Genomic DNA, 56,592 nt, shown 5'->3' on the forward strand with positions numbered 1-56,592 from the left:
AGAGGCCGATGGTGCTGGTCTCGTTCTGCATGATGAGCCAGTTCTGGGCCTGGTCACCGCCGATGGCACGGAAGCCGAGCTTCTCGTAGAACGCGCGGGAGACGGCGATGTCCTTGACGGCGAGGCTGACGGAAAAGTTGCCGAGGTGCATGGGTGCGGCTCCTGTGGGCGGGGCGGTGGCGGGTGGGCGAGGAGGCGCCGCCGCACAGCCGCTCAGGGTGAGGACAACCAGTACGCTGCTGAGGATGCGAAGCATGGGGTGCTCCAGGGCTGCCGAGTGCGGCCGCCGCTCGGCAAGGTACCTGATAGTTCGTCGGATGATACGAGCGAGGTTGTTCTGTCTTTTCAAGCGCGTATTGCTTTGTCTTACCACTATCAGGACGATCGGGGTTTTCGCACCGCCGCGGCGCGGAACATCGGAATCAGGCGCGCGAGGTTCAGGGTGACGGATCGGATCGCATCGCCAGCCGCTCTGGCCCAAAGGCTGGATCGGATCAATCACTCACAGCAATGGCTGGAAGATGAGCTGGCGGAGCAGATGTCGGCGACGATCATCAACGTCTCGGAAGCTATGGTGCTGGGAGGGGCGATGAGGTACGGCGTCATGCTCGCCATCGCTTTTTCCGCAAGAGCCTGTCTGAATTGGTGGTGGCAGGCGATGTGTTTCGCGGCCGTCTCGTGGCCTTCGAAGACAGCGTGCTGACTCTCGTGACGTAAAGCGATTGAGGCGGCGGCCGCCAAGCCGCCGGGCCCCGTTTGCCGCTCAACCCCGGATCAAGGGACGCCGCATCTCATGACGACGTCCGCAAGCCAAAGGCTGGACCGGGTCATGTGACTGTACACCTCGTCGAGCGGAGTGCCGCCTTGTGCCGTGCACTTGGCGATGGCGTCGGTGCGAGCAGCATCCATTGCCAGGCCCGGATCGTAGCTCTGGCCATGGCCGGTAACGGTCACCACCGTAGCCAGTGCCGCACCGGAGAAGGACAAGAGAAACGCAAAAGCAATGACGAAGGAATTCCTTTTCATTCGTAATCTCCCGATAGGTCTGAATGGACGTTCGAGCATGAAAGCTGACGGCAATCGTGAAAGTCAATGCGAATGGGCCCCCACAGCCACGCTCGCGGGCGCGCGGGAGCACCTCGAAGTGCGCGCGCTTCTCCAGCCGTTACGGGAGACCGCGCCCGGCAGGCCCCTGTTTCCGAAGCCTCGTTCGACATCGCACCCGCCCCGCTCTGGGCCCACCTCGTCACACCTGTAGTCAAATTTTTAGTTTCTCCTGTTTTCAGGGTTTTGCTACATTTGAGGACATACGGATGGGGGCCGTCCCTGGCAACCGCGCCACGGGGAGGCACCCCGTCCACCTGAATGCAGGGGGAACACATGAATCGGCCTGACTCGATGGGAGGCGCCGCGCGCTTCCTCGTGATGGGGCTGCTGGCCTTGGCGGGCTGCGGCCGGGAGGAGGCGTCCTCCGAGGCGCTGCACGCGCGGAGCGTCTCCGCGGCCCTCGAGTCCGGAACGGACCTCGTGGTGACGGAGGTGCGCGGTCCGGCCAACGTGAGGCCCGGGCAGGGCTTCACGGCCTCGGTGACGGTGTGCAACCAGGGCTCCGTCCCGAGCAGCTACTACAACCGGCCCCGGCTCGAGCTCTTCCTGTCGATGGATGCCGCGCTGACGCCGCCGGATCCGTTCAATCCCTCTCCTCCCCCGGCGGACCAGGTGTCCATCGGTTGGGTGGAGGTGGAGTCGCTCGCCCCCGAGCAGTGCGTGACGAAGAGCGTGCCCGCCTATGCGTGGCTGCCGCCGGCGGCGCAGGGAGACGGCGCGTACTACCTGGCGGCGGCCGTCGACACGATGGGCGTGGAGCAGGAGAGCCGCGAGGACAACAACGTCCTCGTGAGCGGGTTGATGGGCGTGGGCTACCGCGCGGACCTCGTGGTGACCGCGGTGAGCGGCCCGGCCAGCGCGAGCAACGGGCAGAGCTTCACGGCCTCGGTGAAGGTGTGCAACCAGGGCACCACCCCCACCAGCGGGGGCTACTACCCCTACGGCTCGGCGCGGGTGGAGCTGTTCCTGTCGATGGACACCACGCTGACGCTGCCGGATCCGGCCAATCCCTCTCCGGCCGTTCCGATGGATCAGCGCTCCATCGGGTACGTGGAGCTGGACACGCTGTACGAAGGCCAGTGCGTGACGAAGAACGTGCCCGTCCATGCCTGGACGCCCCCGGACGCGCAGGGCGACGGGGCGTTCTACCTGGCCGCGGCGGTCGACACGACGGGGGTGGAGAAGGAGCTGCGCGAGGACAACAACGTCCGCGTGGGCGCGCTCATGGGCGTGGGCAATGAGCCCGACCTCGTGGTGACCGAGGTGAAGGCCCCCGCCAACGTGAGGCCGGGGCAGGGCTTCTCGTCCACGGTGAAGGTGTGCAACCAGGGCACCTCGTCTGTCTATGGCAGCTATTACTCCGGGCCGAAGGTGGAGCTGTTCGTGGTGACGGACGCGACGGCGCCGATTCCGGCGAACGCGATGCCGCTCGGCTCCGTGGTGCTGGACCAGACGCTGTCCCCGTCGCAGTGCGTGACGAAGAGCGTGCCGGGCCAGGCCAATCCGCCGCTCGACGCCCCGGTTGACGGGGCATACCCGCTCGTGGCCACCGTCGACCGGGCCGGGATGGTGCAGGAGCTGCGCGAGGACAACAACGTCCTCGTGAGCGGCAAGCTGGGCGTGGGCTACCGCTCGGACCTCGTGGTGACCGAGGTGAAGAGCCCGGCCAGCCTGTGGAATGGCCAGGGCTTCACGGCCACGGTGAAGGTGTGCAACCAGGGCACCAGCTCCAGCAGCGGCTACTACTACTCCCGGCCGCGCGTGGAGCTGTTCCTGTCGACCCGGCCCGGGCTGACGCTGCCCTCTCCGTCGATGCCCTACCCCGGCACGCCCTCGAGCCAGGTGTCCATCGGCTGGGTGGAGCTGGACGGGCTGTATGAGGGCCAGTGCGTGACGAAGAGCGTGTACGCCAATGCCTGGCTGCCCCCGGAGACGCAGGGCGATGGCGCGTACTACCTCGCGGCCGCCGTGGACACGATGAACACGGAGCAGGAGCTGCGCGAGGACAACAACGTCCGCGTGGAGGGCCTGGTGGGCGTGGGTTACCGCTCGGACCTCGTGGTGAGCGAGGTGAAGGGCCCGGCCAGCGCGGGCAATGGCCAGAGCTTCACGGCCTCGGTGAAGGTGTGCAACCAGGGCACCTCGCCCACCGGCAATGGCTACTACCCCTATTACAGCCGGCCCCGGGTGGAGCTGTTCCTGTCCACGGATACCGAGCTGACGCTGCCGGACCCGTCCCAGCCCTACGGGGGCATGCCCATGGACCAGATGTCCATCGGCTGGGTGGAGCTGGAGCAGCCCCTGGCGCCGAGACAGTGCGTGACGAAGAGCGTGAACGCCAACGCCTGGGTGCCGCCCGCGGCCATGGGCATGGATGGGGCGTACTACCTGGCGGCGGCCGTCGACACGATGAGCGCGGAGCAGGAGCTGCGCGAGGACAACAACGTCCGCGTGGGCGGCCTGATGGGCGTGGGCTACCGCTCGGACCTCGTGGTGACGGAGGTGAGCTTCCCGGCCAGCCTGACGACGAGCCAGGGCTTCACGGCCACCGTGAAGGTGTGCAACCAGGGTTCGGGCGCCGCCAACTACTACAACCACCCCCGCGTGGAGCTGTTCCTGTCCATGGACGCCGAGCTGACGATGCCGGATCCCTCCCTGCCCTACGGGGGCATGCCCATGGACCAGATGTCCATTGGCTGGGTGGAGCTGGATGATCTCCTGGGAGCGGGAGAGTGCGCGACGAAGAGCGTGCCCGCCAATGCCGGGACGCCGCCCGCGGCCGGGGGCATGGATGGGGCGTACTACCTCGCGGCCGCCGTGGACACGACGAACCGGGAGCAGGAGCTGCGCGAGGACAACAACATCCGCGTGGGCGGCCTGATGGGCGTGGGCAACCGCTCGGACCTCGTGGTGAGCGAGCTGAGCGCGCCGGCCAGCGTGGGTGATTCGCAGAACTTCACGGCCACCGTGAAGGTGTGCAACCAGGGCACCACGCCCACGAGCAATTACTACTCGGGGCCCCGGGTGTCGCTGTACCTGACCTCCGACGCCTCGTTCTCGATGCCCGAGCAGTCCATGCCCTACCCGGGCTCGGGGGAGCCGATGCCCATTGGCTGGGTGGAGCTGGACCAGCCGCTGTACCCGGCGCAGTGCGTGACGAAGAGCGTGAACGCCAATGCCTGGCTGCCGATGGGGCCACAGGGCAACACCAGTGCGTACTACCTCGTGGCCGCCGTCGACACGAACCGGGTCGAGCAGGAGCTGCGTGAGGACAACAACGTCCGCGTGGGCGGCCTGCTGGGCGTGGGCTACGGCTCGGACCTCGTGGTGAGCGAGGTGCGTGGTCCGGCCAGCGCGAGCAACGGGCAGAGCTTCACGGCCTCGGTGAAGGTGTGCAACCAGGGCACGACGTCCACGGGCGGCTATTACTACTCCATGCCCCGGGTGGAGCTGTTCCTGTCCATGGACGCCGAGCTGACGATGCCGGATCCCTCCATGTCCTACTCGGAGATGCCGAGGGATCAGGTGTCCATCGGGTCCGTGGAGCTGGAGCAATCCCTGGCGCCGGGTCAGTGCGTGACGAAGGACGTGAGCGCCCTTGCCTGGGTGCCGCCCGAGTCCATGGTGATGGAGGGCGCCTACTACCTGGCGGCCGCCGTCGACACGTATTGGGTCGAGCAGGAATTGCGCGAGGACAACAACGTGCGCGTGGGCGCGCTGATGGGCGTGGGCTACCGCTCGGACCTCGTGGTGAGCGAGGTGAGTGGCCCGGCCAGCGCGGGCAACGGGGAGAGCTTCACGGCCTCGGTGAAGGTGTGCAACCAGGGCACGGCCTCCACGGGCGGCTATTACTACTCCATGCCTCGGGTGGAGCTGTTCCTGTCCATGGACTCCGAGCTGACGCTGCAGGACCCCTCCACGTCCTACCCGATCATTCCCGCCAGGGATCAGACGTCCATCGGCTGGGTGGAGCTGGATCAGCCCCTGTCGCCGGGCCAGTGCGTGACGAAGAGCGTGAACGCCAATGCCTGGCTGCCGCCCGACGCCCTGGGCATGGAGGGCGCCTACTACCTAGCGGCCGCCGTCGACTCGACGTGGGTCGAGCAGGAGCTGCGTGAGGACAACAACGTGCGCGTGGGTGGCCTGATGGGCGTGGGCTACCGCTCGGACCTCGTGGTGACGGAGGTGAGCGGCCCGGCCAGCGTGAAGAACGGCGAGAACTTCACGGCCTCGGTGCTGGTGTGCAACCAGGGCGCCGCCCCCACCAACAGCCCCTACTACGCCCGGCCGAACGTGGAGCTGTTCCTGACGATGGACGCCGCGCTCGCGATGCCGAACCCGGCCACGCCCGTGCCGGGGCCGTCGAGCACCATCTCCATCGGGTACGTGGAGCTCGAGCAGATCCTGTCGCCGGGGCAGTGCGTGAGGAAGAGCGTGTCCGCCCAAGGCTCGCTGCCGCCGATGGCGCAGTTGGCGGAAGCGTTCTACCTGGCCGCGGCGGTCGACACGAACCGGGTGGAGCAGGAGCTGCGCGAGGACAACAACGTGCGCGTGGGCGGCCTGATGAGCGTGGGCAGCAGCCCCGACCTCGTGGTGAGCGAGGTGAGCGCCCCGGCCAGCGTGATGGAGGGCCAGCAGTTCACGGCCTCGGTGAAGGTGTGCAATCAGGGCACGATGCCCACCGGCGGCTCCTACTCCTATTACGGCAGGCCCCAGGTGGAGCTGTTCCTGTCCACGGCGGCCTCGGTCGTCATGCCGTCTCCGGGCATGCCCTACCCGTCTCCAGGCGCGCCGATGGAGCAGGTGTCCATCGGTTACGTGGAGCTGGAGCAGCCGCTGTACCCGGGGCAGTGCGTGACGAAGAGCGTGTCCGCCAACGCCTGGCCGCCGCCCGCGGCGCAGGGTGATGGCGCGTACTACCTGGCGGCCGCGGTGGACACCACCTGGGTGGAGCAGGAGCTGCGCGAGGACAACAACCTGCGCGTGGGTGGCCTGCTGGGCGTGGGCAGCGGCTCGGACCTCGTGGTGAGCGAGGTGACGGCCCCGGCGAGCGCGGGCAACGGGCAGCAGCTCACGGCCTCGGTGAAGGTGTGCAACCAGGGCACCACGCCCACCCAGGGCAGTGCCTACAACTGGCCGCGCGTGGAGCTCTACCTGTCCTCGGACACCGAGCTGACGCTGCCGGAACCCGGCACGTATCCGAGCCCCACGGACCAGACGTTCATCGGTTCCGTGGAGCTCGACCAGCAGCTGTACCCGGGACGGTGCGTGACGAAGAGCGTGTCCGGCCCGGCGTACCTCCCTCCGGGCTCGACGAATGACGGCGCGTACTACCTCGTGGCCGCTGTCGACACGAACCACGTGGAGCAGGAGCTGCGTGAGGACAACAACGTCCATGTGGGCGGCCTGCTGGGCGTGGGCAACCGCGCGGACCTCGTGGTGAGCGGGCTGAGCGCTCCGGCGAACGTGGGGAATGGCCAGCAGTTCACGGCCTCGCTGAAGGTGTGCAACCAGGGCACCGCGCAGACGAGCATGGCCCCCCAGCTGCAGCTGCTCCTGTCGATGGACACCGAGCTGACGCTGCAGTCGCCCGGCCAGCCGTATCCGTATCCGGGCCCCATGGATCAGACGATGATCGCGCAGGTGGATCTCCCGCAGCCGCTGGCGCCGGGGCAGTGCGTGACGAAGGACGTGGACGCCCATGCGTGGCTGCCGCCCCTGGCGCAGGGGGAGGGCACGTTCTACCTGGCCGCGGTGGTGGACCCGAACGGGATGGAGCAGGAGCTGCGCGAGGACAACAATGTCCACGTGGGCGGCCTGCTGGGTGTGGGCTACCGCCCGGACCTCGTGGTGAAGGAGGTGAGCGGGCCGGCCAGCGTGATGGAGGGCCAGCAGTTCACGGCCTCGGTGAAGGTGTGCAACCAGGGCACCTCGCCTGTCTATGCCAACTCCTCCCGGCCGAACGTGGAGCTGTTCCTCTCCCTGGATGCCGAGGTGACGCCGCCGTCCCCGGGCATGCCCTATCCGGGCGCGCCGATGGAGCAGGTGTCCATCGGCTACGTGGAGCTGGACCAGCTGCTGAACCCGTCGCAGTGCGTGACGAAGAGCGTGACCGCCAACGCCTGGCCGCCGCCCTCGCCGATGGGGACGGAGGGCGCCTACTACCTGGCCGCCATCGTCGACACGAACCAGGTGGAGCAGGAGCTGCGTGAGGACAACAACGTCCACGTGGGCGGCCTGCTGGGCGTGGGCTACCGGGCGGACCTCGTGGTGAGCGAGGTGAGCGCGCCGGCCAGCGTGAGCAACGGGCAGCAGCTCACGGCCTCGGTGAAGGTGTGCAACCAGGGCACGACGCCCACCACCTCCAACGGAGCCCGGGTGGAGCTCTACCTGTCCCGGGACACCGAGCTGACGCTGCCGGCACCTGGCTCGCCGCCGCCGTCTCCGGACCCGGTGGTGGAGCAGGTGTTCGTCGGCTCGGTGGAGTTGGATCAGCCGCTGTCCCCGTCGCAGTGCGTGACGAAGAGCGTGTCCGGCGGGGTCAACCTGCCGCCGGGCCCTGAGGGAGAGGGCGCGTTCTACCTGGCGGCCGCGGTGGACACGAACGGGATGGAGCAGGAGCTGCGCGAGGACAACAACGTCCACGTGGGCGGCCAGGTGGGCGTGGGTTACCGCGCCGACCTCGTGGTGAGCGAGCTGAGCGCCCCGCCGAGCACGAGTGGTGGCCAGCCCTTCACGGCCTCGGTGACGGTGTGCAACCAGGGCACGACGCCCACCACCTCCAACGGAGCCCGGGTGGAGCTGTTCCTGTCCATGGACACCGAGCTGACGCTGCCCACTCCGGGCCAGCCGTATCCGCCCGGGGGCCTGCCCATGGATCAGGTGTCGGTCGGGTCGGTGGCGCTGGACCAGCCGCTGTCTCCGTCGCAGTGCGTGACGAAGAGCGTGCCCGCGTGGGCCAGCCTGCCGCCCCAGGCGCAGGGAGACGGCGCGTTCTACCTGGCGGCGGCCGTCGACACGCTGGGCGTGGAGCAGGAGCTGCGCGAGGACAACAACGTCCGCGTGAGCGGCCTGATGGGCGTGGGCAACCGCGCGGACCTCGTGGTGAGCGAGGTGACGGCTCCCGCCAGCGTGGGGATGGGCCAGCCCTTCACGGTCTCGGTGAAGGTGTGCAACCAGGGCACGGCCCCCACGAGCTACTCCTACGGCGGTGCCCGGGTGGAGCTGTTCCTGTCCGTGGACACCGAGGTGCTGCTGCCCACTCCGGGCATGCCGTACCTGCAGCCCATGGACCAGATGTCCGTCGGGTATGTGGATCTGGACCAGCCGCTGTCGGCGGGGCAGTGCGTGACGAAGGACGTGCCCGCCTATGCCTGGATGCCGCCCATGACGCAGGGGCCGGCCACGCTCTACGTGGCGGCCGCTGTCGACACGACCTGGATGGAGCAGGAGCTGCGCGAGGACAACAACCTCCGGGTGGACACCCTCCTCCAGCTCACGCCCTGAGCTCGAGCCGTGGACCGGTACGCGATGCCCCCGTGAATGGGCATGGCGTACCGGTCCGAAGCCCCGAACGGACCCGAGCGCCCACCAGGCGAGCGGGCCCGCCACCGCGAGCAAGGCCACCGCCTCCAGCCCCCTACCCGAGCGGCCGGGCCTGCATGCCGCTCGCTGGAGGGACGGCCGTCACGGGAGTGACAACTTCCCCTCCTCCGGGACCCTGCACACCCTGACGGCATCCCTTCTGCTTGGGAGGAGCCAGTGGGGTCCGGAAGCTTCCAACTCACGCTCGGGGCGCGTGCGCTCGAACAGGACCGCACCCAGTTCCGGGTCTGGGCTCCCCGGCGCAAGCGGGTGGACGTGTGTCTCCACGAACCCGGGGGCCTGCGCTGCCTACCGCTGGAGCCCTCGGGACGCGGCTACTTCGAGGGCACCCTGCCGATTCCGGTGGGGAGCCTCTACAAGTACCGGCTCGACAGCGGCGAGGCCTTCCCGGATCCCTGCTCTCGCTTCCAGCCCGAGGGCCCGCATGGCCCCTCGCAGGTGGTGGACCCCACGCGCTACGCCTGGAAGGACGGAGATTGGCCGGGCGTGGACCCGAAGGGCCAGGTCCTCTACGAGCTGCACGTGGGCACCTTCACGCCCGAGGGCACCTATGCGGCGGCGGCCCGGAAGCTGCCGCTGCTGAAGGAGCTGGGCGTCACCACGCTGGAGCTGATGCCGCTGCACACCTGCCCGGGCCGCTTCAACTGGGGCTACGACGGCGTGCAGCTCTACGCGCCCCACCCGGCCTACGGCGGCCCGGATGACCTGCGGCGGCTGGTGGACGAGGCGCACCGGCTGGGGCTCGGCATCATCGTGGACGTCGTCTACAACCACCTCGGGCCGGACGGGAACTACCTGTCCCAGTACTCCGAGGGCTACTTCAACACGAAGTACCCCAACGAGTGGGGCGACCCCACCAACTTCGATGACGGCGAGGCGGCGGGCCCCTCGCGCGACTTCTTCATCCAGAACGCCTGCTATTGGGTGGCCGAGTACCACTTCGACGGGCTGCGCATCGACGCCACGCAGAGTCTGTACGACAGCTCGCCGCGGCACATCGTGGGAGAGCTCGTGGCGCGGGTGCGCGAGGCGGCCGGCAAGCGGCGCCTGCTCCTCATCGGGGAGAACGAGCCGCAGGACGTGACGCTGGTGAAGCCGCCGGCCGAGGGCGGCCACGGGGTGGATGCCCTCTGGGTGGATGACTTCCACCACGCGGCGAAGGTGGCGGCGACGGGCCGCTCCGAGGCCTACCTGATGGACTACTGCGGCACGGCGCAGGAGCTGCTCTCGTGCGTGCTGCGCAACTCGCTCTACCAGGGGCAATATTACCAGTGGCAGAAGAAGCCCCGGGGCACGCCGCTGCTGCACCTGGAGCCGCGCCACTGCGTCTTCTACCTGCAGAACCATGATCAGCTCGCCAACGCCCTCAAGGGCGAGCGGCTGCACCAGCAGGCGGGGCCAGCGCGGGCGAGGGCCCTGACGGCGTTCCTCCTGCTGCTGCCCCAGACCCCCATGCTCTTCATGGGGCAGGAGTTCTTCGCCTCCTCGCCCTTCCTGTACTTCGTGGACCACCGCGAGGAGTTGCAGGAGCTGGTGCGCAAGGGGCGCGACGACTTCCTCTCGCAGTTCCCGAGCGCCCGCCACGCCCTGGAGGAGGAGGGGCACCGGGTGCCCTTCGGCGAGGAGGCCTTCGCCCTGTCCAAGCTGGACTGGTCCGAGCGCGAGCGGAACGCGGGCGCACTGGTGCTGCACCGGGAGCTGCTGCGGCTGCGGCGGGAGGATCCCGTGTTCGCGGCGCAGGACCTGAAGAGGCTGGCGGGGGCGGTGCTGTCGCCGCACGCGCTGGTGCTGCGCTATTTCGGCAGCGGGCGGGAGGGCGACCGGCTGGTACTGCTCAACCTGGGCACGGAGGTGGAGGTAGCCCCGTGCCCCGAGCCGCTGTTGGCGCCGCCGCCGGGAAATAAGTGGAGCCTCCTGCTGGCTTCCGAGCATGTCCGCTACGGCGGAATGGGAGCCCCGCCCGTCGCGAGTGAGACGCGCCTGCGGGTACCTGGACAGACGTCGCTCGTGCTCACGAGCGAGGAGACGAAGCCGTGACCTCTTCTGGAACCGACTGCCCTTCCCTGCCCCGGCTCGCCTTCGAGTGGCCCACGGGGGCGGACTTCCCGGACGTCCTCACCCGCGAGTGGCTCGTGAGCAACGGGCGCGGCGGCTACGCCTCGGGGACGGTGGCGCGCTGCAACACGCGGCGCTACCACGGGTTGCTCATTCCGGGCCTGGAGAAGAAGGGCCGCACGGTGCTGCTGGCGCGCCTGGGCGAGCAGGCGGTGGTGGGCGGCCGGACGTACCGGCTGGACGCGGAGGAGCACGCGGACGGCACGCAGGTCTCCGAGGCGGCCACGCTGCTGCGCGGCTTCCACCTGGACGGGCTGGTGCCGCACTGGGTGTACCAGGTGGGCGAGGCGCGCTTCCAACGCAAGCTGATGCTGGTGCACGGGGAGAACACGCTCATCGTGGTGTGGGAGCACCTGTCGGGCCCCGCGGTGACGCTGCGGCTGCGGCCCTTCCCGGCCATGCGGATGCACGATGACAAGCTGCACCACGCGCCGCTCGAGCCCACGGTGAGCCTGAGGGGCACGCGGGTGGAGATGCGGGCCGGGGACGGCGTGCCGCCGATGAAGCTGCGCGTGTACTCGCCGTGCGCGGCGCCCTTCGTGGGCCTGGTGGAGACGAGCGCGCCGCAGTTCTACCGGGTGGAGAAGTCGCGCGGGTACGACTCCGTGGAGACGCTGGTGAGCCCGGGCTACTTCGAGTGCACGCTGCGGCCGGGCGAGCACCTCGCGTTGGGCGTCACCACGGAGGACGAGGTGGTGTTGGATCGGGAGCCGCTGGAGACGCTGTCGCTGGAGTACGAGCGGGAGCGGCGGCTGCTGGTGCGGGTGCCCGAGGAGGCGCGCACGGGAGTGCCGGCGCGGCTGGTGCTGGCGGCGGACCAGTTCATCATCGATCCGACGCGCCCGGTGGACAACGCGTGGGGGCGAGCGGTGGGACAGGACGCGCGCTCGGTCATTGCCGGCTACCACTGGTTCACGGACTGGGGCCGGGACACGATGATTTCGCTGGAGGGGCTGACGCTGAGCACGGGCCGGCACCGGACGGCGGCGGCGATTTTGCGCACGTTCCAGCACTACGTGAAGGACGGGCTGTTGCCCAACCTCTTCCCCGAGGGCGAGAACGAGGGCCTGTACCACACGGCGGACGCGACGATGTGGTTCTTCCACGCGGTGGACCGCTACCTCGAGCACACGAAGGACGAGGAGCTGCTGCGGGACGTCTACCCGACGATGGCGCGCATCATCGAGCACCATCAGAAGGGGACGCGGCACAACATCCGGGTGGACCCGGCGGATGGGCTGCTGAGCCAGGGGCAGGAGGGCTACCAGCTCACGTGGATGGACGCGAAGGTGGACGGCTGGGTGGTGACGCCGAGGCGGGGCAAGGTGGTGGAGATCAACGCGCTGTGGTTCAACGCATTGAGGCTGATGGTGGAGTGGTCGGAGCGGCTGGGGAAGGACGCGAAGCCATACGCGGCGGCGGCGGAGAAGGCCTACGCGAGCTTCAACCGGCGCTTCTGGAACGCGTCGGAGGCGTGCCTGTTCGACCTGGTGGATGGGGAGGACGGGAAGGACGATCCGGCGGTGAGGCCGAACCAGGTGTTCGCCATCTCATTGAAGAACCCGGTGCTGCGGCGGGACAAGTGGGAGCCGGTGCTGGAGAAGGTGCGCAAGGAATTGCTGACGCCGGTGGGCTTGAGGAGCCTGGCGCCGGGGCACGCGGACTACAAAGCCAACTACGACGGAGACCTGCGGGCGCGAGACGCGGCGTACCACCAGGGAACGGTGTGGGGCTGGCTGATCGGCCACTACGTGGACGCGACGCTGAAGGTGAACACGGACAAGACGGCCGCGCGAGCGCTGCTCAAGGGACTGGCGGAGCACCTGGAGCACGCGGGAGTGGGACAGATCAGCGAGATCTTCGACGCGACAGCGCCGTACCGCCCGCGAGGGTGCATCGCGCAGGCCTGGAGCGTGGCCGAGGCCCTGCGAGTCTTCCTGAAGACCGGCGTGCACTGAGCCCTGATCACCCCTCGCCCTCTGGGAGAGGAACGGAGTGAGGGTATCGGGAGCAATCAGGAGAGCGGAAGCTCCAGCGTGGCCACGGCGCCCTTGCCCAATCCCTCGCTCTCCAACGTGAGGCGCCCCCCGAGCAGTTGCGCCGCCAGCGCGCTCGTGTGCAGGCCGAAGCCGTGGCCGTCCTTGCGCGTGGTGAAGCCGTGCGCGAAGAGCCGCTCCCGCATCTCCGGCGCGATTCCCCTCCCATCATCCATCACCTGGATGCGCGCCAGCTTCCCCTCCGCGGTGAGCTGCACGCTCAGGTGGCGGCTCCCCGCGGGGACCGCGTCCAGCGCATCCTTCGCGTTGCTGATGAGGTTGACGAGGATTTGCATCACCTTGTGCTTGTCCACCTTCAGCCTGGGCACCGGTGACAGCGAGCGCCGGACGGACACCCCGTGGCGCTGGAGCGCCGCCAGCTGGATGCGCAGGGCGTCGTCGACGAGCTGAGCCAGGTCGCACTCCTCCGGCATCAGCACCGTCTTGGCGTAGTTCTGCTGCACGTGGACGATGGCGCGGATGTGCTCGATGTGCCGGCCCATCGCATTCATGTCGTCCAGCAGGCGGGTCTGCTCGCGCATCAGCTCGTCAGCCACCGCTGACAGGTAGTCCGGCAGGTGGTTGCCGCGCGCTCCCGGGGCCAGGAAGTCCGCCAGGTGCTCCCGGTGCTCCAGCAGCAGGGCCGTGGCCTGCTTCAACCGGCCGACGCGAGAGGAGCCCACCGCCCTGTAGAGGGTCTCGAGGCTGATGACGGCGCTGGTGAGCACGTTGCCCACGCTGTGCAGCACGTTGGAGGCCACCTCGGACATGCCCACCTCGCGCGCCGTGTCCACCAGCCGCGTCTGGGCCTGCTTGAGCTCGCGCGTGCGCTCCTCCACCCGCTGCTCGAGCTCATCGTTGGCCCGGCGCAGCTCCTCCTTGCCGCGCTGCACGTCCGCGTACAGCCGCGCGTTCTCGAGCGCGATCGCGGCCCGGCGCCCGAGCTCGTTCACGAACGCGAGGTCGGTGGGGCCGTACTGGAGGCCAGGGTTCGCCGAGGCGAGGGTGAGCACCCCGATCATCTTCCCGCGCACGGCGAGCGGGACGGCCATCGCCGTATGCGTGCCGAGCTCCCGGATCAAGCGCACGTTCTCGTCGTCGACGCTGTGGGCCCGGATGAACTCGTCGGTAAGCCGAGGCATCAGGAGAGGCTCACCCGTGCGGAGGACCTGAGCCGCGGGCTGAGGCGAGCGGCTGTCGGGCGAATAGTGCTCCGTGAGCTCACCGAGGAGCTTCTGCTTCGATGGATCCCGATGCGCGCTGCCCAGGCGCCGAAGCCCGTGGTCCTCGAGGACGTCGAGCACGCACCAGTCCGCCAGCGACTGCACGCAGAGCCGCGGCAGAGCGGAGAGGCTCTCCGTGTAGTCGAGCGAGGCCGACAGGCGCTCGGAAGCAGCGGCGAGAAACCGGGCGCGCTGCTCCGCTTGCTCAGCGGCGGCGCGCGCCTGCTGCTCCTTGACGACGACCACCGCCAGGATCAGCACGAACAGGTTGAGGAACGCGATGTAGAGTTGCAGGTTCAGGACGCGTGTGCCAACCGCGATGTTCAGCATGGCGAAGGGACCGCGCTCGTGAATCGTGTGCCAGGTCGCGAGCAGATCGAGGATGACCGTGGCGGCCGCCGCGCCTCGCGCTCCCAGACGCAGGGCCGGCCACGCGATCAAGGGGAGCAGGAGAAAAGGAAGCGCCGCGTCGAGCTCACGCGGCCGCACGGAGGCGAACACCCACCATCCCGCGGCCGTCAGCAGCCCGAGCAAGGCCAGGGTCTCGACCGTGCGGCCGAAGCGAGGCCTCGCGGGCTTCGTCCAGGTCAGGAGGAAGGGAGTGAGGAGAATCACCCCGAGGGCGTCGCTGCTCCACCACGTGGCCACCTTGGACCAGTACGAGCCTCCCTCCAGCCAGGCGACGTTGGCGGCCGCCGCGAGGAGCGCGCCTGGGAGTGCGCCGACCCCGGCGCCAAGCAAGGCCAGGCGTACGACGTCCCCAGCGTGCCCAAACACGAAACGGTGGCCTGCGGACGGGCGTAGGAGCCATGCGCCGATGAGAGGCAGGAGGCCAGCGGTCCCCCCCCAAGCCAGGCATACGGAGAGGGGGAGGTCATGCTGAAGGCAGATCCACACCTCCGCTCCAGAAATGGCGAGGAACCAGGCGGGCCAGCGAGTGGGGGGCGTGCGGAGAAACCAGGCCAGCGTCAGGCCGCTGGCCAGCCAGAAGATGGCGCTCTTCTCGGGAGGGAATACGAAGGCATAGTTGACCTCCGCGAGGGCGAGGTAGGCGACGAAGAGAGCAGCGCCGCCGAGGAGCAATATGAGGGCCTCCTCTGCCGCCGATGACAACCCCGAGCGCCAGCGGCGCAGGTTCCTTGCGATCATGACTCCCCCGGACCCAGGCGCGGGCGCACGCTAGACCCATGGTCTGATCCTACTATTCCCGCCAGGGAACCCGTCATCCTCGTTCAGGTACTGGGCGAGCACAGCGCGGTTCCGGCGCGTCAGGCGAGATGCCATGGCCTCCGCGACGTGCCGAGGCTGAGCGCGCCCGCGCTTCATTACCGCAAGCCCATGGTATTTGCCACCCGGTTGCTCCATTATTCTTGGCAGCGGAGGCATACCGACCCCAAGTCCTGCGGTCATTGCCATCGTCATTGCCATCAATGACAAACACCCCCAGGATTCATGAAAAAGCTCCCGCATCACCGTCACCACCCGTGCCGCGGTGCGCGCGGACGCGGAGGCGCTCCCGTCCATTGCTTCACCTACGATGAGGATGTGCGGGCCGACGTCCTGGCATCTGATATGAGCCCGGTCGTGGCACGGGCGGCCATGCCCCCCGCGCAAGCCGTGTCAAGCGATTGCTCCCGCACCCCGGCTAATGCCGCTGTTGGAGATTGTGACTCCCTCGTCCCCCAGGATCTGCTTTGAGCGCCCTCATCACCTTCGACGACTCGCTCTGGCCGTTGGTCATCATCCGGGCGCAGGGCGTGCCCACGGACCAGGAGACGAAGGAGTACCATGCCCGGTCGCTCAGCTATCTGGAGCGAGGGGAGAAGTACGTCACCATCGCGGACCTGGGCCAACTCGGCATGCTCTCGCCCTCGCAGCGCCGGATGCAGGCGGAGTATCTCCAGGAGAACGCGGCCGCCCTGCATGAGCGCCTGGTCGGCAGCGCCACCATCATCGACTCGACGCCCCTGCGCCTGGCGCTGTACGCCATCCTGCCCTTCAAACGGATGCCCATGCCGTTCGTCGTCGTCGCCGACATGGACTCGGCCGTGAGGTATGCGCTCCGCCGGCTGGAGGAGTCCGGACTCGGCGAGGCGGCCGCGCGCATCCGCCACCAGCTCGAGCAGCGCCCTCCCCTCCTGGGTTGAGGGCGCGCACGCCTGGCCACGGCGCCCTTGCCCAGTCCCTCGCGCTCCAAACAGGTGGCGGCTCAGGGAAGAACGCGCAGCACCCGGAGCTTCATCGATTCATGCGGCGTCCACGCGACCACCACGCCCTGGGCCGGGTGGAAGCCCATCGTGACCCAGCCATCGGAGGAGCCCGGAACGGTGGATTCCTCGACGACCTTCACGCTCCAGTTCTCGCCGGTCCAGCGTGCGACTCGAAGGCCCTGGGTCGTCTGAGAATGGATCCAGGCCACGAGGGGCCGGCCCTCCGCGTCGAGCTCGAGCGCGGGGACACCCAGGTTGGTGTTGCCGGAAGAGACCGCCACGTCCGAGCCGAGCGCCTCCCACGCCGTTCCCGACCAGCGGACCACCTGGAGCCGGCTGGGCGCGGGGTAGGTCCCCTCGTCGAGCCACGCCAGGTAGAGGTTCCCCGCCGCATCGGCCCGCACCTGGGGCGCGATGGCCCGCTCACCGATGGGCGCACCGAGGTTCTCCCAGGTGCTCCCCGTCCACCGCCGCACCTCGATGACCACGTGCAGACCATCATCCAGAAAGCGTTGGGACACCAGAACGGGGGTGTTGCCCACGAGCTCCAGCCCCCACGCCGTCCCGGGGGCGACGGTGGTGGGTCCGAGCGCCTGCCACCCCTTCGGTCCCCAGCGGCGCACGGCGATCTTCTTCTCACCGTCCCACTCGCTCCAGGCCACGAGCGGGTTGCCCTCGGAGTCGAGCCGGAGCGAGGGCTTGTACGCGTCATTCGAGTCCCGGCCGATATTCAACGGGGAGCCCAGCTCGACCCAGCGCCCGCCGGCCCAACGGCGGACGATGATGCTGGTGCGGAGCAGATCGTCGGGCACATGCTCCTGCCACGCCACCACCGGGTTTCCCTGCCCATCCATCTGCACGGCCGACCAGAAGGCACGCGTCTCGCCCGCGAACGCACTCAGCCCGTTGCCCAGCGATTCCCATCGAGTGCCCGTCCAACGCCGCACGGAGAGGTCGCTCGGCCCCGCCCACGCGAGGGCGAGCTGTCCATCGGCAGCGAACGCAAGCGAGGGTGCCAACACCGCGTCCTGCCCCTGCTCGGATTCCAGCGGCTCCGTGGGCAGCTCCTGCCCGGGCTCGGCGGGGGGCTCGGACGGGGGCGAGCCACATGCCGACAAACCCAGCCAACCCAGGACAGCCATCAGCTTGAAGGACTTCACGAGTCACGCTCCTGTGGGGGCTCGCGCGAGGTGACGCGCGAGAGATGCCGGGCCCACTGCAAGCGGCTTGCCGAAGAGTCTTCACCCGCGGGAGCAGGCGCGTGGGGCATCAGGTGTGCTCAGCGCTGCACGACCCGGAGCGCGGCTGTGCAGCACGGGTGGCGCAGTCCGCGCAGCGCTCGGCGAAGAGCCCATGCGCCAGTGGGCGGCAAGAGCGACGCGGTGAGGGTATCGTGCGACGATCCTATTTCAGGAGCGAGGGAGAACTCTGACGATGACACCTGCGACCCGCACCCGTCTGAGAGAAGATCTGCGGCGGCTTGGCTTGTGTGCTGGCGATCTCGTGATGGTGCATGCCGGCCTCCGGAGCCTGGGGCCGGTGCTCGGCGGCGTGAACACCGTGGTTCAGGCGCTGCTCGATGCGGTGGGCGACACGGGCACGCTCCTGGCGTACATGGATTGGGAGATGGGGGTGGACGAGGAAGACTTCGAGAACGAGAGCCTTCGTGAGGAGATCCCCACGTTCGACAAACGCATTGCGCGCGCGAGCCGCGACCACGGGATTCTCGCGGAGACGATTCGGACCTGGCCCGGTGGAGTCCGGAGCGATCACCCGGATGCCGGCATGGCTGCGATTGGCGCGCGGGCGGAGTGGCTCTGCGCGGACCACCCGCTGCAATACGGATATGGCCCGGGCTCGCCGCTGCACAAGCTGGCGGAGGGTGGCGGCAAGGTATTGATGCTCGGTGCGCCGCTCGAGAAGCTCACGTTGCTGCATTACGTGGAGCACCTGGCGAACATCCCGGGCAAGCGAATCAAGCGGTACGAGCGGCCTCTTTGGGTGGAGGGCGAGCGGCGCTGGGTCAGCATCGAGGAGTTCGATACGAGCGAGCCGGTAACGGATGAATTGCTCGCATCGGGTGAAGAGTATTTCACGCTCATCGCGGAGCGCTGTCTGGCGGAGGGTGGCGGCCGCACGGGAAGGGTCGCTCGAGCCCCGTCCCATCTGTTCGATGCACGCCGGCTGGTGAAGTGCGGCGTAGCCTGGCTGGAGGAAAAAGCGCGAGGGCCCATGGGCGGCTAGCCGAGCTGGTACTTCCCCAGCCGCTCCGAATAGATTTCGCACAGCGAAACAGAGATGAGCCCCATGAGCGCGTACATCTACGACGGCCTGCGCACTCCCTTCGGCCGTCATGCCGGAGCGCTGGCCCCGGTGCGGCCCGATGAGCTGCTCGCCGGAGTCCTCCGGGCGTTGCTCGCCCGAGGCCCCTTCACGCCCGGCCAGCTCGAGGACGTGGTCATCGGCTGCACCAATCAGGCGGGCGAGGACAGCCGCAACGTGGCGCGCCATGCCGCGCTGCTCGCCGGACTGCCCATCGAGACCGGAGGGGTGACAATCAACCGGCTGTGCGGCAGCGGGCTGGCGGCGGTGATGGACGCGGCGCGCTCGGCCATGACGGGCCAGGGCGAGCTGTTCGTCGCGGGCGGCGTGGAGAGCATGAGCCGGGCGCCCTTCGTCATGGCCAAGGCCGAGTCGGCCTACAGCCGCGAGGCCCGCGTCTTCGACACCACCATGGGCGCGCGCTTCCCCAACCCCCGCATAGTCGCGGGCTTCGGCGGCGACACGATGCCGGAGACGGCGGACAACATCGCCAGGGAGCTGGGGATCGGGCGCGAGTCGAGCGACCGCTTCGCCCTCGCCTCCCAGCGCAAGTGCGCGGCCGCCCTGGCCCGGGGTTTCTTCTCCGGCGAGCTGGTGCCGGTGGAGCTCCCGGGCCGCAAGGGTGCTGTCTCTCCGGTGGCGGTGGACGAGCACCCGCGTCCGGACACCACTCTCGACAAGCTGGCGGCGCTGAAGCCGCTGGCCGAGGACGGCGTCGTCACCGCGGGCAATGCCTCGGGCATCAATGATGGGGCCGCGGCCCTGCTGGTCGGAACCCTGGACGTGGGCGAGCGGGTGGGCCGTGAGCCCCTGGCCCGCATCGTGTCGGCCGCTGTCGCCGGGGTGCCGCCGCGCACCATGGGGCTCGGCCCCGTCCCCGCCTCGCGCAAGGCGCTGGAGCGGGCCGGCCTCTCGCTCGCGGATATGGACGTCATCGAGCTCAACGAGGCCTTCGCCGTCCAGGTGCTGGGCTGCCTCGCGCAATTAGGGCTGAGCGAGGATGACAGCCGGGTGAATCCGAACGGAGGAGCCATCGCCATCGGCCATCCGCTGGGTGCCTCCGGCGCGCGCCTGGCCCTGACGGCCGCCCGCCAACTCCAGGCGAGCCGGGGCCGCTATGCGCTCGTCAGCATGTGCATTGGCGTGGGGCAAGGCATCGCCGCCATCCTCGAGCGGGTCTGACCTGGCTGCATTTCGCAGAGCGAAACAGGCAGTTTTATCCAGGCCTTCCCCCTATTGACGGGAAAGACGGTTTTCTCTACTTTCTCGAAAAACGAGACGGTTGACGAAAACCCGTCTCCGCCCGGAGGAGGCGTCATGAAAAACACTTGGATTGCAAAGCTTGTCATGGGGTTGTTGCTGTCCACGGTCTGGAGCGTCTCCGCCCAGGCGCAAACCCTGACGAGCTTCACGGCGACGTACAAGGGCGGCAGCGGCACCTGCGGGACGACGTACAACATCCAGGGCAAGGAGCCGTCCTCGACGAGCAAATACCCTGTCTTCATCTACATGGTGGGAACGTCGGAGACGTACAACAACGGCTCGGCGCTGGCGGCCGTCGACAAGATGGCGGCCAAGGGCTACGTGGCGGCGACGGTCGAGTATCCCGCCGCCACCTTCGGCAGTTGTTCCACGCTGACGGCCCGCTCCAAGTGCATCTTCGACTCGACCAGCGCGAGCAGCGCCGTCGCGGCCCTCTGCGCCCGCCCCGCCGCGGACTGCTCCAAGGGCATCGTCGTGGCGGGCTTCAGCCAGGGCTCCATCCTGGCCATCCTGGCCAAGAACCATGACGCCCGCGTCCAGGCCGCGTATGGAATGGGCGCCGGCGTGCAGTATTCCACCTACGACCTCCGCACCTGCGTGGCCAATGGCAAGCGGACGCTGACGAGCGACCGGCTGCGCGCGGTGAATGGCGAGGGTGATGGCTTCATGGGCAGCACCGAGAGCTCGGTGCGCGGCCAGCTCCAGGAGCTGACGGGCCGCAGCTGCACGGCGACCTCCTGCTTCGCCAGCAATGGCAGCGGCTGGTACATCGTGAAGAACGCGGAGGTCTCGGACGGCACCGCGGATCACTGCTACATGCGCGCGACCGGCGGCTGCGTGGGCAGCCAGAACAGCCTGGACCAGAAGTGGCTCAATGGCACCTATGACTGGTCGTCGGACACCGGCCTGCAGTGGCTGACGGGCTTCACGCAGCGGTAGTGCGCGACACCTGCAGCGCGAACTACCAGTGCCCGTCGGGCTACTACTGAGACTACAGCCCTATGGCGGCACCTCCGGGGTGTGCCGACTCACCCCAATCAACTAGCGAGACTGTCTCCCTCCCCACCGGGTGGCTTCAAATCCCGGTGGGACCCTTCATTGCCAGAACCCGCGAGAGTGCACATCGCGATGTGAGGTACGCCCGCGCCGGGCGCCCGCACTCGAAGATATGCGCGGCTTTACATCGCCCTACAAAAACTGCCGAAAGTAGGAGAATGGCCTACCCGGCCAGTGCAATTTGAACGGGTTCTTGCTTTTGACGTTGAACTTCCCCTCCACAAGAGCCTTGGACTTTATAAGTCCATGAACCCGACCTACGAGTCGTCCTAGCGCGCGTTGGCGACCTCGATCAAGCCGAGCCAATCCAAATCCTGCGGCCTGAGATCCTTTGAGCATTCTAAAGCCTCGCCCCCAACACAGAGTGTCTGGCTCAGGGGCTGGACTACGATATTGCGGCCGACCGACGCTGAATGCCACCATATGCTGCATGGCGCGGAAACGGATTGCGGCGACTGACCGTATGATAAAGCGCCCTTTTTTGCGAGCCGCAGCCTTTACAAAGCGCGACACGACGTGATCCGTGACATCCAACTGCTTGTTCAGTTCCTTGGTGATGGAGGATGGCCGAGCTCGAATCATGAGATCCCGTCGCACGTGATAACCGACGAACGCGACCCAGGGCACACTGAACCTGCGCCCATCCATCGACCATTTGTAAGGCTTCTTGCTCTTGCCCTTCCAAAATCCCGCGCCGTATGGCGGCACATCGGCCGGCTTGTGAGCTGGCAGACCGATTCCTCTCACCGCTTGGAGATATGCTCCAAGCATGGATGCACATTGCTGCCGACTGGGCGCAATGAATATCGTGTCGTCGGAATACCGTAGGAACAAGCCAGTATGTAACGAATCTGCGCGCAGTGTTTCTCTGTCAGCGCGAAACAAGACGGCGTTGGCGAGAATGCATGAGATGGCTGAGCCTTGGGCCACCCCCGTGCGCGAGTCACCTGTTTGAATGACGCGTCCAAAGTCCGGCTTTGAAACACCTATCGACAAGAGTCTGCCGAGCGCTTCATCGTATCCCTTCGCGAAGGAATACCCGGCCAGAAATGATTCGATAAACGCTCTTGCTCTTCTGTCGTCCGCCGAGTCAGACCGCAAGATGGCCTTGATGGACTTGCGAACAGTCGAGTGCTTGAGATTGTCAAAGAAGCCCCGCAGGTCGCATTCCGCGACCCATAGGGGAGCCGAACCTTTCGCACTCGCGTAGTCATGTATTCTTCCAATCGCGTCATGATGCGATATGGGCGGTGAGCTACGCGTTGCTGCGCGATAGGCAAGACATTCTTTCCCGAGGTGCGGCTCGAGACGCCCACGCAAGAATGCCGCGAACCCCGAGGACAGCACCGTCTCCCGGAGCCCGTATACAGATACGAGCCGGTATTTTTGTCCTGAGCCCGGGCGGACCTTGGGGATGCCAATTGTCTGGCGCGGCGACAGGCGCATATCCGACGACCACTTGAGCGCAGCATTGCGGATATCCGCGATGAACGCACGAAGGCGCCTGACCCATACGCTACCTGCTTTTTTGCTACGAAGGGTCTTCAGCACATATCGAGCAAGCAACTCGGCACGGGCGCGCAGTGGATCCGCGTACTTACTTGCACGTTGAGCGCGACCGAGACGTGGCCATTGTCGTCGCGGAGGAAGAAGACGATCGAGTTCGACTGGAACGTGACGGGGTCTTGAACAGGTCAGCCCTGCCATGAACTGCTCGTGGCGATTGGTGGTCGTGCTTTGCAGTCGTTTGTCACATAGAACTCGTACGATCGCTGTATCAGAAAAATACTTGTCGAGTGATTTGGCGCTCATTCTGAAAAGTGGGCACTCGCGCCGGGGTAGTACTGCAAGTACTTGTCATAAAAAGGGAGCCCGACTGGCTTCCAGCGGAGGGCTAAATCCTTGAGAACGGTGGACCCCAATCTGCTTGACCCTCCCGGGCGTCACCGCATTCCATGCTCAAGGCTAAAACCAGGCGCAAACAGCCCCTGGTCCCGACTTCACATCTGACGAGTGCCCATCGTCATGGTACCAGAGCCATCAGGCTGCGGAAAGCCCATGAAGCGTTCCCTGGCTGAAGGTAGCCTCTTGTTGGGGGACGCTGTGACCTGAATGGCTGAGCAGTTGTGCAAGCAAGATCGAAGTCTAGCGGCTTCGCTCCCCACCCGTCCCCAGGAAGCTCCACACGACGCGAGACACTTCAGCCCGCGTGCTTCTCGACGAGCCTGCCGAGACGGGGGACGGCGGCCTCGACGTTCTTCTTGGCCTGGCCGCGCAGCTTCTCGTAGGTGCCCTTCACGAGGCCGCTCTTGGAGTGCTGCACCTTGCCGTCGGTGATCTTCAGCAGCGCGTCGGCGGCGCGGCCCGCGTTGGCCGAGAAGTGGGCCGCCACCGGCTTCCCGCCCGTCTTGGCCTCCTGGTAGAGCGGATCCAACACCGAGGCGAACTCGGGGAGCAGATCCCCCACGGCGTGCTTGATGAAGCCGGGCTTGATGTTCTTCACGGCGCTGTAGCCCGCCTTGATGGCGAGGCCCGAGAGGCCGCCCTTGTCGGCGACCTCGGCATCGATGAGCGCGCAGCAGTCGTCGATGACCGCCGCCTTCTTGGTGTCGCTGGTCAGTGTCTCGGTGAGTGACGCCATCGAACCGTCCCTTTCGTTCACCGGACGAAACGCGCCCGGAGGCCGCGGAGTCTCGTGCGGCCCGCCCGGGCGCATAGCACATCCCCGCGCACGGTAGGGCCGTTGCTCCTCGACACAGAGCGTCAGGTAAGCACCCCCCGGTTTCGAATCAAGGAGCCCCCGCACCGCACGAACCGTTGTTGTTGAAAGGGCCCCGGGTGCCGCTCAGCCGCCGGAGGAAGGCGCGTCCTCGGCGGCGGGCAGCACCACGCGAAAGGCTACGCCACGGAGTGATGGAGGCCATCCGACGAGTGCGGCTCCTGCACCGGCTCCTCGTGCGCCTTCTCCTCCGCCACGGACAGGAAGACGCGGAAGATGGTCCCCTGCCCCACGGTGCTGTCCACGGACATGCTGCCCCCGAGCCCGCGGACGATGTCATGGCTGATGGCCAGCCCCAGGCCCGTGCCCTCACCCACCGGCTTGGTGGTGAAGAAGGGCTCGAAGATGCGCTCGAGGTTCTCGGCGGGGATTCCGCAACCGTTGTCCTGCACCTCCACCACCACCTGCGAGCTACCGTGCGCGCGCGTCACCAGGCGGATCTCCCCGCCCACCTTGGGCAGCGCGTGCGCCGCGTTGATGAGCAGGTTGGTGAAGACCTGCGCGAGCTGCACCGAGTTGCCGAGCACCTGGGGCAGCTCCCCGTAGTCGCGCACCAGCCGTCCCCGGCTGCGCAGCCGGCCCCAGGCCAGGTGGACCGCGCTCTCCAGCACCTCGTGCAGATCCAACGGGTGCATGGCCACCATGTCGCCGCGCGAGAGCGCCCGGAGGCTCTCGACGATGAGCCGCATGCGCTCGGTGCCCTCGCGGGCCTCGGTGAGGGCCTCCAGCAGCTCGTGCGCGTCGTCCTCCGGCAGCGCCAGCCGGCCCAGCTCGGTGTGGATGAAGCCGAGGTTGGCGTGGACGAAGGCCAGCGGGTTGTTGATTTCATGCGCCACGCCCGCCGCGAGCATCCCGATGGAGGCCATGCGCTCGTTGAGCCGCAGGCGCATCTGGTTCTCGCGCTGCTCGGTGATGTCGCGCACCGTGACGGCCATGCAGTCGCCCACCGCGCTCAACTGGCGGCGGAACCAGCGCCGGCCCTTCCCGGCCACCGGCTGCTCCACCTCGTCATCGTGGAGGCGGCCGGTGCGCCACACCTGCTCGCACAGGGCGAAGGGGGCGATGAAGGCCGCGTGCGGGAAGTCGGAGAGCAGGTGCCCCTCCGCCTCGCGCGCCTCGCGGCCCAGCAGGGACTCGGCATGGGTGTTGAGGCGCAGCAGCCGCAGCTGCTCCTGTTCGCCCCGGAGGATGAAGAACGCGTCGAAGCTGCTGCTCGCCGCCGCCCGGAAGAGGGCCTCGCTCTGGCGTTGGGCCGCCTCGCCTCGCCGGTGGTGCGACAAATCCCGGGCGATGCCGAACAGCCCCACCACCTGCCCATCCGGCCGGCGGAGGACGCCCTTGGTGGAGAGCCACTCGCGCCGCACTCCCGCCATCTGCTCGCTCATCTCCGCGTAGAGCGTGCGCCCGGCCAGCAGCGTCTGCCTGTCGAACTCCAGGGTGCTCTGCGCCTCCTCGGCGGACATCAAATCGCTGTCCTTGCGTCCGAGGATCTCCTCCACCGGCCTGCCGAGATAGTGCGCCCCGACGGAGTTGATGAAGGTGTAGCGCCCCTGCAAATCCTTGGTGAAGACCGCGTCGGGCAGCTCCTCCACCACGGAGCGGAAGAGCTCGCGGTAGGGCAGCTCCGGGGGAGGCTCCAACCCCGCGCGCCCCGGCCCTCCCGCCTCGCTCCCGTCGTTCATGATGGAAGACAGATACCCCTGAAGCGGGCCGTGAATCAGTTGGCACCCGATCCATGCGGGGCTCCATCCGTCCGGCAGCACACGCTCGGGCTGCTCCGGGGTCCGGCCTCGTTCGCTGCCTCACACCCCCGGCCCACCCAGGCGCGGAAGGGAGGGCCCGGACGGGGCAATCCCTCTCTCCCACCAGGCGAGCAAGCGCGCGGGCCTGCCCCCCTGCCCTGAAGAAAGGCCCGTCCCTGTAAGAACTTCCAAAAGAGGGGTCTGTAAATACGACCGGATTCCGGCCTAGTCATTGGGGGCCCTCGATGCAAGTGCCTGCATTCACTGAGGGACGTTCCAATCGGCCCGTTGGCACCCCACTTGCTGAAGGCAATGGGCAAGAAGTCGCAACGCCAACCCCACCTTCCCCACCCCGAGAGAGAACCCCATGCAGGCCACCGCCTCCTTCTCCGCCGATACCCTCTCGACGTACCTCGCCGACATCAACCAGTACCCGCTGCTCACCCAGCCCGAGGAGCAGGCGCTGGCGCGGCGCTTCCGGGGGGGCGACCTGGTCGCGGGTCACCGGCTGGTGACGAGCAACCTGCGCTTCGTGGTGAAGGTCGCCTACGAGTACCGCTCCTACGGCATCAAGATGTCCGACCTCATCCAGGAGGCGAACATCGGCCTGATGAAGGCGGTGCAGAAGTTCGATCCGGACAAGGGCATCCGCCTCATCTCCTACGCCGTGTGGTGGATCCGCGCGTACATCCAGAACTACATCCTGAAGAACTGGAGCCTGGTGAAGCTGGGCACCACGCAGGCCCAGCGCCGGCTGTTCTTCAGCCTGGCCCGTACGCGCCGCGAGCTGGAGAAGCTGGGCTCGGGCGACGGCAACATCGTCGACGCCGAGGAGATCGCCAAGAAGCTGAACGTGAAGGCCTCCGAGGTGCGCGAGATGGAGCAGCGCATGGGCGGACGGGACTTGTCGCTGGACGCTCCGGTCGGTGAGGACGGGGACGCCACGCACCTGGACTTCGTGGAGTCCGAGTCCGCCTCGCAGGTGGACGACGTGGCGGACCGGCAGCAGGCGCGCATCACCCGCGACCGTATCCAGCAGGCGCTGCTGCGGCTGGATCCCCGTGAGCGCTTCATCATCGAGAACCGCGTGATGGGCGACGCGGAGATGACCCTGAGCGAGCTGGGCGAGCACTTCGGCTTCTCGCGTGAGCGCGCCCGCCAGCTGGAGATCCGCGCCAAGGACAAGCTCAAGGCCGAGCTGGCCTCGCTGGTGGCCGAGGTGGGCCTGGACGAGGGCGCGGAGGCCCGGTAAGGACCCGGACCCGTGAACGAGCCCCTCCCGCTGTGTCAGGGAGGGGCGGGGAACGGGGACGATGAAGCCGTGGAAGGTGATTGAGCGCGCGCCCGCTCCAGGCGGGGGCGAGCTGGTGCTGCATCAGCGCGGGGAGGAGTTCGCCATCCGGGTGAACGGCCGCGAGCTGATGTCCAGCCGCCAGCACGGCTCCGAGGAGAAGATGGCCGAGGTGGCGTGCGCGCCCCTGGCCCACAAACGCTCGCGCATGCTGATTGGCGGCCTGGGGCTGGGCTACACCGTCCGGGCCGCGTTGGACCGGCTCCCTCCGAGTGCCGAGGTGGTGGTGTCGGAGCTGGTGCCGGCGGTCGTCGCGTGGAATCAGGGGGTGTTGGCGCCCCTGGCCGGACGGCCGCTCGAGGACTCCCGGGTGAAGGTGGAGACGCGGGACGTGGGCGAGCTGCTCCGCGAGGCGGAGGGCCACTACGACGCCATCCTCCTGGACGTGGACAACGGACCCGAGGCCCTCACCCAGGAGCGCAACCGCTGGCTGTATGGCGAGCGGGGCTTGGCCGCCATCCGCCGTGCGCTCAAGCCGCGAGGAATGCTGGTGGTGTGGTCCGCCTCGCCGGACCGGGCCTTCGCCAGCCGGCTCGAGCGCGCGGGGTTCGACACCGAGGAGCTGGAGACGCCCGCGCGAGGCAAGGGCGGCGGGCCCCTGCACACCCTCTTCGTCGGCCGCCTCTGAAGCCCCCTCCGAGGGCTCTGCATCCTGGCCAACACTTCTTTCTCGGGAAAATGAGGGAGGGGGGTTCCTTTGTTCCGCCGAAACTGACAGATAGGGGCCTCCGTTCGCACAGAGCGACGGGGCTCGGCGCATCCCACCGCGCTGGACGAGAAAGAAGACAAGTAATGGCGACTGGTACCGTGAAGTGGTTCAACGACGCGAAGGGCTTCGGTTTCATCACGCAGGAGGGCGGTGGCGAGGATCTGTTCTGCCACCACACCGCCATCCAGACCAACGGCTTCCGCACCCTGGCCGAGGGCCAGCGCGTGGAGTTCGACGTGGCCCGCGGCCCCAAGGGCCTGCAGGCGCAGAACGTCCGTCCGATCTGATCCGGACCTGAGCCACTTCGCACAACACGAATGAGGCTCGACCCGGGGCCCGTATCCCAGCAATGGGGGCGGGCCCTCGGTATTTGCGGGCTACTTGCGCGTCACCATCGGAGGCTTGCGCCCCGCCCACGGCCGGGCCTGCTCGAGCTGCGAGGCGAGCCGGAAGAGCGTGGCCTCGTCGCCGAAGCGGGCGGCGAACTGCACGCCAATGGGCAGCCCGGCGGCATTCCAGTAGAGCGGCACCGACATGGCCGGCTGCCCCGTCTGGTTGAAGAGCTGCGTGTTGGGCGTGCGCTCCAGGCTGTTGGCGGCGAGCCCATCCAGCAGCTTCATGAAGACGGGCTTCACCGGCACCTTGCGCAGCACGGCCAGCGCCGCGGCCTCGGCGGGCTTGAGCGCCAGCTCCCCCACCCTCACCGGCGGATAGGCCAGCGTCGCGTCGAGGAAGAGCTCATACCGCTCGTGGAACGCCGCCATCATCCGGCTGGCGCGGTGCATGGCGTCGCGAGCCTTCTGCAAGTCCGCCGCGGAGAGCATCTGGCCGATCTGCGCGAGTGCCCAGGTGGAGGGCTCGACGTCGGTGGCGCCCACCGTCTTGCCCATCAGCCCGCCAATCTCCTCCAGCAGCACCGCCACGTTGGCCGCGACGATCGTCAGGTAGGCGCGCACCAGCGCCTCGCGCTCGAAGCGGGGGGCGTCCTCGACGAGCTCGTGGCCCAGCTCCTGGCAGAGCTTCACCGCGTCCTGCACGGCGGCCACACAGTCCGGGTGGGTGTTGCGGCCGTAGAGCGAGCCCGTGGAGAAGGCGATGCGCAGCCGTCCGGGCGAAGTGCCCAGCTCCTCGACGAAGGGCCTCGCGCGGGGAGGCGCCACGTAGGGCGCGCCGGGCTCGGTGCCCTGGGTGGCGTCGAGCATGGCGGCGCTGTCGCGCACGCTGCGGGTCAGCACGTGCTGCTGGACGAAGCCGCCCCACCCCTCGCCCACCTCCGGGCCCACGGGGTTGCGCGCGCGGGTGGGCTTGAGGCCGAAGAGGCCGCAGGCGGACGCGGGGATGCGGATGGAGCCGCCCCCATCTCCGCCGTGGGCCATGGGCACCACCCGGGCCGCCACGCACGCCGCCGAGCCTCCGCTGGAGCCTCCGGGCGTATGGTCCGGGTTCCACGGGTTGCGCGTGGGCCCGCGCAGCGCCGGCTCGGTGACGCCGAGGATTCCCAGCTCGGGGGTGGCCGTCTTGCCCACGAAGATGACGCCCGCGCGGCGGAAGCGGGCCATCAGCTCCGCGTCCCGCTGGGGGACGAAGCCCGCCAGGGCCCGGCAACCGCCCATATAGGGCTCGCCGGCCAGGTAGCCGTCCAGGTCCTTCACCAGGAAGGGCACGCCAGCGAAGGGGCCCTCGGAGAGCGGCGCCGCGGCGGCCTTGCGCGCCTGGTCGTACATCTTGTGCACCACGGCGTTGAGCATCGGGTCCACGGCCTCGATGCGCGCGATGACTTCCTCCACCAGCTCGCTGGGGTGGAGCTCCTTCTTGCGGATCAGCCCGGCGAGCGCCGTGGCGTCGAGCTCTTCGAATCCCTGGATGGCCATGGCCCGCCTATCTACCATGCGCCGCCATGGCGAAACCCCAGTACTGGCTGATCAAGAGCGAGCCCTCCGTCTATGCCTACGCCCGGTTGGAGAAGGACGGCGGGACGGAGTGGACGGGCGTGCGCAGCTTCGAGGCGCGCAACAACCTCCGGGCGATGAAGCCCGGAGACCTGTGCCTCTACTACCACTCGAACGAGGGCAAGGCCGTGGTGGGCGTGGCGCGCGTGCTCGGCGAGCCGGGACCGGACCCCACGGCGCCCGGGGAGGACTGGGCCTCGGTGGAGGTGGGGCCCCTGGTGGCCCTGAAGGAGCCGGTGACGCTCGCCACCATCAAGGCCACCCGCGAGCTGAAGGACTTCGTGCTCGTCAAGAAGAGCCGGTTGAGCGTGGCCCCCACCACCGCCGAGCACTTCAAGCGGATTCTGGAGCTGGGCGGGACGAAGCTGCCCCGGGGACGCTGAGCCCTCTCAGGCGTTGGCCGGGTGCAACTTCTGCTGCAGGAGGTTGGCCCGGTTGCGCGCCGCCAGGAGCTGCTGGCGCAGGGACTCGGCGTCGCGGGCGATGTCCACGAAGTCCTGCGCCTGCGCGTCGGTCGCCAGGCTGCCAGCGTTGTCGGCCACCGCCGTCATGCGCTCGTTCACCGTTTGCAGCGAGGAGATGATCTCCTCGGCCTTCATGGGCTCGCCCGCCTGCGTCCGGTTGGCCACCTGCTGCATGTTCGCGCTGAGCGAGCTCGCCTCCTGCCCCAGCGCCGCGAAGCGCTCCATCAACGACTGGTACACCTTCGTGCGCTCCTGCAGCTCCAGCGCCCGCGTGTTCACCTCGCCCGCCAGCGTCTGCTGGCGATCCCTCCAGCCGTTGAGCACCGTCAGCAGGGAGCGCATGTTGGCCACCATCCGCTCGTCGCAGTCCGCCACCTGGTTGAGCAGCTTGCCCATGCGCTCCAGGTGCTTCTGCGAGCGCATCTCGCCCGTGCGGACCTCCGCCGCGAGGGACTCGAACTTGCGCAGCTCCTCCTCGATGGCCATGGCCGCATTGACCAGCTCGGAGGACTCGGACTGCTGGCGCTTGCTCATAGGAATGCTGCTCCGGTCGAAAGAAGGGGAAGACGGACCGTGCTCCTTACCAGATCGACTCCGGACTCACTCCTCCGAAGTGGCCGGGACGGGAGCCGGGGCGAGGCGGGCCAACTTCGGCCCCACGAAGGTATGCCGCTGGAATGCCACCCAGTAGACAATCAACAGGCCGAGCGCGCCGGCGAAGGTGTACCCGGCCAGGGCATTGGGCGGCAGCACGAAGAGCACCATCACCACCGCGCACCAGCCGAGCGCCACCACGTTGACGGGCGTGGAGAAGCGCCCCAAATCCCACGGCCCGCGGTGCGCCCAGGTGCCGTTGCGCCGGGCGCGCAGGCCCACCAGCACCGGCAGCGCGTACGAGGCATAGAGCGCCAGGGTGCTGAGCGCCACCATGGCCGCGTAGGCCCCGCTCCAGATGGCCACCACGAAGGCGGCCGCCACCGACACCCAGATGGCCACGTGCGGGCTGCGGAAGCGCGGGGACACGCGCTTGAGCTGCTCCGAGGCCGGCAGCCCCCCATCCCGCGCGAACGCGAAGAGCATGCGCGAGTTGGAGGTCACCGAGGACAGCCCGCAGAACCACATGGCGCCGATGGTGATCCACACCAGCGCCCCGCCCAGTGCCGGGCCGAGCGACTCGCGCAGCACGTACAGGAAGGGGTTGGGCGCGGCGGCCGTGGCGGACAGGTCTCCAATGGCCAGCGTCACGCCCACCAGCAGCGCGTAGCCCACCACCGCACTCACCGCCACGGACAGGAAGATGCCCCAGGGCGCGTTGCGGGTGGGGTCCAACGTCTCCTCGGAGATGTGGGCGCTGGCGTCATAGCCGGTGAACGTCCACTGCGCCTGCAACAGGCCGATGAGGAAGCAGTAGGTGTAGCCCAGGGGGTAGCCCTGCCCGCCCTCGGTGGTGAAGCGCGTGAGGAGGAAGGCGGCGTCCTGCTTGGGCGCGAAGGCCACCAGCGCGCCGATGACCACCGCCACACCGGCCACGTGGTACCAGGCCGACAGGTTGTTGAGCAGCGCCACCGCGCGCACGCCCACGTGGTTGAGCACCGCGTGGGACAGGAGGATGGCGGCGTAGAGCGGCAGCACGTAGCCCCGCTCGCGCGGCCACCCGAGCATGTCCGCCACGAACTCCGCCAGGCCGTAGTCGATGCCCGCGGTGATGGCGAACTGGCCGATGGTGTTGAGCCACGCCGTGAAGAAGCCCACCCGCGCTCCCCCCAGCATGGCGGACCAGTGGTAGAGCGCGCCCGCCGTGGGGAACGAGGAGGCGAGCTGCGCCAGGCTCGCCGCCACCGCGAGTGTCATCACCGCCACCAGCGGCCAGCCCACCGCCATGACGAACGGCCCGCCGAAGCGCAGGCCATGGCCATAGAGCGTCACCGCTCCGGTGAGGATGGAGATGATGGAGAAGGAGACGGCGAAGTTGGAGAAGCCGCCCATGTCGCGCAGCAGCTGCTGCGCGTACCCCAGCCGTTGCAACTGGGCCGCATCCGCCTCCAACTGTTCCTTCTTGTCGGATTCCATGCCCGGCACCATGGACACAGGGCCGGGGAATGGAAAGGGGCGGCGGCGCGGAGTGTGGGCTCGTCGGCGCTACGGAGAGCCAACCGTTAGCGCTTGCGCTCCGGCGGGGGCGGAGCCGCCGGGGCCGGGGCCGCGGGCGGAGCACCGGCGGGCGCGCCGGGAGGAGCCATCATGCGCCGCTCGATGCGGATCTGCCGCGGGCCGATGCCCATGTGCATGGGGCCCATCTCCGCCTCCAGCTTCGCCCAGTAGTCGGGGCCCAGCGCCTTCTTGATGGCCACCATCAGGCTCACCCGGTTCTGGCGCACCGCCGTCTCCGCGCGGCCCGCCTTCTCCACCAGGTCCTTCACCGTGCCCTCGTTGGGGCTCGTCTGGCGCAGCTCCTTCTCCAGCGCGAGCTGCGCCCGCTTCAGGTCCGCCTCCAGGCCGATCAGCGCGTCATTGGACTCGAAGGTCAGGTCCTGCACCTTCTGCACGAGCGCCTGCGGCAGGCCGATCTTCGCCGCCACCTGCGGAGGAATCCCGTAGGACGGAGGCGCCATCGGAGGCTCGGGCGGCAGCGGGGGCATCGGGGGCATGGGTGCCTCGGGGGCGGCGCGCGGGTTGCCGTTCACGATGACGCGCACGTCCTCGTCCCTGTCCTGCGCGAGAGCGGGCACGGCGGTGAGGACCACGAGGGCACACAGCAGCTTCTTCATCATGGCTCTGCTCCTTGGAAGGACTGCGTTCACTGGCACTGCGAATCACTGGCACCGCGAATCACCGCACGGTGGAGTCCGGCGGGCGCACCCACGCGGCGAGCGCCCCGAAGGGCTGGTACGCCGCGTCCGCGACGCTCGGGTTGGTGCGCGTGTAGCCGTGTACCTCGTCGAACAGCACCGCGACCGAGACGACCTCGCTCCCCTCCCCTCGCGGCGCCGTCCGCGTGGGCTGCTCGACGGGCACGTAGCCCTCGGTGGGGCCGCCCGCCACCGGCGCGTCATCGACGGGCCCGCGCGTCCCCACGTGCGGCGAGACGAGCAGCACCAGGGCGGCCACGGCGGCGGTGGCACTGACGCTGGCCACCATGCGGCGGCGGTGCTGGCGGCGGCGCACCACGCCGAGGATGGCCTCGCGCGGAATGGCGGCCGGGGCCGGGGGCTCGGGCAGGCGGAGCGAGGCGGCGGACGTGTGGAGGCGGGCGAGCGAGCGGCACGCGGCGCACCCCTCCAGGTGGGCCTCGAGGCCCGGAGGCCGGGGCAGGCGCTCGTCCACGAGGGCCGCGGCGAAATCCTGGCAGCTCATGGGGTATCTCCTTGCAGCGCGTCCGCGGCCTTGAGCTTCTGGAGCGCCCGATAGAGGTGGATGCGGACGGTGCCGCGGCCGATGTTCATCGCGTCCGCGATGGCATCGAGGTCGAGTCCCTCCAGGTACCGGAGGGAAAAAGCGGTGGCCTGCTGGGCCGGAAGCGTGCGCAGGGCCCGGCCGAAGGCGCGCCAGCGCTCGGCACCGGCGAAGCGCTCCTCGGGCGAGGGCTGCGGGGATGGGCCCAGGTCCAACACCTCGCGCACGACGCTCCACACGCGGCGGCGGCGCAGGTGGCCCATGGCGCGCGACACGAGGATGCGCCGCAGCCAGGCCGGGCCCGCCTTGGCGTCCCGCAGGGTGTGGCGCTTCTCGTAGGCATCGGCCAGGGTGGACTGCACGAGATCCCTCGCCTCCTCCCCGTCCCAGACGAGCCGCCGCGCCAGGCGAAGGAGCGCCGCCTGCTCCCCCTCCACGAGCGCGTCGAAGTCGAGGGCGTCGGCCCTCGCTTCCAGCTGCGGCTCGTCGATGACGGCGGTGCCCTTCACGTGTGGACCTCGTTGCCCGGCTTCCATTTCAAAGGACGCATGAGCCCCGCCGGCGGCATACAGGCGATTTTTCCCCCATTTTTTCCGCCCCTCCGGGAAAATCCCCCCACCCCCTATGGCCCCCTACGAGCTCCGACCGATTCCCGCCGCAGAGACGCGCTATCTCCGCCACGTCGTGCTCCGCCCGCACCAGCGCCCCGAGGAGCTCGTCTACCCGGGCGACGACGCCCCGGACACGGTGCACTTCGGGCTGTACGTGGGGGGCAAGCAGTATGGGGTGGCCTCGCTCTACCGGGAGTCCCAGCCGGCCTCCAGGGCCACCACCGAGTGGCGCCTGCGTGGGATGGCGGTGCTCGCCCCGGACCAGGGCCGGGGTTTTGGCGCCGCCCTGCTCCAGGCCTGCATCGATCACGCGGCGCGTCAGGGAGGTAGCCGCCTGTGGTGCAACGCACGCACGACGGCGGCAGGCTTCTACCGGAGGCTGGGCTTCGCCGTGGAAGGGAGCGAGTTCGAGCTCCCCGGCATCGGCCCGCACTACGTCATGTGGCGGCCGCTCTGAGCGGGCAGCGGCCGCGCTGACTCAGACCGCGGTGGCGCGCATCAGCCGGCCCGCGAGCTGGTTGTACTGATCGCGCTTCTCGGTGTCCCCGAGGTGCGCCCAGACATCCGCCAGGGCCCGGGCCGCTTCCGACAGCCCCGGGTGCAGCTCCAGCGCCATCTCCAGCACGTGGCGCGCATGGCGGTAGCGCGCCTTGCCCGTCAGCCCGATGCCCCGGGTGCGGTGCTTGCCGGACTCGGTGGCCAGCGCCTCGCCCAGGGTGGCGATCTCCACCGCCGCCGCCTCGCGCCAGGCCGCCTCGGTGTTGAGCTGTAGGGCCTCCTCCAGCAGGGAACGGGCCGCTTCCGGCTCGTCCAGCTCGAGCTCGCAGAGCGCCGCGTTGCGGTAGTGCTCGGACATCTCCGGGTCCAGGTCGATGGCCCGCTCGAAGCACTTGAGCGCCTCGCGCGGCTTGCCGAGGCTCGCGAGCGAGGAGCCCTTGGCGCTCAGCGCCAGGACGTGGTTGGGGTCCTGGGACAGGACACGGTCGAACACCTGGATGGCGGCCTCGTGGTTGCCGGACATCGAGTGGCTCACGCCCTCGTTGAATGCCGCTAACAGAGTGGACATATGGCCCCTTCTCGCCGGCCCACACGCCGGCCCCGTGCTATCCGGCGAGTGTAACGCCGGAGAGGGAAGCCTGACAGCACACGGGACCCGCCGGGAACCCCCCAACCCCGAGCCGCCCCCCTCTTGTCGCCCGGGTCACGACTCCACCTGATTTCCTCCTTCTCCGGACGGGAAGCTCTCCTTCTGAGAGGCTCACTTCTCGAGCGTCACGGACGTCTGCGAGAGCGGCTCCGGCAGCGGCAACGGCGCGTGGCGGGCGCGCTCCGGCTCCCGGGCCCACTGGCGCGCCGACTCCATCACCGCCGCCACGTCGAAGGGCGCGTCGCTGGTGACGAAGAAGAAGCGCTCGAAGGCGGGGGCATCGTCCAGCTCATAGGCGCTCGGCAGGGACACCGTGCCGCCCTTCAGCTCCGGCGAGCCCGTGAGTGACTCCGGGAAGTGCAGCGTGACGGAGCCCCGGCCATCCACGGACAGCACCGCGCCGTACCGCCTGCCCGCGGACACGTAACTGAGTTGCAGCACATCCCCCCGTGCCGCCCGGGCCGAGTCCCCCAGCGGCTCGGGCTCCCCCCGCGTCCGCCGGTGGATGAGCAGCTTCGGCTCCAGCCCCTTGGTGCGCGTCGTGTCGAGCAGCACCGCCTGGGGGGAGTGGGCCTCTTCGGGCAGCTCGCGCTGGGAGAGGACCATCAGCAGCACGAGCCCCACGGTCACGGGCACGCCCAGCGCCACGGCGGGCCACCAGCGGCGCGAGGGCGACGAGGCCCGCACCGGGCGCGAGGCCTCCACCACCCGGCGGCGGCGGGCCACCTCGGCGGCGACCTCGGAGGGAGGGAGCTTCGCCAGCGTCGCCCCATCATCGGACTCCAGCTGGGCGAGCCGCTCGAGACCCTCGGGCTCCGAGGCCAGGCGCGCACGGGCGGCGGCCAGCTCCTCGGGGGGCAGCTCTCCCAGGGTCATGCGCTCCAACAACCAGTCGGGCGTGCGGTGGGCCATGTCAGGCGGCCTCCAGTTCCTGCAGGTGGGCGCGCAAGGTGCGCAGGCGCTTGCGGACGCCGGAGACGGAGAGGCCCACTTCCTTCGCCACCTCCTCGTACGTCATCCCATCCACCAGGTGCAGCACGGCGATGGTGCGCGTGGACACCTGCTCGCGGCCGAAGAGCCGGTCCAACACCGCCGCCGCCCCCGTGCGCGCCTCCAGGTCGTCCAGCGAGGCGAGGCGCACCAGCAGCTCCTCGTCCGCGTCCGCCGGACGCCGGCGCTCCGAGCGCATCCGGTTGAGGCACACGTTCGTCGCCATGCGGTGCAGCAGGCTCGAGGGCGCCGTCTGCGTCAGCGCCTCCTGGTGGTCGAGCAACTGGACGAACACGTCGTGCATCGCGTCCACGGCCCGCTCCTCGTCACGCAGGAGGAAGCGGCAGCGCCGGAGCACCATCGGTCCATACCGGCGGTAGCAGGCTTCCACATCGATGGCCAACGTCGGACCCTCCGTCCCTCGCGCGCACCTGTAACACCGGGGCCGGTGGAAACTGTTACCCCAGGAGGGAAGAAAAACCGGTGATGAAATCCGGGTAGCGCGGCCGCCACCCCAACGCCTTCAGCCGGGCATTGGAGACCGCCCGGTCGCCCCGGAGGGACTCGTGCAGTGAAGCCAGGGGCACCGTGGGTGGAAGCGGCAGCCCCAGCCGAGAGGACAGCCAGGAGGCCGTCTCCGCCTGGGTCGCCGGCCGGTCGTCCGCCACGCAGTACACCGCCCCCGGCTCGCCCCGCTCCAGCACCACGCGGATGGCCTCCACCAGGTCGTCCACGTGCACCCGGGAGATGCGGCCACCGCCGGACTCGGGGATGCGCAGCGTGCCGGAACGGATGCGCTCGTGCAGGCCCCTCCCGGGACCGTAGATGCCCGCGATGCGCAGGCGGATGCCCCCGAGCCGGCGGTACAGCGCCTCGGCCGCGAGCCGGCCCCCGGCATTCGGGGCACTGGCGTCCACGGGCGTGTCCTCGTCCACGTGCCCCCGCGCGCCACCGTAGACCCCCGTGGAGGAGAGGTAGACGAGCCGCGAGGGGCCCGTGCGCCCCAGGGACTCGGACAGCGAGGTGTCGAGCCCGGCGTCCGGTGGAATGGAGATGACCACGTGGGCGCCCTTCGAGGCCGCCACGGCTTCGTCCAGCGAGAGGAGTTGAACGCCCTCGCGGGAGAGCTCCTCGCGGCGCTGGGGGTCGCGCGTCACCGCGAGCACACGGCGGCCCCGCCGGGCCTCCTCGAGCGCCAGCCGCGTCAAGGTGTAGCCACTTCCGAACAGGATGAGAGGAGTCATGAGAAGCCGTGCACTTCAAGCGCGCTGCAAGCGTTCGTGAGCTTGCCGTGAAATCTGGCGGGGCCCGAGCCCAGGCGTCGATTTCATCCAAACGCTCGAAGCGGGCTTCACTGGTAGACGTCTACCACTGAAACGCGCCAGCACCCGCGTTTTGAAAAGCACGGCGCGGGCGGCCGGTGCGGAGTGCGGACCGTTGGGTCCGCTGGAGGTGCGCCATGTCTCCTTGTTTCGTGGGTCCGCACCCGGCGGGCCCGCGTCCACCCCTCGCGGTGGGCGCGGTTTACCGAGCGGTCCTGCTGGCATCGGCGCTGCTCGTACTCCTCAATGGGTGTGCCACGGGCCATCCGCTCGGGAGCCTGAATGGCGGCATCAGCCTTCAGTCGCGGACTCCCTCGTTGCGCTACGACTCGGGCCCTCCGCGATCAACGGACACTGCAGCGACAGAGGAGTTGGGAAGCGCGGACGGTTTCCCCGAGCCGGCACCGGACCTCTTCCAGGTGGTGCAGGAGACCAGCGGCCTGACGGAAGAGGCCCGGCACCCGTCAGGCGCGGCGCTGTACCAGGAGCAGGCGCGTGAGCTGCTGGGCAGACTGGCGAAGACGCGCGCGACGCCCCAAAGCCTCGCCCCGCGCCGGCTGCTGTTCTGGCTGCTGCGCGAAGTGCTCGCGGGCGGCGAGCGCGTGGAGTACGCCGACCTGAAGTGGCGCGCCGAACGCTTCGGCTTCCTCGTCATGGCGCGCCCGGATGGGTACCTGGTGTCGGCGCCCACTGGCACCCCGCTCCAGCGCATGGGCCCACTCGAGCTCGAGCAGGGCGAGTGGAAGGTGGGCCTGCTGCGGGTGGGTGACTTCTATTTCTCCCACGCGGGCGTCCTCTACCCCGTCACCGAGGCCTTGCGGCGCGCGGAAGGCCCGCCCCTGGCCGAGTTGAGTCTGGGCAGAGATCCGCTCAACGCCGCGCTCGACGGAGCGCAGGACGCCATGACGGAGATGGCGGTGGCGCTGGCGGGCTCCATCCTCCACCCCATCCGCACCGTGGAGGACCTGGGGCAACTGCCCACCACGGTGGCACGCCTCATCGCCTCCTCGCCCGAGTACTTCGCGCGCTACGGCGCCATGTCCCACGAGGACCAGATACGCGAGGCGGCGCGCCTGTCCACGCACGTGCTCGCGCTGCTCGGGGGCGTGCGGGCCTCGGTGGGGCGCATCAGTGGACTGGGAGCGGAGCTGCCGGTGCTCTCGCTCACGGCTGAGGGCGAGCTGGTGCTGGGCGGAGTGGTGGTGGCCGAGGGCACGGCGGCCACCGCCGTGAGCGTGGACCTCGGTGCCCTCTCCGTCCTGCACATGGCGGGCAAGGGCCAAGGCAAGAGCAGCGGCGCGAGCGGCAAGGCAGGCAAACCCACCCCGAAGACTCCGCCACGGGGGCCCGGCAACTGGAAGTACAAGAAGCCCACCAACGAGTCCAAGCGCTCCCAGGACTACCAGGAGCAGATAACGGGGCGGCCCGCCTGGTATGTGTACATGGTTGGGATACTGGAGTTCGACGGCTTCAACGGCCTGGAGTTGCTGGAAGCCAAGGGCCCCGGCTACCTCGAGTTCTTCAATCCGGATGGCACGCCCAAGTACTGGTATGTGAAGTCCGGCAAGTTCAACCAGATGATGGACCAAGCCGGCAGACAGTCGAGGGCCGCCCGGGATTTGGGGTATCCCGTGGCTTGGCATGTCTCCGATGCCAAGGTGGCGGAGTTCCTTCGTAAGAAGTTCAAGACGGAAAAATTGAACAACATCACCGTCCATTACACGCGAGCACAGTAGGGAGGGAGCACGATGGAGACAAAGCCCGAGGGCTATTACGTGGGGGCGTACTGGGGCTCTCGCAAGGAAACGGCGCTGGAGTGCGGCCGGCGCGCGGAGCTCTTCTTCCATATGCTGGCGCGGTGTGACCCGTCCTTCACCCAGTGGTACCACGCAGGCCGTGGCAGCCCCCGCGAGCTGCCCGGCTGGCCCGTCCGCACGGAGGTGGAGGAACTGGAGAAGCTCCTCCTGAAGGGCCGGAACCGCACGGATGTCGGCAAGGTGGTCATCGAGGAACTGGGCTTCCGTCAGATGGTATGGGACGCAAAGAAGGAGCCCACCTACCTCACCATTTCTTGCGGAAAATACTCACCTTCGAGTGGCTCCAACGTTTGCCTGCTCGAACCACACAAGCAGGGCGCGGTGCGGGAGCGGCTGCTGCGCGTGCCAGTGCTGACGGAGGTGCTTACCAGCATGGCCACCGCGTGGGACCCCGACTTCGCCATGGCCAGTTCCTCGGAAATGGTGGACCTCGTGGAGAAGGAGGGCGATGAGGTGCGGGTGGGCTGGCTGACATACCTCTCACGCCGTCTGGGCACGCTGCCGCCGCTGCCCGCGCCCGTGCGGATTGAACCCGTGGGCGCGCTGGGCTGGCTGCTCGTCCTCTCCCCCGAGCCCATGACGGCGAGCAACCCCGAGCACGTGGCCTTCACCCTGCGCGTGCGCAACCTGCTCGACCGTGCGGGCCTCATCGCGCTTCCGAAAGCCGAGCCCCTGGGTCGGTAGGGCAGTGGAGGAGCCAGCGCCCGGCCTTCCTTTGTTGTATACTGGATGACCGTTGCCTCATGCACCCGGCGTCGCTCCGAGAGCCCTCCATGACATGGCAGCGTTCATCGTGATGACCGCGGATTCCACCGAGCACCCGGCCCAGCTCAGAGTGAAGGCGAGAACCTTCTTCGTCTCGGCCGGAATGCTGTTGGCGAACCCCCTGCTCCGCTGCCTGCTCGCCCCCACCGTCGACCCGAGGCTCATCCTCGTGCAGCTCGCCTGGAGCGCGTGCTTCGTGCTGCTCGGAGTCGCCGTGGGCTCGGGGCGCATGCCTCCGTGGCTCTCGGGGTGCGCGGCCGGGCTGGTGTGCATCACCTCGTTGACGGCGATCATCCACTTCACCGGCGGGCTGGCGAGTCCCTACTTCGTGACGCTCGTCGCCGGGCCCCTCCTGCTCTCCATGTTCAGCCCCGACTCCCGGCTGCCCACGCTGGTGTCGCTCGGGGCCATGCTGATCTCGGTGAGCGTGTTGAACGTGCTGGCCGGGGTTACCCCGGGCACCTTCCTGCCGCAGGCGGCCATCTTCGGCTTCATCGGAAGCATCGGGCTGTACGCGGGGCGCACCTACCGGCAGCTGGGCGAGGCGGAGAAGCGGGCCCAGCAGGAGCGGCTGAGCGCGCTGGAGCAACTGGCCGAGAGCGAGCGCCTGCGCCGCCGCGCCGAGCGGGAGCGCGCCGAGGTCGAGCGGTTGGTCATCGTGGGCCAGCTCGCCTCCGGGGTGGCCCACGAGGTGAACAACCCGCTGGCCTTCGTGAAGTCCAACCTGCACTACCTCGAGCAGGAGTTGCTGGGCGGGGGCACGCCCCCGGAGCCGGCCGAGCTGCGCGAGCTCCTGGGCGAGACGCGCCACGGCGTGTTGCGCATCCAGCAGATCGTCTCGGACCTGCGGCGCTTCTCGCGCGAGGGCGAAGCGGGCACGGAACAGGGCTCGCCCGCGGAGGCCATGGAGGAGGCCCGGCGCCTGGCCTCGGTCCGCCTGCGCGGCCTGGGCGAGGTGGCGCTGGATGTTTCTCCGGGGCTGCCCCGGGTGGCCCTGGGACAGCGCCAACTGGTGCAGGTGCTGCTCAACCTGCTGCTGAACGCGGCGGATGCGGTGGAGTCGGCGCTGCCTGCCCGCAAGGCCCGCATCGTGGTGCGCGCCCGGCGCACGCCCGGAGGCGTCCGGCTGGAGGTGGAGGACAACGGCCCGGGGATTTCCCCGGAATTCATGCCGCGGCTCTTCGAGCCCTTCTTCACCACCAAGCCGCCCGGAAAGGGCACCGGGCTGGGACTGGCGCTGTGCCGCGAGTACGTCTCCAGGACCGGGGGGACGCTCAACGTGGAGAACCGGCCCGAGGGCGGCGCCCGCTTCATCCTGACTTTGAACGAGACGACAAAAGCCGCCTCGGCGGCGTGAGGCATTGCCCGCTCGCTGACGGCCTCGAACGGTGACAGGAGACCTGCGGCGGGCGGGGTGGTACAAGCCGCCCCAACGTGAGCACGCCTTCCGAAACCATCCCCACCTTCGAACAACTGGGCCTCGGCCCCTCCCTCATCGAGGCGCTCAGCGGCCTCGGCTACGAGGAGCCCACTCCCATCCAACGGGCCGCCCTGCCCCCGCTGCTCGCGGGCAAGGACCTGCTCGGCATCGCCGCCACCGGCACCGGCAAGACGGCCGCCTTCGCCCTTCCCCTCCTCCAGCGCCTCACGCCGGGCGCCAAACGCGAGCCCTTCTCCACCTCCGCGCTCGTGCTCGTCCCCACGCGTGAGCTCGCCATGCAGGTGGCCGAGGCCATCCACCGCTATGGCCAGAAGCTCGGCGTCACCGTGCTCCCCATCTACGGCGGCCAGCCCATCGGCCAGCAGCTGCGCGTGCTCAAGCGCGGCGTGGACGTCGTCGTCGCCACCCCGGGCCGCGCGTTGGATCACCTCCAGCGCCAGTCGCTCCTGCTCGACTCCGTGCAGACCGTCGTGCTCGACGAGGCCGACGAGATGCTCGACATGGGCTTCGCCGAGGACCTGGAGGCCATCCTCGAGGCCACCCCGGAGGAGCACCAGACGGCCCTCTTCTCCGCCACCCTGCCCCCGCGCATCGCCTCCATCGCCGAGCGCCACCTGCACCAGCCCGTCCACGTGCGCATCGCCAAGGAGAAGGTGGCCCCCGGCACCGGGCCCCGCGTGCGCCAGACGGCCTATATCGTCCCGCGCGCCTTCAAGGCCGCCACGCTCGGGCGCGTGCTCGACGTGGAGGCCCCCACCGCCGCCATCGTCTTCTGCCGCACCCGCACCGAGGTGGACGAGCTCACCGTGTCCCTCAACGGCCGCGGCTGGCGCGCCCAGGCCCTCCACGGCGGCATGGACCAGGCCCAGCGAGACCGGGTCCTCAAGCAGTTCAAGTCGCACGCGGTGGAGCTGCTGATCGCCACCGACGTGGCCGCGCGCGGACTGGACATCGAGAAGCTCTCCCACGTCGTCAACTACGACGTGCCCAACGCCCCCGAGGCGTATGTGCACCGCATCGGCCGCACGGGCCGCGCCGGACGCGAGGGCGTGGCCATTACCCTCGCCGAGCCGCGCGAGCACCGGCTGCTGCGCAACATCGAGAAGCTCACCGGCCAGCGGATTGAGGTGGCCACCGTGCCCACCGTGGCGGACCTGCGCGCCCGCCGGCTGGAGCTCGTGCGCGCCTCCCTGCGCGAGGCCCTCGTGGCGGGCGAGCTCGACTCGTACCGCTCCGTGGTGGAGAGCCTCGCCTCCGAGTTCGACCTGGTGGACGTGGCCACCGCCGCGGTGAAGCTGCTCCACGACGCCCAGGTGGAGGGCCAGGGGCAGGAGGAGGAGGACATTCCCCTGGTGCCCCCGTCCTCGGACAAGGCCCCGCGTCCGGGCAAGCCGGGGAAGGACACCCGGATGGCCGAGCGCGCCGGCAAGGCCGGAGAGCGGCCCGGGCCCGAGGGTGCGCCGCGCGGCCCCAAGCGCCGCCCGGGTCCGCCCTCTCAGGACTTCGAGATGGCGCGCCTGTTCATCGGCGTGGGCCGGCAGGCGGGCGTGCGGCCCGCGGACCTCGTGGGCGCCATCGCCGGCGAGGCGGGCGTGGAGGGCCGGCGGATCGGCGCCATCGAGATCGGCGACAACTACTCGCTCGTCGAGGTGCCCGAGCCCCTCGCCGATCAGATCATCGCGGCGATGCGCCAGGCCACCCTGCGCGGCAAGAAGGTGCAGGTCCGCCGGGACCGGGGCTGAAACTCCGGCCGAGCCTCAGCGCTGCTCGGCCTTCTTGAAGCGCAGCTTCTTCATGGACTCGAAGCGCGCCCTGTCTTTCGGGGGGGTGGTCGCCACGAGTCCCTCGAGCATGCGCTTCGAGCTCTGGAAGATCTCCTCGACGGCGACCTCGAAGGCGTCGGTGTTCTGCTTCGACGGCTTGCGAGTCCCGGCGATCTTGCGGACGAACTGCAGCGCCGCCGCGCGGATGTCTTCGTCGGTGGCGGGAGGCGAGAAGTTGAACAGGGGCTTGATGCTTCGGCACATGCCCCGAGGCTAAGCCAGATTGGGTAGGTCCTGTCAGGGGGGAGGCTCCGGGCGCGTTTTCCCGCAACTGGTCCGATGGTCGTACCAGTCGGGACGAAACGCGACCGGAAGGTGCCTCGTTCTTTGCGCCGAGAGCACCCTGACAGGATTTTCCCCACTTGGTTTAGCAGAGCACCGGACGAGGTGTCCCCCAACGAGGCCCGGGGACGGGAAGCGAAGCCGCCTCCCACGCACCGGGCTCGGGTCACGCCGTCAGCGCTGGGGCCCGCGCATGTCCTCGGGGAAGCAGGCGGTCTGCTGGTCCGGGCCGGTCCGGCACTGGCCCGCGTGGGCCTGGTCGCGGAACGTCACGGAGCACGCATCCCCCGCCTGCTTACCCTGACAGGCGGCGACGGCCTCCGGAGGCGGACCCGGAGGACGCGCCGGGCGGCAGGCGAGCGCTTCCCCTTCGTGCGCGGCGCACGTGCCGTCCATCTGGCGGTCGTGGACGGTGAAGGAGCAGGCGGCGCCGCTGCTCTTCGAGGCGCAGGCCTCCACGGCCTCGGGGGGCGGCGTCCGGTGGTGGGGCGGCTGAGCGGCGACGGACGCGGAGAGCAGCGTGCCCGCGATGAACAGCGTGGCGCGGATGAAGGACGGATGACGCATGAGACCTCCTGAGTGGGATTGCAACGCTCAGGAGTGTCGGCGCGGTATGTTTCCGTTTGATTTCGCGCCCATTGCGCAACGTGTTCCCCGGCGGCCTCGTGCTCTTGGGCTCTAGAACCAGTTCAGCCGCTTGTACACGTTGACGCGGCCCAGGGTGGAGGTGCCCTTGGCATCGTCGTCGAGCGGCCACACGTTGGCATCGTTGCTCAGCGCGGTGGGGCCGCCGGCGACGGGGACCACGGCCAGGGCGGAGTAGTAGGTGCTCTCGAACGTGCCGAACGAGGCGCACGCGACCGACTCGCCGTCAGGGGAGAACGCCGGCGACGATTCCTCCTTGTCGCCGCTCGTGAGTTGCCGCGGGCCGGTGCCGTCGAGGCCCATCGTCCAGATGTGCCCCGCGAGCACGAACGCGAGCTGCTTGCCGTCCGGGCTCACCGCCACTTCGCGCGGGTCGGCGAGGCCGTTGTCGAGCCGGGTCATGGCGGTGAAGGCGGCGTTGGAGACGTAGATGCCGGCCGCCGTCGGGGTGTTGGTCGGCCCGTCCGACGCCACGGCGATCGTCCCCGCCGCCACGATGCGCCCGTCCGGCGTCCACGCGGGATCGAAGACACCCTTCAGGTTCGCGACGATCGTGCCGTCGGGCCGCACGATCACGGTCCCATTGGTCGCGTTGATCTGCGGGGTGAAGCCGCGCGGGTAGTAGGTGAAGGCGATGAGCTTCCCGTCGGGCGATGGCACCGGTCTGAAGTCCCCCACCGCCGCGCCGGGCTTGAGCACCTGCGTCCGCCGCGTGCCCGCCGCGTCGCCCATCACGATCTGGTACGGCGCGGAGATCGAATCCGCGTAGACATAGACGAGATCGCCGTTGGCGAAGCGCCCCGGCGACGAGCCCGCGAGGAGCTTCGCGTCCGTGTGGGCGTCGAAGTCATACTGGCGGATGTCGGTCGGCGAGCCGTAGACCAGCTTCCCCGAAGCACCGGCCGCGCCCGCGCCGCCTCCGCAGGCGAGACCAAGGGAACCGAGCGCGCCCACCACGGCCAGCGCCGCGAGGCGAAGAATCGTCTGTCGTCGTTGCATGCCGCTGATACGAGCACGGCCGCATCGGCCTCGCGAGAAACCCACCGCGCGACGTCACCCACTCGCTGGTGGTTCGCCGGGGCTGAGATCGACCGCGGCCTTCAAGCTGCCATCCATGTAGAACGGCACGGACACGTGCTCGTGAGTGACCAGCCAGCGTCCGCCAATCTTACGGAACCCAGCGGTCACGCGGACCCAGAGCGCGCGCTGTTCCCTCCTTCGAGCCGCCGAGCCGGTGAAGGCTGGTGCTGAAGGCCACCTCGTCGCCCACCGTGAGCTCCAGGTCCCTCGGCTCGTAGCCGATCGGCCCGTCGAAGGTGGGGAACCACGCTTCCAGATATGACTCGCGAACAGCGAAGCCCATGCCCACGTCGCGGGCGCGGTAGGCGGTCTTCGCGCGCTCACTCCGCCGCGCGGGGCAACTGCGTCGGCGTGAAGGACGGTCCGAGCACCCGCGGGCCCTCCTTGCTCCAGACGATGGGATCGATGCACATCCGGCGCGCCGTCCGCTCGGAATCCCACGCGTGGTAGACGATGACGTCGTTGCCGTCCGGGCCGGTGACCACGCTGTTGTGCCCGGGGCCGATCACCTTGTCCTGCACGGTCCGCAGCAACGGAGGCACACCGGCCGGCTCGACCCAGGGCCCAAGCGGGTGATCGGCCACGGCATAGGCCACGCCATACGTGGACTCCTCCCAGCAGCCACCCGAGTAGAAGCAGTAGTAGCGGCCCTCGTACTTGCGGACGAATGGGCCTTCCAGCGTGTGCCAGTCGTAGACCTGCCCGTACATCGGTCGCTGGCGCCGGAAGATCTGCCAGTCGCCGCTGGGCCGCAGGATGGTCTGGCTCGGCCCGCGCAGCCGCGTCATGCCGTCCAGCGCGTTCACGGCCAGCATCGTGCCCACGCGATCACCCTCGAGCACGTCCCGCGCGTGGAAGAGGTACCAGGTGCCGTCGTCGTCCCGGAATGGGCTCGCGTCGATGGCGAAGCGCTCGTCCGGCGTGAGGTTGATGCCCTGATCCACGAACGGGCCCGTCGGCTGGTCCGCCACCGCGACCCGCAGATGGTGGCCCACGTCCCCGTGCCCCACGGAGTAGTACATCCACCATCTACCGTGGGCCTCGGCGACCTCCGGCGCCCAGTAGTCGCCTCCGGCCTCAGGGGGAAGCAGCTCGAGCGCGCCTCCCTCGCTCCGCCACGTCACGAGATCCGCCGAGGTGAGCACTTCGAAGGCCCGCCCCTCCACGACACGGCCGGTGCCATAGGCGACGTAGCCGTCCTTGACCCTCAGGACGAAGGGGTCCGCGAAGTAGGCGTTGTGCACGGGATTGCAGTAGCGCAGGGGCATGGCGGGCCCACCTACCACGAAGAAAAGGCCCCATGCACCTGATGTGCATGGGGCCTGCTTCCCGTGTCTGAACCCACACGGGAAGTGACGAGACCTTCTTCGATTCAACCCGGGGCTCTCGCTCCCCTCACCCCGTCCCTCTCCCGGGGGCGAGGGGAGAGGGCCTCAGAATTCGGCCGAGGCCCTCGGGTCCACGATGCCGCACTCCTTGATCTTGTAGAGCAGCGCCTTGTAGCTGATGCGCAGCTTGCCCGCCGCCCGGCGCTTGTTCCACGCCGTGCGCTGCAGCATCGCCAGGATGGCCTCGCGCTCGGCCAGCATCGCCGCCCGCTTGCCAATGTCCTTCAGCGACATCTCCCCTTCCGGCACGGTCGACGGAGGAGGCGGCGGCTGCGGCACGTCGAACGGGTTCGCGTAGCGCACCGGCGCGGGCACCACCTGGTTGGCCGGCACCTCCGTCGGAGGCACGTTCCCCCGCGCCGGCATCTCCAGCACCTGCACCGAGCCACCCACGCCCGCCACGCTCACCGGCGTCGTCGCCGGGCCCGCGGCCGGCATGCGCAGCGTCGGCGCCGGAGGATCCACGTCCCCGTCTCCCGCATACGAGGTCGGCAGCGAGGGCGCGCTCGCCGGCGTACGGCCTCCGGCTCGCAGCTCGTCCAGCACGAGCGTCGGATCCTTCAGCACGCACAGCCGGCGCACCATGTTCTCCAGCTCGCGCACGTTGCCCGGCCACTCGTACTCCGTGAAGGCCCGCAGCACCTCGGGCGGCAGCTCCGCCACCCCGCTCATGTACTGCCGCCCGTACTTCTTCAGGAAGTGGTCCGTCAGCGGCACCACGTCCTCGGGCCGCTCGCGCAGCGCCGGCAGCCGGATGGCCACCACGTTCAGGCGGTAGAAGAGATCCTCGCGGAAGTTGCCCAGCTCGATCTCCCGCTCCAGGTCGCGGTTGGTCGCCACCACCACGCGGCTGTCCACGCGGACGCTCTTCTTGCCGCCCACCCGGAAGAACTCCTCGTCCTGCAACACCTGCAGCAGCTTGGCCTGCAGGCGGATGGCCATCTCGCCGATCTCGTCCAGGAAGATGGTGCCCTGGTCCGCCAGCTCGAACTTGCCCGGCTTCTCCGCCGTCGCGCCGGTGAAGGCGCCGCGCTCGTGGCCGAAGAGCTCGCTCTCGAGCAGCTCTCCCGGCAGCGCCGCGCAGTTCACCTTGATGAAGGGCCGGTTGCGCCGGTTGCTGCGCGCGTGGACCTCGCGGGCGATGACCTCCTTGCCCGTGCCGGACTCGCCGAGCAGCAGCACCGGCACGTCCGTGTCCGCGATGCGCTCCACCAGCGCGCGCACCCGGCGCATGGCCGCCGAGTGCGAGATGAGGACGCGCTCCGCCCCTCCGTCCTCCTTGGCCGCCGCCGTGCTCGCCACCTGGGCGCCCGCCGGAGCCTGGCGCGCCGGCATGCGGTTGCCCTGGGCCCGGCTCATGGCGTCCTCCAGCTCGTCATTGCTGAAGGGTTTGGACAGGTAATCGCTGGCGCCCATCTTCATGGCGCGCATGGCGTCCTCGGCGCCCGAGAGCGCCGAGAGGACGATGACGGGCGCTCCCCCGCCGGAAGCCCGGTAGCGCCGCAGCACCTCCAGGCCACTCATCTCCGGCATCATCACGTCCAGCAGCACCACGTCGAACGAGCCGCCGGAGAGCATCTCCAGCGCCTGGGAGCCACTCGACGCGCAGCGCACCTGGTACCCCGAGCTGCTCAGCAGCTCGGCGAGGAACGTCCGCACCTGCTCCTCGTCGTCCACCACCAGCACCGCGATCCGATCCATCCCCTCGCCTCCCCTCACCCTGTCCATCTCGACTCACTCCGTGGAACGCCCCCCATATGGGTCCGTTCCTCGTCAAACCGTCAGTCCCACTCCAGCAGCGGCCCGGCGCTCCTCGCGAGCCCTCCGCAAGGCCTGCAGCGCGCCCGTCAGCAGCTGCAACGGAGAACCCACCATGTCCGGGTAGCTCACCGCCCCCAGCGCCAGCGAGGGCCGCAACACCCGCCCCTCCACCTGCAGCCGCGCCAGGGCGAACCGCTCGCTCACACGCGCCATCACGTCCGGCACGCCCTCGGACGGCGTGCCCGGCAGCAGCACGGCGAACTCCTCCTCGCCCACGCGCGCCACCACGTCCGCCTCGCGCACCGTCTGGCCGAACACCACCGCGCTGTAGACGAGCAGCCGCTCGGCCAGCGCCCGCCCGGACTCCTTGCGCAGCGCGCGGAAGTCGTCGAGCGAGCCGGCCACCACCGAGAAGCTGCCGCCGAAGCGCTCGGTGCGGCGGATTTCCAGCGCCATGAGCTCCAGCAGGAAGGTGCGGTTGTAGAGCCCGGTGAGCGGATCATGCAGGGCGGCCGAGCCGGCGTCCTCGGGCAGCATGGCGCGCAGCACCGAGGCCTTCAGGCGCAGCTGGGCGCGCAGCCGGAGCACCAGCTCCTCGCCCGAGCCGCTGCGCGCGACCATGTCCACGCTCAGCCCCTTGTCCAGGCAGTAGCGCCAGGTGTCCGGGTCCCCCGGGTCCACCAGGTACACCATGGGCACCGCACCCCGGCCCATCTGCCGCAGCCGCCGCGCCACGCTCATGGCCGCGTAGTCCGGAGGCTGGGCCGCCAGCACCACCGCGTCCGGGCGGATGGCCTCGAACAGCGGGCCCGCCGCGTCGAAGCGCGTCACCGGCACCACCCGGAAACCCGCCTCGCCGAGCGCCACGCGCGTGCGCTCCAGGTCACTTGCCCGCGGCTCCACCACCAGAACCGTCAGCGGCTGATCCGCCCTCTTGAACTTCCGCCTCAACGCCACCGTGCCCCCCGTCCGGCCAGAACCTTTTTCCGCATCGTTCCTCCGGCGTACTTCCCAGGTTTACAGTCCCACTCCACCCCGTCCCTCTCCATCCCCTTGTTTTTCCTGGGGTTGGGTAGGGACTTACTCCCCGTGGTCACTGGAAGGAGCAACCGACGTGCCACCTTTTGCCCGCCGGAGGCACGCTTCGACCTCCGCCTCGTCCAGCCGGAGCTTGAAGGTGTCCTGGCCGTCGATGATGACCACCGGGATTTCATACCGCCAGGCACTGAAGAGGGCGGGATCGGCACGGATGTCCTCTTCCACCAGCTCGAAGGGGATGCGTTGACGCACCCGCTCCAGCACTTCCTTGGCCTGGTCGCAGAGGCAACAGTTCGGTTTCGAGTAGAGTCGGACAATCATTCGGCAGAAGGATGTGACGTCATGCGCGGCCTGTCAGGTGACTTCTCGACGATGCCGTTGAAGGATCTCGTCGCGTACCTCGGCAGCCGGCGCGCCTCCGGAACGCTGAGGGTCATGCGGGCGGGCGTGCGCAAGCTCATCCTCGTGCGCCAGGGCCAGGTGGTGAGCGCCAGCTCCAACCAGCCGCGCGAGTTCCTCGGACAGTTCCTCATCAACACGGGGCACCTGACGGAGGAGCAGTTCAGCAAGGCGTACGCCACCCAGCGCGAGACGCGCGTGCCGCTGGGGAAGATCCTGGTGATGACGGGGCATGTGTCCGAGCAGACGGTGCGGGGCACGCTGAACCTGAAGTTCCGCGAGACGCTGCTGGACATGTTCCGCTGGGAGGAAGGCGAGTTCTCCTTCGACGCGGGCGCGGTGCCGGAGGTGGAGGGAGTGGACGCGCGGGTGGACCTGACGGACGTGCACCGCGAGGGCGAGTTCCGCGAGACGGCGTGGCAGGCCATCCGGGGGGCGTTCCCCTCGGGGAACCTGTACCTGACGGTGGACGAGGGCCGGCTGCCGGAGCCGCCCAGGCCGGGCACGCTGGACGCGCGGCTGGTGAAGCGCATCCGCGAGGGGCTGAGCATCGACGAAATGGCGAAGGTGCTGCATGCCTCGGACTTCCTGGTGTACCAGAGGCTGTACGCGCTCTACCGGCTGGAGGCGGTGAAGGTGCAGAGCACGCCGCCCGCGGGGCGACAGCGGCCGCCGCCGTCCGACGACGAGGGCGAGGCGCAGGTGGTGGACGTGGACGTGATTGGCGCCGAGTCCCCCACGGCCGAGGTGGTGCAGGCGGCGCAGTCCTTCCTGGAGAACGGCAACTTCCGGGACGGCGAGGCGCTGGCGCGGCGGGCGCACGAGATGGGGGCCTCGCCGGAGACGGAGGCGCTGCTGCGCTCGGCGGAGGCGGCGCTGTTGGGAGCGCTGCGCCGGGAGCTGCTGGACAAGCCGCAGGTACCCTCGCTGCTGGTGTCGGCGGCGCAGCTCAAGACGATGCAGCTCAGCTCGCCCGAGCGCTACCTGCTCTCGCGCATCGACGGCAAGCGCGACCTGGGCTCCATCATCGGCCTGTCGCCGCTCAAGGAGCTGGACGCACTGAAGTACCTCCAGGGCTTCGTGGACAACGGGATGGTGAAGCTCACCCCGCGGTGAGCCCACCGCGGCTCAGTAGTCCACGTCATCGAGCTCGTTGTAGGGCTGGCCCGCGGAGATGAGCTCACCACTGGCGGTCACGCGATCCACGGTGGCGATGGACCAGCAGTCCGGCGTGGGATCCCCGTCGATGTTGGCCGCCGCCGCGCCGATGAAGACACCGGGATCCGTGGGTGCCGCCCCAAGCGAACGCGTGACGCCCAGGCCCGCGCGGGTGCCATCCGGCAGCGTCGCGGTCGTGAGCGGACAGCCCGTCTGCGCGAAGGTCTCGAAGGTGCCCCGGTATCTGCCACTGGCCGGATCCGCGGCGATGATCGAGTGGGACGGCATGGGAGTCACCGAGCCCCGGCGCTCCACGGCCGTCAGCACGCGCCCGGTGGGGGCCGCCAAGTACGTGTAGCGGTTGTGCAGCTCCGGCGCGAACCCCAACTGCCCCAGGTCTTCGGAATAGGAGTCCTTCTCCTGGTACCACGCCCGCTCCCAGGTGAAGAGGGCCTTGAGGTTCGCCCTGGCCTCGTTGGGGGGAGGCCCCATGGGCCCAGACAGGCGCCGCAGGACCATCACCCCGGCCGTGCCGACGAACGCCACCACCCCGAGTCCCAACAGCAGCCACTGCACGGCTCGAGGTTCCTGCGCGGTCCTGGACTCCATGCGTCTCCCCCCCGCGGACGAGCCGAGACCCTAGCGCATTGCCTATAGCTTCCACACGACACTACCCGGGGAGTCCCCGCCGGGAGTGAACCGCCGCGGTTGACGTTCCGCCGCTCGTTGGAATAGGCCGCTGCCGCCCACTCAGGAGGGGGCACTCATGAAGCGTTCGATTCTGGTGTGCGTCACGGCCGTTGCGCTCGCGGGCTCTGCCTGGGCGCAGGACAAGGAGCAGCAGCCCGCGGGACAGGCTCCCGCGATGGACATGTCGAAGATGGGCCCGGAGGCGCGCAAGCCCACCAACGAGGCGAAGACGAAGAAGGAGGTCCAGGACTTCTTCAAGAAGATGGAGGACATGCACAAGACGGCCACCGTGGAGGACATGGCCGCGGCGGTGGACTTCCCGGTCTACATGGCGACCGACGACCTCAAGGGCGTGCCCGAGGCGAGGGAGTTCAGCCGCGAGGAGTATGTCGCGATGATGAAGCCCGCCTTCGAGCACATGCCGAAGGACATGAAGATGACCCACAAGCCGACGATCACCGTCCTCTCGGACTCGCTGGTGAGCGTGACCGACGAGGTCACGACGACCATGGGCAAGCAGAAGATGACCAGCCGCAACGGCGGCCTGCTCGTGAAGCGCGACGGCCAGTGGAAGTGGAAGGCGATGGTCGAGGCAGGCTGGGGCGGAATGCAGCCCCCGGGCGCCAACAGCGGCTCCCAGATGCCTTCCGAGCCCAAGAAGTAGGCCGCTCAGGGCCGCGTCATCGCCGCCTTGGTGCCCGGCGTGGCGGCGGGCGTTCCGGCGACCTCCTCGGCGGGCTCCTCTTCCGAGGACTCCTCGTCCGCGGGGGTCTCCTCGGCGGGCGTGGCCTCGTCCTTCGCGGGAGCCACGGAGCCCGGGGGCAGCCGCGCCAGGCCCAGCCGCATGGCCTCGCGGCCGAGCCAGGTGGCCCGGATGCGCCAGATGGGCTCGTTGACGATGAGCGCCGCCACCGCCACCTTCGGGTTGTCCTTGGGCGCGAAGCCCACGAACCACGAGTAGTCCCGGAAGGGCGCGCGGTCCGCCAGCGTCCCCGTCTTGCCCACCGCTCCCGGCACGCCCATGCCCCGCTCGCGGAAGATGCGGCGCGCGGTCCCCTTCGTCACCGTCGCCTCCATCATCGTCGTCAGGTCGCGCGCCACCTCGGGAGACAGCACCCGCTCACCGGCCTGGGGCGGCGTGTTCGCCACCGGCTCGAAGAGCACGGGGTCCTTCCAGAGGCCCTGGTTCGCCGCCACGCACGCCAGCAGCGCGCCGTGCATTGGCGACATGTACACGTCCCCGAAGCCCGCGCCCGTCTGGGCGAAGCGGAACTCGTCCCCCTCCGGCACGGACGCCAGCGACACGTCCATGGGCACCGGGAAGGAGATCTCCCGGTTGAAGTGGAAGCGGGCCGCGGCGCGCTTGAGCGCATCCGGCGACAGGTAGCGGTGCGTCAGCTTGGCGAAGATGACGTTGGCGCTCTTGCCCATCGCCTCGGCCAGCGAGTGGCACTGGCTGTCGCGCGAGCTGTCCTCCAGCAGCTTCTCGGACAGGCGCCGCTTGCCGCCATGGAAGCACGTCTCGTCCATGGGGGTGACACCGGCCTCGAGCAGCGCCGAGCCGGTGATGATCTTGAAGACGCTCGCGGCGGGGAACACCGCGCGCGTGGTCAGCCCGCGCAGGCCCGGCTGCGCCTGCGAGTGCTCGGCCATGGCCAGCACGCGGCCCGTGGAGGGCTCCAGCACCACCACCGCGCCGTAGGGCACGCGGTAGTCCTGGAGGATGCGGGTGAGCTGCGACTGGAGCGTCGGGTCGATGGTCAGCGGCACATCGCCCTGGGGGCCCGGCACCACCAGCCGCCCCTTCGCGTCCTTCTTCGCCCGGGCGAGCACGTCCTGCTTCGCCGACAGCCCACGCAGGTGGGCCATGGGCGGATCCTGCTCGCGCGAGGGCACCGGCACGGGCGGCACGAGCCCCAGCATCACCCCCGCGTCGGAGCCGCCCGCCTGCCCGGCGACCTGGGAGTCAGGCGTCCCGGCATCCTGCTGGAGCGCGGCCTCGGCGGTGGGCGCCGTGCCCTCCTGGGTACTCCCCTCGTCCGCGCCGACGAGCAGGAGGAACAGCGGGAGGAGCAGCGTGGCGGGAAGGGCTCGGGAGAGCGTCATGCGGACCCGTCGCGCGGGTGGGGGGTGGGGGGGTCAGCATGGTACCCGCCCCCGGCAAGACGTCCATTCCGCTGTGTGGGTTCCCCTGGAGGGCAAGAATCCTGGCGAGCCCCACCTGGGCCCGATAGGGTCCACCCGCCTTGAACGTATTGAATGAGACCGCAGTGATTTGGAGCGCCGAGTGCCGCCGCACGTTGCGCAGTGCGCGCGCGGTGGTGCTGCTCGGGCTCTATGGACTGTTCGCCCTGCTGGTGCTGCTGGTGGGCGCCCTGGTGCGCTCCTGGCTCCAGCAGGTGATGGCCCAACAAGCCGGAGGCATGCTCCCGCCCTCCGAGGAGATACCCACCCTGGTGGTGGTGGTCTTCTACCTGGGCATCTTCTTCCTGCCCGCCTACGTGGCGCTGATGGGGTTCGATCAGCTCAGCGGCGAGGTGGGCCCGCGCTCCATGCGCTACCTCACCGTGCGCGCCCGCCGCTCGTCGGTGCTACTGGGCAAGTTCCTCGCGCAGACCACCCTCCTGCTGACGCTGGTGCTCGGGTTGGACCTCATCCTGTGCGTCTATGCGTGGCTGTCGACGCCGGGCTTCGGCTTCGGCGCCTTCGCCCTCAACCTGATGCGCTTCTGGGTGGGGACGTTCGTGTTCGCCCTGGCCTTCCTCGCGCTCACCGCGCTGTGCTCCAGCATCACCTCCACCCCCTCGGTGAGCCTGGTCACCAACTTCATCTGCATCATGGCCGCCTTCGGCCTGTGGCTGGCGGGCCTGTGGCTCGGCCGCGACGAGGGCCACCCGCTGCAGTACATGCGCTACCTGTCGCCCATGAACTACTGCACGAAGCTGCTGGATCCGGAGGCCCTGCAGTTCGGCGCGAGCGCCCTGGCCTATGTCGTCTTCGCGCTGCTCTTCCTGGGCGGTGCCTACGCCGCGCTGCGCACGAGGGACCTGTGAGCGAGCTGGCCATCGAACTCGTCGACCTCACCAAGCACTTCGGCGCCGCGCGGGCGGTGGACGGCGTGAGCTTCACCGTGCAGCGCGGCCAGGTGTATGGCCTCATCGGCCCCAACGGCGCCGGCAAGACGACCACCTTCTCCATGATGTGCGGCTACCTCCACCCCACCAGCGGCACGGTGCGGGTGATGGGGGTGAACCCATCCGTGGATGGGGCCCTCAAGGGCCGGCTCGGCGTGCTGCCCCAGGACGCGCTGCTGCCCGACGGCTGGAAGGTGGGGCCGCTGCTCACCTACTGGGCGCGGCTGGGTGGCCTGCCCCAGCCCGAGCAGGAGGCGCGCGGGGCGCTCGAGAAGGTGGGCCTGATGGAGGCCTGGGGCGTGGGGACGCACGCGCTGTCGCACGGCATGGCCAAGCGCGCGGCCCTGGCGCAGGCCATCATGGGCAGGCCGCCGCTGGTGCTGCTCGACGAGCCCACCGCCGGGTTGGATCCCCGCATCGCCAACCAGGTGCGTCAGGTCATCCGCGACATGCGCGGCCAGAGCACGGTGGTGGTCTCCAGCCACAACCTCCAGGAGCTGGAGCAGTTGTGCGACGCGGCGGCCATCCTCGACCGGGGCAAGGTGGCCCAGGCCGGCACCATGGCCGAGCTCACCAGCCAGGCCGCCGAGTTCCGCGTCCAGGTGGCGCGGGGCACCGTCATCGTCCCGGAGCTGCAGGCCCTGCCCGGCGTCACCTCGGCGCGCATGGAGGGCGAGACGCTCCTGCACGTGCGCTTCGACGGCCAGACGCACAAGCCCGAGGAGGTCATCAGCCGGGTGGTGGGTCATCTGCTGCAGACGGGGGTGCTCATCCTCGGCGTGTCGCGGGGCCAGCGGCTGGAGGAGCGGGTGCTTCAGCTCACCTAGGAGCACGGGGTGCCAGGCCTCCGGGGCCGGAAATAAATGCCTCGGGAAATCCCGGGTGAAACTCCGGAGCGGCTCGTGTCACCAGTGGGCTGATGGAGCCCCGTCCCCTCTCATGCCCCTCCGCCCGCCTTGCGGACCCAGGCCACCCAGGCCGTGCCGCGCCGTTCCAGGCCGAGCAGGGCATGGCCGGTGGCCTCGCACCACGCGGGGAGGTCCTGCTGGACGCCCGGGTCCGTGGCCACGAGCTCCACGAGCGCTCCCGGCCCGAGCCGGCGCACCGCCTTGGCGATCTCCAGGATGGGAACGGGGCAGTACGTCCCCGAAGCGTCCACGCGCACGTCCGGCTGCATGGCCCGAGTGTAGGCTCGGAGCGGGCGTCGGGCCGGGGGAATTTTCGAGAAAAAGTATTGTGTTTTCGGGGCCCTGGGTGGCGTCTTCACCCATGCCGGGTACGCGTGCTCGCCTTGCGTGCTCGGAACGGGCTCTGTTATCTACCCGCGCCCTGCTGACTTGACCTAAAGCCCGGGACCGCAGTCGGACCTGACGTACGAGGAGCTGAACAGACTCATGAAACCCAATGTGATCGTGGCCCTGCTGGTGGGCCTGGTGCTGGGATTCGCTTTTGGTGCCGCCTCCAAGGGTGGCAGCCTCACGAGCCCCACCGCTGCCAACAAGCCCGCGGCCGCCGCCGCTGCCGCCAACGCGCCCAAGCCGGGTCCCCGGCCGGTGGACCCCACTGTCTTCAAGGTGCCCATCGACGGCGCTCCCATGCGCGGCAACGCCGACGCGCTCGTCACGCTCGTCGAGTTCTCCGACTACCAGTGCCCGTTCTGCTCGCGCGCGAACGCCACGGTGGATCAGCTCCAGAAGGACTACGGCAACAAGCTGCGCGTGGTCATGAAGGAGAACCCGCTGCCCTTCCACCCGCGCGCCAAGCCGGCCGCGCTGGC

At 69.2% G+C, this 56,592-nt stretch carries 49 protein-coding genes and 1 pseudogene (1 of these 50 only partly in view); 22 read left to right on the plus strand and 28 right to left on the minus strand.

From position 1 onward, the window contains the following. Positions 1-449 precede the first annotated feature (449 nt). Positions 450-593 (plus strand): hypothetical protein, encoded by a 144-nt coding sequence (locus ACJ8AN_RS41650; RefSeq protein WP_407761336.1) that lies wholly within the window; start codon positions 450-452, stop codon positions 591-593. 181 nt (positions 594-774) lie between these two features. On the opposite strand, the gene ACJ8AN_RS41655 is transcribed toward ACJ8AN_RS41650, so the two are convergent. Then, a complete protein-coding gene (locus ACJ8AN_RS41655; protein WP_407761212.1) occupies positions 775-1,026 on the minus strand; it encodes a hypothetical protein in 252 nt (83 codons plus the stop codon). Between the two features lie 354 nt (positions 1,027-1,380). Here ACJ8AN_RS41655 and ACJ8AN_RS41660 point away from each other — a divergent pair, with 354 nt between their 5' ends. From ACJ8AN_RS41660 to ACJ8AN_RS41670, 3 genes are all read left to right on the plus strand, one after another. After that, entirely contained in the window at positions 1,381-8,613 is a 7,233-nt protein-coding gene (locus tag ACJ8AN_RS41660) for a CARDB domain-containing protein (RefSeq protein WP_407761213.1), read from the plus strand. A gap of 255 nt (positions 8,614-8,868) precedes the next feature. Continuing rightward, on the plus strand, positions 8,869-10,749 hold the full coding sequence (treZ, locus tag ACJ8AN_RS41665; protein ID WP_407761214.1) for a malto-oligosyltrehalose trehalohydrolase: 1,881 nt from the start codon (positions 8,869-8,871) through the stop codon (positions 10,747-10,749). Continuing rightward, complete coding sequence (locus ACJ8AN_RS41670; RefSeq protein ID WP_407761215.1) at positions 10,746-12,785, plus strand: amylo-alpha-1,6-glucosidase; 2,040 nt, start codon at positions 10,746-10,748, stop codon at positions 12,783-12,785. The genes treZ and ACJ8AN_RS41670 overlap by 4 nt, the downstream gene beginning before the upstream one ends. Before the next feature lie 56 nt (positions 12,786-12,841). Here the strand turns inward: ACJ8AN_RS41670 and ACJ8AN_RS41675 are convergent, their stop codons facing one another. After that, positions 12,842-14,347 carry a sensor histidine kinase gene (locus ACJ8AN_RS41675; RefSeq protein WP_407761337.1) on the minus strand — a complete coding sequence of 502 codons (1,506 nt, stop codon included), beginning with the start codon at positions 14,345-14,347 and terminating at the stop codon, positions 12,842-12,844. Continuing rightward, positions 14,324-15,235, minus strand: a pseudogene (locus ACJ8AN_RS41680) (MASE1 domain-containing protein); the annotation flags it as partial. The gene ACJ8AN_RS41675 and the pseudogene ACJ8AN_RS41680, both read right to left, overlap by 24 nt. Positions 15,236-15,780: 545 nt before the next feature. On the opposite strand from ACJ8AN_RS41680, the gene ACJ8AN_RS41685 reads away from it, so the two are divergent. Next, entirely contained in the window at positions 15,781-16,233 is a 453-nt protein-coding gene (locus ACJ8AN_RS41685) for a hypothetical protein (protein ID WP_407761216.1), read from the plus strand. Positions 16,234-16,295: 62 nt separating this feature from the next. Here the strand turns inward: ACJ8AN_RS41685 and ACJ8AN_RS41690 are convergent, their stop codons facing one another. Further along, entirely contained in the window at positions 16,296-17,456 is a 1,161-nt protein-coding gene (locus ACJ8AN_RS41690) for a hypothetical protein (RefSeq protein WP_407761217.1), read from the minus strand. Positions 17,457-17,730: 274 nt separating this feature from the next. On the opposite strand from ACJ8AN_RS41690, the gene aac(3) reads away from it, so the two are divergent. The 3 genes from aac(3) to ACJ8AN_RS41705 all read left to right on the plus strand — a co-directional run bounded on the left by aac(3) (position 17,731) and on the right by ACJ8AN_RS41705 (position 20,820). Further along, positions 17,731-18,540 (plus strand): aminoglycoside 3-N-acetyltransferase, encoded by an 810-nt coding sequence (aac(3), locus tag ACJ8AN_RS41695; RefSeq protein WP_407761218.1) that lies wholly within the window; start codon positions 17,731-17,733, stop codon positions 18,538-18,540. Positions 18,541-18,603: 63 nt separating this feature from the next. Next, positions 18,604-19,800: a 3-oxoadipyl-CoA thiolase gene (locus ACJ8AN_RS41700; protein ID WP_407761219.1), complete on the plus strand. Its 1,197-nt coding sequence runs from the start codon at positions 18,604-18,606 to the stop codon at positions 19,798-19,800. A gap of 135 nt (positions 19,801-19,935) precedes the next feature. Continuing rightward, on the plus strand, positions 19,936-20,820 hold the full coding sequence (locus ACJ8AN_RS41705) for a hypothetical protein (protein ID WP_407761220.1): 885 nt from the start codon (positions 19,936-19,938) through the stop codon (positions 20,818-20,820). A gap of 249 nt (positions 20,821-21,069) precedes the next feature. Here the strand turns inward: ACJ8AN_RS41705 and ACJ8AN_RS41710 are convergent, their stop codons facing one another. The 3 genes from ACJ8AN_RS41710 to ACJ8AN_RS41720 all read right to left on the minus strand — a co-directional run bounded on the left by ACJ8AN_RS41710 (position 21,070) and on the right by ACJ8AN_RS41720 (position 25,398). After that, complete coding sequence (locus ACJ8AN_RS41710; RefSeq protein ID WP_407761221.1) at positions 21,070-22,749, minus strand: reverse transcriptase domain-containing protein; 1,680 nt, start codon at positions 22,747-22,749, stop codon at positions 21,070-21,072. A gap of 388 nt (positions 22,750-23,137) precedes the next feature. Next, positions 23,138-23,578, minus strand: a complete 441-nt coding sequence (locus ACJ8AN_RS41715; protein ID WP_407761222.1) for a DUF6918 family protein — start codon at positions 23,576-23,578, stop codon at positions 23,138-23,140. A gap of 257 nt (positions 23,579-23,835) precedes the next feature. Next, positions 23,836-25,398, minus strand: coding sequence for an ATP-binding protein (locus ACJ8AN_RS41720; RefSeq protein WP_407761223.1), 1,563 nt, complete (start codon positions 25,396-25,398; stop codon positions 23,836-23,838). A 427-nt stretch (positions 25,399-25,825) separates the two neighbouring features. Here ACJ8AN_RS41720 and ACJ8AN_RS41725 point away from each other — a divergent pair, with 427 nt between their 5' ends. The 3 genes from ACJ8AN_RS41725 to ACJ8AN_RS41735 all read left to right on the plus strand — a co-directional run bounded on the left by ACJ8AN_RS41725 (position 25,826) and on the right by ACJ8AN_RS41735 (position 27,805). Beyond that, entirely contained in the window at positions 25,826-26,710 is an 885-nt protein-coding gene (locus tag ACJ8AN_RS41725) for an RNA polymerase factor sigma-32 (RefSeq protein ID WP_407761224.1), read from the plus strand. 61 nt (positions 26,711-26,771) lie between these two features. Further along, positions 26,772-27,437, plus strand: a complete 666-nt coding sequence (locus tag ACJ8AN_RS41730; protein ID WP_407761225.1) for a spermidine synthase — start codon at positions 26,772-26,774, stop codon at positions 27,435-27,437. 164 nt (positions 27,438-27,601) lie between these two features. Then, a complete protein-coding gene (locus ACJ8AN_RS41735) occupies positions 27,602-27,805 on the plus strand; it encodes a cold-shock protein (protein ID WP_407761226.1) in 204 nt (67 codons plus the stop codon). A 90-nt stretch (positions 27,806-27,895) separates the two neighbouring features. On the opposite strand, the gene ACJ8AN_RS41740 is transcribed toward ACJ8AN_RS41735, so the two are convergent. Further along, entirely contained in the window at positions 27,896-29,389 is a 1,494-nt protein-coding gene (locus tag ACJ8AN_RS41740) for an amidase (RefSeq protein WP_407761227.1), read from the minus strand. Positions 29,390-29,415: 26 nt separating this feature from the next. Here ACJ8AN_RS41740 and ACJ8AN_RS41745 point away from each other — a divergent pair, with 26 nt between their 5' ends. Next, the gene (locus ACJ8AN_RS41745; RefSeq protein WP_407761228.1) at positions 29,416-29,850 is read left to right on the plus strand and encodes an EVE domain-containing protein; all 435 of its coding nucleotides are present in this window, start codon (positions 29,416-29,418) and stop codon (positions 29,848-29,850) included. Between the two features lie 6 nt (positions 29,851-29,856). On the opposite strand, the gene ACJ8AN_RS41750 is transcribed toward ACJ8AN_RS41745, so the two are convergent. The 5 genes from ACJ8AN_RS41750 to ACJ8AN_RS41770 all read right to left on the minus strand — a co-directional run bounded on the left by ACJ8AN_RS41750 (position 29,857) and on the right by ACJ8AN_RS41770 (position 33,833). Continuing rightward, positions 29,857-30,465 carry a hypothetical protein gene (locus ACJ8AN_RS41750; RefSeq protein ID WP_407761229.1) on the minus strand — a complete coding sequence of 203 codons (609 nt, stop codon included), beginning with the start codon at positions 30,463-30,465 and terminating at the stop codon, positions 29,857-29,859. 66 nt (positions 30,466-30,531) lie between these two features. Next, positions 30,532-32,001, minus strand: coding sequence for an amino acid permease (locus ACJ8AN_RS41755; RefSeq protein ID WP_407761230.1), 1,470 nt, complete (start codon positions 31,999-32,001; stop codon positions 30,532-30,534). A gap of 86 nt (positions 32,002-32,087) precedes the next feature. After that, complete coding sequence (locus tag ACJ8AN_RS41760; protein ID WP_407761231.1) at positions 32,088-32,702, minus strand: periplasmic heavy metal sensor; 615 nt, start codon at positions 32,700-32,702, stop codon at positions 32,088-32,090. A gap of 58 nt (positions 32,703-32,760) precedes the next feature. Continuing rightward, positions 32,761-33,285 (minus strand): hypothetical protein, encoded by a 525-nt coding sequence (locus tag ACJ8AN_RS41765; protein ID WP_407761232.1) that lies wholly within the window; start codon positions 33,283-33,285, stop codon positions 32,761-32,763. Continuing rightward, a complete protein-coding gene (locus tag ACJ8AN_RS41770) occupies positions 33,282-33,833 on the minus strand; it encodes an RNA polymerase sigma factor (RefSeq protein ID WP_407761233.1) in 552 nt (183 codons plus the stop codon). The genes ACJ8AN_RS41765 and ACJ8AN_RS41770 overlap by 4 nt, the downstream gene beginning before the upstream one ends. A 115-nt stretch (positions 33,834-33,948) precedes the next feature. Here ACJ8AN_RS41770 and ACJ8AN_RS41775 point away from each other — a divergent pair, with 115 nt between their 5' ends. Further along, on the plus strand, positions 33,949-34,392 hold the full coding sequence (locus ACJ8AN_RS41775) for a GNAT family N-acetyltransferase (protein ID WP_407761234.1): 444 nt from the start codon (positions 33,949-33,951) through the stop codon (positions 34,390-34,392). A gap of 21 nt (positions 34,393-34,413) precedes the next feature. Here the strand turns inward: ACJ8AN_RS41775 and ACJ8AN_RS41780 are convergent, their stop codons facing one another. The 4 genes from ACJ8AN_RS41780 to ACJ8AN_RS41795 form a co-directional block, all read right to left on the minus strand. Next, the gene (locus ACJ8AN_RS41780; protein ID WP_407761235.1) at positions 34,414-35,001 is read right to left on the minus strand and encodes a tetratricopeptide repeat protein; all 588 of its coding nucleotides are present in this window, start codon (positions 34,999-35,001) and stop codon (positions 34,414-34,416) included. A gap of 192 nt (positions 35,002-35,193) precedes the next feature. Next, entirely contained in the window at positions 35,194-35,994 is an 801-nt protein-coding gene (locus ACJ8AN_RS41785) for an ActD protein (protein ID WP_407761236.1), read from the minus strand. A gap of 1 nt (position 35,995) precedes the next feature. Beyond that, positions 35,996-36,475: an RNA polymerase sigma factor gene (locus ACJ8AN_RS41790; protein ID WP_407761237.1), complete on the minus strand. Its 480-nt coding sequence runs from the start codon at positions 36,473-36,475 to the stop codon at positions 35,996-35,998. A gap of 55 nt (positions 36,476-36,530) precedes the next feature. After that, a complete protein-coding gene (locus ACJ8AN_RS41795) occupies positions 36,531-37,316 on the minus strand; it encodes an NAD-dependent epimerase/dehydratase family protein (RefSeq protein WP_407761238.1) in 786 nt (261 codons plus the stop codon). Between the two features lie 449 nt (positions 37,317-37,765). Here ACJ8AN_RS41795 and ACJ8AN_RS41800 point away from each other — a divergent pair, with 449 nt between their 5' ends. The 4 genes from ACJ8AN_RS41800 (at position 37,766) to ACJ8AN_RS41815 (ending at position 43,159) form a co-directional block, all read left to right on the plus strand. Continuing rightward, positions 37,766-39,130: a Tox-REase-5 domain-containing protein gene (locus ACJ8AN_RS41800; protein ID WP_407761239.1), complete on the plus strand. Its 1,365-nt coding sequence runs from the start codon at positions 37,766-37,768 to the stop codon at positions 39,128-39,130. A gap of 12 nt (positions 39,131-39,142) precedes the next feature. Then, entirely contained in the window at positions 39,143-39,895 is a 753-nt protein-coding gene (locus ACJ8AN_RS41805; protein ID WP_407761240.1) for an Imm52 family immunity protein, read from the plus strand. A gap of 94 nt (positions 39,896-39,989) precedes the next feature. Then, entirely contained in the window at positions 39,990-41,333 is a 1,344-nt protein-coding gene (locus tag ACJ8AN_RS41810; protein WP_407761241.1) for a sensor histidine kinase, read from the plus strand. Between the two features lie 77 nt (positions 41,334-41,410). After that, complete coding sequence (locus ACJ8AN_RS41815) at positions 41,411-43,159, plus strand: DEAD/DEAH box helicase (protein WP_407761242.1); 1,749 nt, start codon at positions 41,411-41,413, stop codon at positions 43,157-43,159. Between the two features lie 15 nt (positions 43,160-43,174). Here the strand turns inward: ACJ8AN_RS41815 and ACJ8AN_RS41820 are convergent, their stop codons facing one another. The 8 genes from ACJ8AN_RS41820 to ACJ8AN_RS41855 all read right to left on the minus strand — a co-directional run bounded on the left by ACJ8AN_RS41820 (position 43,175) and on the right by ACJ8AN_RS41855 (position 49,755). Then, positions 43,175-43,444: a DUF2277 domain-containing protein gene (locus ACJ8AN_RS41820; protein WP_407761243.1), complete on the minus strand. Its 270-nt coding sequence runs from the start codon at positions 43,442-43,444 to the stop codon at positions 43,175-43,177. A 252-nt stretch (positions 43,445-43,696) separates the two neighbouring features. Further along, positions 43,697-44,089 (minus strand): hypothetical protein, encoded by a 393-nt coding sequence (locus tag ACJ8AN_RS41825; RefSeq protein WP_407761244.1) that lies wholly within the window; start codon positions 44,087-44,089, stop codon positions 43,697-43,699. A 111-nt stretch (positions 44,090-44,200) separates the two neighbouring features. Beyond that, positions 44,201-45,166, minus strand: coding sequence for a hypothetical protein (locus ACJ8AN_RS41830; RefSeq protein WP_407761245.1), 966 nt, complete (start codon positions 45,164-45,166; stop codon positions 44,201-44,203). 169 nt (positions 45,167-45,335) lie between these two features. After that, positions 45,336-45,530: a hypothetical protein gene (locus ACJ8AN_RS41835; protein WP_407761246.1), complete on the minus strand. Its 195-nt coding sequence runs from the start codon at positions 45,528-45,530 to the stop codon at positions 45,336-45,338. Between the two features lie 37 nt (positions 45,531-45,567). Then, entirely contained in the window at positions 45,568-46,515 is a 948-nt protein-coding gene (locus ACJ8AN_RS41840; protein WP_407761247.1) for a glycoside hydrolase family 43 protein, read from the minus strand. A 165-nt stretch (positions 46,516-46,680) separates the two neighbouring features. Further along, positions 46,681-48,336 carry a sigma 54-interacting transcriptional regulator gene (locus ACJ8AN_RS41845; protein ID WP_407761248.1) on the minus strand — a complete coding sequence of 552 codons (1,656 nt, stop codon included), beginning with the start codon at positions 48,334-48,336 and terminating at the stop codon, positions 46,681-46,683. 72 nt (positions 48,337-48,408) lie between these two features. Further along, positions 48,409-49,353 (minus strand): GGDEF domain-containing protein, encoded by a 945-nt coding sequence (locus ACJ8AN_RS41850; RefSeq protein ID WP_407761249.1) that lies wholly within the window; start codon positions 49,351-49,353, stop codon positions 48,409-48,411. A gap of 123 nt (positions 49,354-49,476) precedes the next feature. After that, on the minus strand, positions 49,477-49,755 hold the full coding sequence (locus tag ACJ8AN_RS41855) for a glutaredoxin family protein (protein WP_407761250.1): 279 nt from the start codon (positions 49,753-49,755) through the stop codon (positions 49,477-49,479). Between the two features lie 21 nt (positions 49,756-49,776). Here ACJ8AN_RS41855 and ACJ8AN_RS41860 point away from each other — a divergent pair, with 21 nt between their 5' ends. Continuing rightward, positions 49,777-50,949 (plus strand): DUF4388 domain-containing protein, encoded by a 1,173-nt coding sequence (locus ACJ8AN_RS41860; protein ID WP_407761251.1) that lies wholly within the window; start codon positions 49,777-49,779, stop codon positions 50,947-50,949. Positions 50,950-50,961: 12 nt separating this feature from the next. Here ACJ8AN_RS41860 and ACJ8AN_RS41865 read toward each other — a convergent pair whose 3' ends face one another. After that, positions 50,962-51,600, minus strand: a complete 639-nt coding sequence (locus ACJ8AN_RS41865) for a hypothetical protein (protein ID WP_407761252.1) — start codon at positions 51,598-51,600, stop codon at positions 50,962-50,964. Between the two features lie 157 nt (positions 51,601-51,757). Between ACJ8AN_RS41865 and ACJ8AN_RS41870 the strand changes: the two genes are divergently transcribed. Beyond that, positions 51,758-52,345, plus strand: a complete 588-nt coding sequence (locus ACJ8AN_RS41870) for a hypothetical protein (protein ID WP_407761253.1) — start codon at positions 51,758-51,760, stop codon at positions 52,343-52,345. Between the two features lie 5 nt (positions 52,346-52,350). Here the strand turns inward: ACJ8AN_RS41870 and ACJ8AN_RS41875 are convergent, their stop codons facing one another. Beyond that, positions 52,351-53,787 carry a penicillin-binding transpeptidase domain-containing protein gene (locus tag ACJ8AN_RS41875; protein ID WP_407761254.1) on the minus strand — a complete coding sequence of 479 codons (1,437 nt, stop codon included), beginning with the start codon at positions 53,785-53,787 and terminating at the stop codon, positions 52,351-52,353. Positions 53,788-53,951: 164 nt separating this feature from the next. On the opposite strand from ACJ8AN_RS41875, the gene ACJ8AN_RS41880 reads away from it, so the two are divergent. Further along, a complete protein-coding gene (locus ACJ8AN_RS41880) occupies positions 53,952-54,734 on the plus strand; it encodes an ABC transporter permease subunit (protein WP_407761255.1) in 783 nt (260 codons plus the stop codon). Continuing rightward, the gene (locus ACJ8AN_RS41885; RefSeq protein WP_407761256.1) at positions 54,731-55,642 is read left to right on the plus strand and encodes an ABC transporter ATP-binding protein; all 912 of its coding nucleotides are present in this window, start codon (positions 54,731-54,733) and stop codon (positions 55,640-55,642) included. The genes ACJ8AN_RS41880 and ACJ8AN_RS41885 overlap by 4 nt, the downstream gene beginning before the upstream one ends. A gap of 110 nt (positions 55,643-55,752) precedes the next feature. On the opposite strand, the gene ACJ8AN_RS41890 is transcribed toward ACJ8AN_RS41885, so the two are convergent. Further along, the gene (locus ACJ8AN_RS41890; protein ID WP_407761257.1) at positions 55,753-55,992 is read right to left on the minus strand and encodes a sulfurtransferase TusA family protein; all 240 of its coding nucleotides are present in this window, start codon (positions 55,990-55,992) and stop codon (positions 55,753-55,755) included. Between the two features lie 217 nt (positions 55,993-56,209). Here ACJ8AN_RS41890 and ACJ8AN_RS41895 point away from each other — a divergent pair, with 217 nt between their 5' ends. After that, on the plus strand, positions 56,210-56,592 hold the 5' portion of the coding sequence (locus tag ACJ8AN_RS41895; protein WP_407761258.1) for a DsbA family protein. The gene runs 1,579 nt beyond the window's last position; the window shows 383 of its 1,962 coding nt (coding positions 1-383); the start codon lies at positions 56,210-56,212; the stop codon falls past the right edge of the window.

It is taken from the genome of Archangium sp. (assembly GCF_045802675.1).
Taxonomy (GTDB): Bacteria; Myxococcota; Myxococcia; order Myxococcales; family Myxococcaceae; genus Archangium.

Bases quoted from the DNA above. Each gene is read 5' to 3' on its own strand.
- ACJ8AN_RS41795 (WP_407761238.1), bottom strand. From the start codon at position 37,316: ATGACTCCTCTCATCCTGTTCGGAAGTGGCTACACCTTGACGCGGCTG.
- ACJ8AN_RS41875 (WP_407761254.1), bottom strand. From the start codon at position 53,787: ATGACGCTCTCCCGAGCCCTTCCCGCCACGCTGCTCCTCCCGCTGTTC.
- ACJ8AN_RS41830 (WP_407761245.1), bottom strand. From the start codon at position 45,166: ATGCAACGACGACAGACGATTCTTCGCCTCGCGGCGCTGGCCGTGGTG.
- ACJ8AN_RS41755 (WP_407761230.1), bottom strand. From the start codon at position 32,001: ATGGAATCCGACAAGAAGGAACAGTTGGAGGCGGATGCGGCCCAGTTG.
- ACJ8AN_RS41745 (WP_407761228.1), top strand. From the start codon at position 29,416: ATGGCGAAACCCCAGTACTGGCTGATCAAGAGCGAGCCCTCCGTCTAT.
- ACJ8AN_RS41720 (WP_407761223.1), bottom strand. From the start codon at position 25,398: ATGAACGACGGGAGCGAGGCGGGAGGGCCGGGGCGCGCGGGGTTGGAG.
- ACJ8AN_RS41835 (WP_407761246.1), bottom strand. From the start codon at position 45,530: ATGGGCTTCGCTGTTCGCGAGTCATATCTGGAAGCGTGGTTCCCCACC.
- ACJ8AN_RS41805 (WP_407761240.1), top strand. From the start codon at position 39,143: ATGGAGACAAAGCCCGAGGGCTATTACGTGGGGGCGTACTGGGGCTCT.
- ACJ8AN_RS41705 (WP_407761220.1), top strand. From the start codon at position 19,936: ATGAAAAACACTTGGATTGCAAAGCTTGTCATGGGGTTGTTGCTGTCC.
- ACJ8AN_RS41725 (WP_407761224.1), top strand. From the start codon at position 25,826: ATGCAGGCCACCGCCTCCTTCTCCGCCGATACCCTCTCGACGTACCTC.
- ACJ8AN_RS41890 (WP_407761257.1), bottom strand. From the start codon at position 55,992: ATGCAGCCGGACGTGCGCGTGGACGCTTCGGGGACGTACTGCCCCGTT.
- ACJ8AN_RS41855 (WP_407761250.1), bottom strand. From the start codon at position 49,755: ATGATTGTCCGACTCTACTCGAAACCGAACTGTTGCCTCTGCGACCAG.
- ACJ8AN_RS41870 (WP_407761253.1), top strand. From the start codon at position 51,758: ATGAAGCGTTCGATTCTGGTGTGCGTCACGGCCGTTGCGCTCGCGGGC.
- ACJ8AN_RS41780 (WP_407761235.1), bottom strand. From the start codon at position 35,001: ATGTCCACTCTGTTAGCGGCATTCAACGAGGGCGTGAGCCACTCGATG.
- ACJ8AN_RS41860 (WP_407761251.1), top strand. From the start codon at position 49,777: ATGCGCGGCCTGTCAGGTGACTTCTCGACGATGCCGTTGAAGGATCTC.
- ACJ8AN_RS41735 (WP_407761226.1), top strand. From the start codon at position 27,602: ATGGCGACTGGTACCGTGAAGTGGTTCAACGACGCGAAGGGCTTCGGT.
- ACJ8AN_RS41765 (WP_407761232.1), bottom strand. From the start codon at position 33,285: ATGAGCTGCCAGGATTTCGCCGCGGCCCTCGTGGACGAGCGCCTGCCC.
- ACJ8AN_RS41865 (WP_407761252.1), bottom strand. From the start codon at position 51,600: ATGGAGTCCAGGACCGCGCAGGAACCTCGAGCCGTGCAGTGGCTGCTG.
- ACJ8AN_RS41660 (WP_407761213.1), top strand. From the start codon at position 1,381: ATGAATCGGCCTGACTCGATGGGAGGCGCCGCGCGCTTCCTCGTGATG.
- ACJ8AN_RS41785 (WP_407761236.1), bottom strand. From the start codon at position 35,994: ATGGCCCACCGCACGCCCGACTGGTTGTTGGAGCGCATGACCCTGGGA.
- ACJ8AN_RS41730 (WP_407761225.1), top strand. From the start codon at position 26,772: ATGAAGCCGTGGAAGGTGATTGAGCGCGCGCCCGCTCCAGGCGGGGGC.
- ACJ8AN_RS41775 (WP_407761234.1), top strand. From the start codon at position 33,949: ATGGCCCCCTACGAGCTCCGACCGATTCCCGCCGCAGAGACGCGCTAT.
- ACJ8AN_RS41810 (WP_407761241.1), top strand. From the start codon at position 39,990: ATGGCAGCGTTCATCGTGATGACCGCGGATTCCACCGAGCACCCGGCC.
- ACJ8AN_RS41820 (WP_407761243.1), bottom strand. From the start codon at position 43,444: ATGTGCCGAAGCATCAAGCCCCTGTTCAACTTCTCGCCTCCCGCCACC.
- ACJ8AN_RS41740 (WP_407761227.1), bottom strand. From the start codon at position 29,389: ATGGCCATCCAGGGATTCGAAGAGCTCGACGCCACGGCGCTCGCCGGG.
- ACJ8AN_RS41845 (WP_407761248.1), bottom strand. From the start codon at position 48,336: ATGGATCGGATCGCGGTGCTGGTGGTGGACGACGAGGAGCAGGTGCGG.
- ACJ8AN_RS41700 (WP_407761219.1), top strand. From the start codon at position 18,604: ATGAGCGCGTACATCTACGACGGCCTGCGCACTCCCTTCGGCCGTCAT.
- ACJ8AN_RS41760 (WP_407761231.1), bottom strand. From the start codon at position 32,702: ATGATGAAGAAGCTGCTGTGTGCCCTCGTGGTCCTCACCGCCGTGCCC.
- ACJ8AN_RS41750 (WP_407761229.1), bottom strand. From the start codon at position 30,465: ATGAGCAAGCGCCAGCAGTCCGAGTCCTCCGAGCTGGTCAATGCGGCC.
- ACJ8AN_RS41825 (WP_407761244.1), bottom strand. From the start codon at position 44,089: ATGCGTCATCCGTCCTTCATCCGCGCCACGCTGTTCATCGCGGGCACG.
- ACJ8AN_RS41710 (WP_407761221.1), bottom strand. From the start codon at position 22,749: ATGAGCGCCAAATCACTCGACAAGTATTTTTCTGATACAGCGATCGTA.
- ACJ8AN_RS41840 (WP_407761247.1), bottom strand. From the start codon at position 46,515: ATGCCCCTGCGCTACTGCAATCCCGTGCACAACGCCTACTTCGCGGAC.
- ACJ8AN_RS41715 (WP_407761222.1), bottom strand. From the start codon at position 23,578: ATGGCGTCACTCACCGAGACACTGACCAGCGACACCAAGAAGGCGGCG.
- ACJ8AN_RS41655 (WP_407761212.1), bottom strand. From the start codon at position 1,026: ATGAAAAGGAATTCCTTCGTCATTGCTTTTGCGTTTCTCTTGTCCTTC.